This is a genomic window from Hahella sp. HN01 (genome assembly GCF_018986435.1).
GTDB lineage: Bacteria > Pseudomonadota > Gammaproteobacteria > Pseudomonadales > Oleiphilaceae > Hahella.
In genome coordinates this window covers 1-57,671 of the sequence record NZ_JAHMIN010000004.1, presented here as the reverse complement: position 1 = coordinate 57,671, position 57,671 = coordinate 1, and the positions used below count along the sequence as shown (strand labels likewise).

Genomic DNA, 57,671 nt, shown 5'->3' with positions numbered 1-57,671 from the left:
AGCTCACTGCCTTACAGCGACGGCCATGATATACTGCCCGCCAATTGACCAAATCAGGTCGCCCAAGAGCAAAAGGCGCAACAACGACTTCAGTTCGCTGCAAGCCTCCCCGTTTTTAGAGATGTAATAATGCCTGCAACTTCAGCAAACAACGCAGACATGACGAGCAATGATGGTCTTCGTCGCTTTTCCGTGGCCCCGATGATGGATTGGACGGACAGGCACTATCGTTACCTCGCCCGCCTCCTTTCCAAGCATACCTATTTATATACCGAGATGGTGACCACCGGCGCCATCATACATGGGGACCGTCATCGCTTCCTGGATTTCAACACCGAAGAGCATCCTGTCGCCGTGCAGCTTGGCGGCAGCAATCCTGACGAATTGAAGGAGTGCGCCAAGATTTGCGAAGACTGGGGCTATGCTGAAATCAACCTGAATGTGGGATGCCCCAGCGACCGCGTACAGAACAATATGATCGGCGCCTGCCTGATGGGCTATCCTGAGCGAGTGGCGGAATGCGTGGCCGCCATGCGCTCCGCTGTTTCCATCCCGGTGACGGTCAAGCATCGCATAGGCATAGATGATCAGGACTCCGAAGAGTTCTTGTTGAATTTTGTCCGCACCGTCAAAGCAGCAGGATGCTCCACCTTTATCATTCATGCGCGCAAGGCGATTCTCAAAGGACTCAGTCCAAAGGAAAACCGCGAAATTCCACCGCTGATATATCCGCGCGCCTATATGATCAAGCAGACATTTCCAGAGCTTGAGATCATTATCAATGGCGGCATCAAAACCATGGCCGAATCGGAAAGTCATCTGCAGGAGGTCGATGGGGTCATGATTGGGCGCGAAGCCTATCAGCGCCCATGGATGCTGGCGGACGTGGACCATCGTCTGTTTCACACTCCGCCGCCAAGCTTCAGCGCTACGGATATCGGCTATCAGTTTTTAGAGTACATCGAACGCAACTATCAAAACGGCGTTGCGGTCTGGCATATGGCGCGACACGCGCTGGGTTTGTTTCATGGCCAAAAAGGTGGGAAACAGTTTCGCAGATATTTAAGCGAAAACGCCATCAAACGCACCGCCTCACCGACTGTTTTTAGAGAAGCTTTAGATATAGTATCTTCTTACAAACAGTCCAACTCTCTGAACACCGCCTCCGAGGCGGTCTGAAAGAACCAACCCAGGGATAAAAATACAATGGCTTTAAGCAAGCTCGAGCAATTACGCCAAATGACTTCCGTTGTCGCTGACACGGGCGATATCGAAGCAATCAAAAAGCACAAACCCGACGACGCGACCACCAACCCTTCGCTACTGTTGAAGGCCGCATCTCTTCCCGTCTACGAAAGCCTGGTCAATGACGCGCTCAACTATGGCAAGCAACAATCCGCTACGCCTGAAGAGGCCGTCGCCCACGCTATCGACTACTTGTCCGTATCTATCGGCAAAGAAATTTCAAAAGTCATTTCGGGGTATATTTCCACGGAAGTGGACGCTCGCTTGTCCTTTGACACTGACGCCACCATCGAAAAAGCCAAGCAGCTGATCAAGCTTTACAATGACGTCGGCGTTGGCAAAGACCGCATTCTGATCAAAATCGCGTCTACCTGGGAAGGTATTCGCGCTGCGGAAGTGCTGGAAAAGCAAGGCATTCGCTGCAACCTGACGTTGCTGTTCTCCTTCACTCAGGCGGTTGCCTGCGCCGAGGCTGGCGTATTCCTGATATCGCCTTTTGTTGGGCGCATCTATGACTGGTACAAAGCCAAGTGGAACAAAGACGAGATTTCCGTTGACGAAGATCCTGGCGTAGTGTCAGTCAAATCTATTTACGAGTTCTACAAATCGCGTGGTTACAACACTATCGTAATGGGCGCCAGCTTCCGTCATGCTGGACAAATTGAAGCCCTGTCAGGCTGCGACAAGCTGACCATCAGCCCAGAACTGCTGAATGACCTGGAAGCTGATTCCGGCGAATTGACCCGCGCCCTATCCTCTGAGCAGCCTAGCGCCGAACGCGATGCGCCGATTACTGAAGCCACTTTCCGTTGGGGGATGAACGAGGACGCAATGGCGACCGAAAAACTGGCCGAAGGCATTCGCAAGTTCGCCGAAGATCAAGTTAAGCTAGAGCAAATGCTACTCAAGAAAATGGGCTAAACCTGGCAGAGCTTCTAGGGTAACCCCAATAAAAAAGGCGGGCTTCTATAAAGAACCCGCCTTTTTTAACCCCGCAACGACGTGCGCCACAAAGGTTACTCTACAAAGAGTTGCGATCCACTTTCGCCAATACGCCTTCTTTTAAGGAGTATTGTTCATCCATACGCGCCGCCAGCCCATAATCATGAGTCACCAGCACAAACGCGGTCTGATTCTGACGCACCAGATCCCATAACAGCGCCTGCACAGAATCCGCAGTATCCGGGTCCAGGTTACCGGTAGGTTCGTCCATCAAAACACAGGACGGCCTGGGAGAAAGCGCTCGCGCTATCGCTACTCGCTGGCGCTCACCACCAGACAGCTGTCCAGGACGATGCTTAAGGCGGTGCGACAAACCCACACGCTCCAGCCAGTACTCCGCTTCCTTTTTAGCTTCCTTGACCGCCACACCTCTCAACAACAAAGGCATGCAGACATTTTCCAGCGCATTGAACTCAGGCAAGAGGTGGTGAAACTGATAGACAAAACCCACGTGCGCGTTCCGCAGTTTGGCCTTGGCTTTTTCATCCATACCGTGCACGTCCTGTCCCGAGATGCGAATAGAGCCCGAACTTGGATGATCCAAAGCGCCCATAATATTCAGCAACGTGGACTTACCTGAACCGGATGCGCCGACAATAGCGACAGTCTGCTCCGGATAAAGCGAAATATTAACGCCTCGCAGAACTTCGATAGACTCCTTCCCCTGAACATATACTTTATGCACAGATTGGCATTCCAATACTGGACTACTCATACCTCAACGCCTCCGCCGGCTCGATTTTGGACGCGCGCCATGCGGGATACATAGTCGCAACAAAGCTGATAGTCAGGGTTACTGCGCTAATCAACCCAACATCCCCCCACTGCAAATCAGAAGGGAGGTAACTGATGAAATACACATCGGAGCTTAGTAACTGAATACCCGCCACTTTCTCAAACCAGGCGATCATATCACTGATATTAAGCGCCAGCAGGCAACCTAGCAGCACCCCCAAGGCAGTGCCCACAACCCCTATAAACAGACCTTGGACCATGAAAATGCGCAGAATATTACCAGGGGTCGCCCCCATCGTCCGCAATATTGCAATATCCGCTTTCTTGTCCGTCACAACCATTACCAGAGTGGAAACAATGTTAAACGCCGCCACCGCAACGATGAACATCAACAGCAATCCAACCATGGTCTTTTCCATTTGGATAGCTTGAAACAAATTACCGTGTGTCCGCGTCCAGTCGCTTGCGTAGTACCCACTCCCTAATTCCGCCACAATTGTGCGGGACACTTTTGAAGCATCGAACAAGTTCTTCAGCTTAAGTCTCACACCCTCAACAGAATCCCCCAAGCGCTTTATCTTGGCTGCATCTTCTATATTGATAATCGCCAGCGTACTATCCAGTTCCGCACCAACGCTGAATATCCCTTTCACTGTAAACCGCTTCATTCTAGGGAACACTCCAGCAGGAGTTACCGAAGCTTCGGGCAATATGACCGTGATTTTGTCTCCCACTCTGGCGCGCATGTAACTAGCCAAAATGTCACCAAGGACAATGCCGAACTCTCCAGGTTTCAAATCATCCAGACTGCCAGAGGTGATATGATCCTGAACGATGGAAACACCTTTCTCCGCCTCGGGATCAATACCGTTGATCATGATTCCATGCACATTTCCCGACGCGGTGGCCATGCCTTGCGCATATACGAATGGGGCAACGCCTTCTACCTGCGGATGTTGCAAAGCAAACTCTTTGACCTCCCCCCAGCTACTCATAGGGTTATGGCTCTTAATCACCGCGTGCGGAACCATACCCAATATCCGCTGCCGCAACTCCCGGTCAAAGCCATTCATGACAGACATGACAGTAATCAGCACCAGCACTCCAAGAATCAACCCAATCATGGACGTCAAGGAGATAAAAGAAATAAAGTGGTTATCTCGCTTCGCCGAGGTATAGCGCAAGCCTATAAATAGAGATAAGGGTTTATACATCCACAGAGCACCTGGTATTAATGGTTGGCTTGTTGGCGGGCTTAAATCGTCGCCTGAAAGTGTGATCGGATGGGAGCGTCCGACTGGCCGCTTAAGATGATAAGTTAATTAGCCCAAATTAAGCGGCGTAAAACTATAATCTATTAATAAGTGTTTCACTACTACGGTTTATTAATATGTCCGATTCAGACGCCACATCAGATAACCGGAGGGATTATTATCGAATTCATGACCAGGCTTTGGTTGAGTATCAGGAACGCACTGCAAGCAATCACTCAATGGCGGAGTTCTATCGGCACCCTGTCTATTTCGAAATGCTGAACGAGTTGCAAAGCCTGGATCTGGAAACCTCCAAGCTGATGGGACATGTTGCGGAAAAGGACCGTTCCCTCGCTGCATTGCTTAAAGCGCTCAACAAAAAAGTCGACTTGATCGCCCGCACGCTCGCGCTGGTGGAGACGGACATCAATGAGGATAGACTGCAGTTTATCGACCTGAGCGAGGGTGGTATGGCCTTTGTCAGCCCCCACCAGGAGCGTGCGGGACAGCAGCTGATTCTTAAGGCGACGCTGGTGCCCAGCTACATATCCATTCTGACCGAAGCGGAAGTCGTCAGCTCCGAGTCCGTCAAGGAGCATCCAGAGCATGTTCTAAGCCATGAACAAGAAAACGGCGACGGATTTATCACGCGAGTCAATTTCATTAATTTCAGCGAATCACAGCGACAAATCGTTGCAAGACACATTCTGAGAACCCAGCAACAGCAACGCAGGCGCCAACTGGAATAAGATGTCGCCATGACGCAAATCCAAGAGCATTACTCAATTAATGACAAAGACTTGCGTATGAAATTTTAAGTGTCTAATCAGCTAAATACAGCTAGACTAGTATGTTAAAGAAACGAATTTAGGAATAAGTCGATGCTAAATTCTTGGAATAAGTTATTCGCTGTCGCTTTAATCAGTCTCGCGCCATTGGCCAACGCCGATGAGCTAGTCACCCCCATCATGCAACAAGGCTCATCAAACGCCGGCATGGAAACGCCACGCACAGGCCTAACTATGAGCGCGGTGGAAAAACGCTACGGCAGCCCTTCTCATGTTAAAGGCCCGGTAGGCGACCCGCCTATCACAGTATGGGAGTACGGAAACTATTCCGTATATTTTGAGGGCGATCGCGTAATTCATACTGTACTTAAGCCTGTCAAACCGTAAACTACTCGCCCCTTAAACTGTTTACGATGGATTAACCAGTGAGCACTATTGTCCTGCCTCCTGAATGGGCGCCGCAGTGCGCCGTTCTGCTGACTTGGCCTCATGAGCAAACCGACTGGGCTGACCGCCTGGAAGAAGTTGACAGAACTTTTTTGGATATCGCCATTGCGGTCTGCAAATACCAGAATCTGGTTATTAACTGTCAGTCATTTCCGCGCCTGGAGGCGATCGCCGACGCATTGCACGAAAACGGCGTACCTCCTGAAAAAGTGGCGCTGTTCTGTGCCCCGTCGAACGATACTTGGAGCCGGGACCACGGTCCTATCACCATTTATGACAATGACGAGCCGGTGCTGCTGGATTTCCACTTTAACGCCTGGGGCGGTAAGTTTGACTCCGAAAAAGACGACCAGATAACCGCTACGCTTTACGAGCTGGGCGCGTTTGATGGCGCAGCCTTGCGCCATATTCCTTATATTCTGGAAGGCGGCTCCATTGAAACAGATGGTCGAGGCACATTGCTAACCACCTCCGCCTGCCTGTTGACCCCGACGCGCAACCCGGACGCCACCAAGGAAAAAGTGGAAGCCGTCATGGCGGAACACTTGGGCATCCAACGCACTTTGTGGCTGGATCACGGCTACTTGGCCGGAGATGACACCGACAGCCACATTGATACGCTCGCCCGCTTCTGCGACGAACGCACTATCTGCTATGTACAGTGTCTGGACCCGGAAGATGAGCACTACGCGGAATTGTCCGCGATGGAAAAGCAATTGCAGTCATTCGTCGATGCGGACGGCGCGCCTTACAAGCTGGTTCCGCTACCCATGGCGCGCGCCTGCTATGACGAAGACGGTCATCGCCTGCCAGCGACATACGCTAACTTCCTGATCATTAATGAGGCAGTCCTGGTTCCAGTCTACGATCTTCCTGAGGACGAGGCAGCGTTGAACGCCATTCAGTCATGCTTCCCTGACCGTACTATTGAAGCCATTGACTGTCGCAGCCTGATTGAACAGCATGGGAGCCTCCACTGCGTCACCATGCAATTACCAGAGGGAGTGATCTGATGAAAAAAACCACCTTACAGGTGGCGGCCCTCCAGCAGCAGAGCTTTCCCGAAAAAGAAAAAAGTCTTGCCCTGACGGCGGAGCTTATCGCCCAGGCTGCGGCGCAAGGCGCTGAATTGATTGTGTTACAGGAGCTGCACGCCACCCTGTATTTCTGTCAAACAGAAGACGTGGACGTATTCAATTTGGCGGAGCCGATTCCCGGCCCGACCACCGAGTTCCTGTCCGAGTGCGCGCGCAAGCACAATGTAGTAATCGTTGGCTCTTTATTTGAGAAGCGCGCCCCAGGCCTCTACCACAATACGGCGGTCGTATTGGAGAAAGACGGATCATTGGTCGGCAAATACCGCAAAATGCATATTCCCGACGATCCCGGCTTCTACGAGAAGTTTTACTTTACGCCTGGCGATGCCGATGCTGAGGCGGGCTTCAAGCCAATCCAGACCTCTGTTGGCAAACTGGGCGTGCTGGTGTGCTGGGATCAGTGGTATCCCGAAGCGGCGAGATTAATGGCTCTGGCCGGCGCAGACATGCTGATCTATCCAACCGCTATCGGCTGGGACGTGCGCGATGATCAAGCCGAACACAAACGCCAACTGGACGCCTGGATCACCATTCAGCGCGCGCACGCAGTCGCCAACGGCTTGCCGGTAATCGTCGCCAACCGGGTCGGCCAGGAGCCTGATCCTTCACAACAGTCTCCCGGCAGCCTGTTTTGGGGCAATAGTTTTATCGCTGGCCAACAGGGCGAAATCCTGCGTCAGGCCGATGACTCAAGCGTGCAGATAATCGCCGCTGAGCTTGACCTGCAGCGCACAGATGATGTCCGCCGCATCTGGCCTTATCTGCGCGATCGCAGAGTAGACGCCTACCAAGACCTGACTCGTCGTTACATCGACTAGTTAGAGCCAGAAGCGGACTATACGTCCGCTTCTCTATTTAGCGCCCAAATTATCCTGGCGCGACTATAATTCTCAAACAGTCAGCGCGGCGCACAGCCGACTGATGACCGTTAATCACTGATTGGACGAACCATGACAGAAACCGTCAGACAGGCCGTCGCACAGATTGGCAAAGTCGTTTTAGGTAAAGAGCACCAGATCAGACTCGCACTCACCTCCCTCCTCTGCCAAGGGCACCTGCTGATAGAAGACCTGCCCGGCATGGGCAAAACCACACTTTCCCACGCCATGGCGCAAACGCTGGGTCTGAGTTACAACCGGGTGCAGTTCACCAGCGATCTGCTGCCGTCCGACCTGATTGGGATTAACCTGTTCGATAAGAACAAAAGCGAGTTCACTTTTCATAAAGGCCCTCTTTTCGCGCAATTGGTGCTGGCCGACGAAATCAACCGCGCCACGCCAAAGGCTCAGAGCGCCTTGCTGGAAGCTATGGAAGAGCGCCAGATCAGCGTCGAAGGAACCACTTACACGCTTCCGAAGCCGTTCTTCGTCATTGCGACTCAAAATCCATCCGACCAGTCCGGCACCTTTTTGCTGCCGGAGTCGCAAATGGATCGCTTCTTCATGCGCATCCATCTCGGCTACCCACCGCCGGAAGCTGAACGTGAACTACTGAAAGGCAGTGACCGTCGCTCACTGCTGAGCAAGCTGCAGCCTGTCATGCCGCCGGACGTGTTGGCGGATCTGCAGGCGAAAGTATTGGAAGTGCGAGCCACTGACCCGCTCATAGACTATATCCAGCGCATCATCGCCTATACTCGCAGCCACAGCGGCTTTAAAGACGGCATATCGCCTCGTGGAGCCATCGCACTCCTGCGCGCCGCTAAAGGCTGGGCATTGCTGGAGGGACGCCAACACGTGCTTCCTGACGACGTTCAGACCGTCCTGCCAGCTGTCGTCGAGCACCGGCTCGGAGGCTCAAGCCGCGCGGAGCACTATCCGTTGTCGACGCAAATTCTGAGAGAGGTGACGGTGGTCTAAAAACCGCCTCCCCCATAATTACATGGCTCTATATGCCCCATAACCAAATATAATCAATCCAGTTAAACAAATATGATACTTTAGGCGCATTATTTTTGATGCCTTCCAGCCACAGGGATCATTGGATACAGCGGCAAGGGGTCCGTACCAGGCATTGTTTTATTTCAGCATTAAGGAACGTCAATGAGTAAAGAAACCAGGCACATCAAACTGCTTATTCTAGGCTCCGGCCCCGCCGGCTACACCGCTGCGGTTTATGCAGCCCGCGCCAACCTGAATCCGGTCATTATCACCGGCATGCAAATGGGCGGACAATTGACCACCACCACGGATGTAGATAACTGGCCCGGCGACGATGCTGGCGTACAAGGCCCTGAGCTGATGCAGCGCATGCAAAAGCACGCGGAGCGCTTTGACACCGAAATCATTTTTGACCACATCAACGAAACTGACTTGAGCCAGCGCCCGTTCCGCCTGAAAGGCGACAACGGCGAGTACACCTGTGACGCGCTGATTATCGCCACCGGCGCCTCCGCGCAGTACCTTGGCCTGGATTCAGAAGAAGCATTTAAAGGCAAAGGCGTCAGCGCTTGCGCCACCTGCGATGGGTTCTTTTACCGCAAGCAGAAAGTCGCAGTTATCGGCGGCGGCAACACTGCCGTCGAGGAAGCGCTTTACTTGTCCAATATTGCAGCGGAAGTCACCCTGGTGCACCGCCGCGACAAGTTGCGGGCGGAAAAAATCCTGCAGGACAAACTGTTCGAGAAAGAGCAGAACGGCAATATCAAAATTGTCTGGGATCACACACTGGACGAAGTCCTGGGCGACGACTCCGGCGTAACGGGCCTGCGCCTGCGCAGCACCAAAGACGACAGCACTCAGGAACTGGAAGTGACTGGCGCATTTATCGCCATTGGCCACAAGCCCAATACCGATATTTTCGCTGGCCAGCTGGATATGAAAGACGGCTACATCAAAATTCGCTCCGGTTCTGAAGGCAATGCGACCCAAACCAGCGTACCCGGCGTATTTGCCGCAGGCGACGTTGCCGACCATATCTACCGCCAGGCGGTAACTTCGGCGGGCTTTGGCTGTATGGCCGCTCTTGACGCCGAGAAGTTCCTGGACCAATAATCCCACCGGGAATGCGACTAAACGCCCATTAATCCTAATGGGCGTTTTTGTTTACGCTTTCTTCGATATTGTGTATTAAAACAAGCCCAGCAAGATTCATTTCTATGCCCGCCCTACCCTGGTTAGATGAAAACCTATGGTTTCCTCATCCTGACAGCGCCTTGAAGGACCCAAACGGCCTGCTCTGTGTCGGCGGCGATCTCCATCCCGCCCGCTTACGTCTGGCGTATGAAAACGGCATTTTCCCCTGGTTCAGCGACGACCAGCCCATACTTTGGTGGTCCCCCGATCCACGCTGCATCATTCGACACGAAGACTTGCATATATCCCGCAGCATGCGCCGCTTTTTGCGTAACTGCGGACTTACTTACAGCTTCGACCAGCATTTCAGTCAGGTTGTGCAATCCTGCGCCGCGCCTCGTTCCTACTCAAACGAAACCTGGATCACTCCGGACATGCTTCAGGCGTATAGCTATCTCCATCAGATTGGCGTCGCTCACAGCATTGAAGTATGGCGGGAGTCCGAACTGGTTGGCGGRTTGTATGGCCTCGCCATCGGACGCTGCTTTTTTGGCGAGTCCATGTTCTCCAGAGAAACCAACGCCTCCAAAGCGGCATTCATCACTTTAGTCCGACAACTACACGCCTGGGGCTATCGATTGATTGACTGTCAGGTGCCCAATCCACACCTTCTCTCTTTGGGGGCTTGCCAGATTTCAAGAAAAGAGTTTTTATCTATACTAGAAATAGAGGTGCGAGCCGATTTCTCTCACCCCTGGAAGATGACGATAGACCCCACAGGCTGCTGACGATGTCGAACTTAAGGACTCTGGTTTTTTACGCCACGCCGGAACACCCGTGCAGTTACCTTGACGATCGCCTGGCCACCACCATGTTCGTGGACCCTAAAGCGGACATCAACGTGGATCTGTACACTCGGTTGTCACAACTGGGATTCCGTCGCAGCGGCAACCACTACTACAAGCCTCGCTGCAATGGTTGCAACGCCTGTATCGCCGTGCGTATCCCCACGGAGGAGTTCAACCGTACGCGCAGCCAGGAACGTACCTGGAAGCGCAACTCAGACCTGACGGTACGTCTGCGCTCCGCTCAGTTCGAACAAGAGCACTTTGCTCTCTACCAACGCTACATCAGCGCCCGACATCAAGACGGCGATATGTACCCCCCCACACTGGACCAGTATGAGTCATTCTTGCTGGAGGCGCGGTCAGAAACCCTGTTTATCGAGTTCCGTCTGGATAACAAACTGCTCGCCATCGCTGTAACAGACAGAACCACAGACGGCCTCTCCGCAATCTATACATTCTTTGATCCGAATGAGGATAAACGCGCCCTTGGCGTCTACGCCATCCTGTGGCAACTCCAGTTCGCCCGCGAACAACGCCTCCCCTATTTATATCTGGGATACTGGATACGAGGCTGTCGAAAAATGTCCTACAAAACCAATTACCGCCCTATTCAAGTGTTAGTCAGAGATTCCTGGATTACTATTTAACGCCCAACTTTCATACATCTCCTGGCTACATAACACCCTTATCCCCGCGTCAACCCGAAAATTTTGCGAAATAGGGGCTGATTATCCAGATAATAAAGAATTGGCTTTTGCACTTTGGTTATAATTAAGGCAAAATTCGCTCTCTTAAAAAAGCGCTTACTATTTTTTAACTTTTTGCGCTTAACACGAATTTCATGAGGACAAAGCTGAATGGCGAAAGAAGGTAATATTGAAATGGAAGGGACCATCATTGACACCCTTCCCAATACAATGTTCAGGGTTCAACTCGAAAATGGTCATGTCGTTACTGCCCATATCTCCGGAAAAATGCGTAAAAACTACATTCGCATTCTGACTGGAGACAAAGTCAAAGTAGAAATGACCCCCTACGACCTGAGCAAAGGTCGCATCGTATACCGCGCCCGCTAATACCTCACATTAATTTTCCCAAATCGCCTCCTGAACTGTTTAACACGTTCTGTAGTTGGGAAAATTCGTAAATCACCAGCAACTATCTGGCGATTTAAGCAGGCGAAATAAAAAAGGGGCTTTTCGCCCCTTTTTTAGTTTCCAACACCCTTCCAATTAAGGCGTAGATTCGTCCAGCAGCTCACGCTCCGGCACATATTTAAAGTCCAACTTGTCGTCCTTCACACTGATAAACACGGTGCCGCCGCATTCCGCCAAATCTCCGAACAGGATCTGTTCGGCGAGAGGCTTCTTGATATTCTCCTGAATAAGTCGAGCCATGGGCCTCGCCCCCATCTTCTCGTCATATCCGTGCACCGCCAACCAGGCTTTGGCTTCGGTATCAAACTCAAGAAGGATGCGCTTCTCGTCCAGTTGCGCCTGCATCTCGGTCAGGAACTTGTCCACCACATGAGTAATCGTAGTGGTGTCCAATGGGCCAAACTGAATGATTCCATCCAGACGGTTTCTGAACTCAGGCGTAAAGGTCTTGGTAATGATCTCCATACCGTCAGTCGTGTGGTCCTGAGAACGGAAGCCAATGGAGCGACGACTCATTTCCTCAGCGCCAGCGTTGGTGGTCATCACCAGAATGACGTGACGGAAATCCGCCTTGCGACCGTTGTTGTCAGTTAGAGTGCCGTGGTCCATTACCTGCAGTAGCAGGTTAAAGACTTCCGGATGCGCCTTCTCTATCTCGTCCAGCAGCAATACGCAATGAGGATTCTTATTAACCGCTTCGGTCAACAAACCACCCTGATCAAACCCGACATAGCCAGGAGGCGCGCCAATCAAACGGGAAACCGTATGCCTTTCCATGTACTCAGACATGTCAAAACGCACCAGCTCCACACCCAGAATTTTGGCCAACTGACGAGTCACCTCCGTCTTACCAACCCCTGTAGGGCCAGCAAACAGGAATGAGCCTTCAGGCTTACCGTCCGACTTCAACCCCGCTCTGGAGAGCTTGATAGCGGTCACCAAGGCCTCAATCGCAGGGTCTTGGCCAAACACCACCATCTTCAAATTACGCTGCAGATTGCGCAGCTTGTCTTTGTCGGAAGAAGAAACGGTTTTTGGCGGAATCCTGGCGATTGACGCCACGACGCTCTCAACGATATGAATATCAATGATCTTGGCGCGATCAGCCTCGGGCTTCAGCCTTTGACTGGCGCCCGCCTCATCAATGACGTCAATCGCCTTATCCGGCATATGGCGATCATTGATATAGCGATCCGCCAAGTCCGCCGCGGAACGAAGCGCCGCGTCGGTATATTCAACTTCATGATGCTTCTCGAACTGTCTTTTGAGCCCCTTCAGAATCAGATAAGTATCGTTAACAGAGGGCTCCACCACGTCAATCTTCTGGAAACGACGCGCCAGGGCGCTGTCTTTCTCAAATATGCCGCGGAATTCTGTGAAGGTGGTTGAACCGATGCAGCGAATCTCACCGGAGCTCAACAACGGCTTCAACAGGTTTGATGCGTCCATAACGCCACCGGAAGCTGAGCCGGCGCCAATGATGGTATGAATCTCATCAATAAACAAAATGGACTTGGTTTGACGCTTCAATTCTTTCAATAACGCCTTGAAGCGTTTTTCGAAGTCACCACGGTACTTGGTACCCGCTAACAGGGCGCCCAGGTCCAGAGAATAGACCACCGCGTCTTTGATGATGTCCGGCACGTTGCCTTCAACGATCTGTTTCGCCAAACCTTCAGCAATGGCGGTTTTACCAACGCCAGCCTCACCCACCAATAGCGGGTTGTTTTTGCGACGACGCGAAAGAATCTGCATGACTCTTTCCAGCTCTTTGTCACGACCGATTAAAGGATCAATCCGCCCCAGTCTGGCCTGCTCATTCAGATTGGTCGCGTACGATTCCAAAGGTTTTGAACCGCCGCCCTCTTCCAAGCCTTCCTCCTGGTGTTCGTGTTCCTCATCCTGTTCACGGTCGCCGGAAACTTTGGAAATGCCATGACTGATATAGTTAACCACATCAATACGAGCGACGTTCTGTTTCTTCAGGACGTACACCGCCTGACTTTCCTGCTCGCTAAAAATAGCGACCAGAACATTAGCGCCAGTCACTTCTTTCTTGCCTGATGACTGGACATGAAATACGGCTCTTTGAAGCACCCGTTGAAACCCAAGAGTCGGCTGAGTTTCCCGCTCTGGATCATTGTTCGGAATCAACGGCGTAGTCGAATCAACAAACTCCGAAAGCTCGTTACGCAGCTGACCCAGATCCGCGCCGCATGCTGTTAACACTTTCAGCGCAGAATCATTGTCGAGCAGGGCAAGCAAAAGGTGCTCGACCGTCATGAATTCATGACGTTTCTCGCGCGCGCTTTTGAAAGCTGCATTAAGAGTTAATTCGAGGTCTTTACTTAGCATTTGGCACCTCAGGAATGACTAATCCGCTCTTTCTATCTCACATAGCAGAGGGTGTTCACACTCGGACGAGTACTGGTTTACCTGAGCCGCCTTCGACTCAGCGATATCCCTGGTGAACACTCCACATACTGCACGCCCTTGGGTATGCACCGCCAGCATAACTTGCGTAGCCTTAGGTTCCGACATGTTGAAAAACGTTATCAACACCTCAACAACGAAGTCCATCGGTGTATAGTCGTCATTCAACATAACAACCTGATACATCGAAGGCCGCTTCAGCGCCGGTTTCTCAGGCGCTAGCGCTAGACTCCCGGGGTGGTCCCCATCTTGGTTCCCTTCATCCTCCAGGCCATCGTTGTCCTGATTTAATATTAGTAGACTATTTTCAACTTTACCCATAGCCGGATTGAATAATTTAGTTAAATTTTTACAGTAGTTCGTAACTTTCCGGCAACCAGCTCTGAGCTCTTTTTTGCAACACAATAACTGCCCGCCAACTACACTATACGCCAATTATAAAAGTGGAGTCGCCCCATCCAAACTTCAATGGGCCCAGCCTTTTGGCCGGTTACTTTCAATATGCGCTGCTTTATAATACTATCTGCTTTGGTAGCAAACTAGGCCGAGATACTCGAATTGTTGTACTGCTGCTACCGGTGCTTTAGTAGTAAAGCGAAAGTAGTAAAATTAGAGTGGACTGGCCAATAGACAAAAATAACTAGGGTAAAAGCCCATCTCTATGGAGACAAGGGAGTCGATCATGCCTCAAGGTAAAGTAAAATGGTTCAATAATGCCAAGGGCTACGGCTTTATCATCGCTGATGAAGGAAACGGCGATCTCTGCAAAGAAGATCTGTTCGTCCACTTCTCGTCAATCCAAATGGAAGGATACAAGACGCTGAAAGCGGGACAAGCTGTTAATTTTGACGCACAGCCCAGCGGCAAAGGATTCCACGCGGTCAATATTGTTCCGCTAGAATCCGAACCAGAAAAATCCTCGAACGATCCTGAAACGGAGACTGCGGAAGGCCCTGAAAGCGCCGCAAAAACCGAATCAGTCGAGAATAAATCAAAAGAGAATTCAAGAACGCCAATGGCCGCAAGCGCTTAGCTTAGCAACCATCCGGATACTTGAAATTCCAAACATGCTCCGGCTTGTACGGGGCGTGTTTTGCCCTGCTTGTGACATCAATCGGCCAAATCACCGCCTTTGCGCCATCAACTATTATGTACGTCAGATCATGGCGATAGACATAAACGAGATGGCGAAAAAAAGCCCCGCTGCATGCGGGGCTTTTAGTTTCCGCTGCACGGAAAATCCTACTTCATGTGCCTGATTACCGCATCGCCAAACTCAGAAGTTTTCAGCAATGTCGCGTCCGGCATCAAACGCTCGAAGTCGTAAGTTACCGTTTTCGCCTCGATAGCGCCGGCCATGCCATTCAAAATCAGATCAGCCGCTTCTTCCCATCCCATATGACGCAACATCATCTCAGCGGAAAGAATTAACGACCCAGGATTCACCTTGTCCTGGCCAGCGTACTTGGGAGCCGTGCCATGCGTCGCTTCAAACAACGCCACACTGCCGCCAATATTCGCGCCTGGCGCAATGCCAATTCCCCCCACTTCCGCCGCCAAAGCGTCGGAAATGTAGTCGCCGTTCAGGTTCAGTGTCGCAATGACGCTGTAATCTTCCGGGCGCATCAAGATTTGCTGCAGGAATGCGTCGGCGATAACGTCTTTAATAACAATCTGACGGCCGGTTTTTGGATTCTTGAACGCATGCCATGGCCCGCCATCCAGGGGTTCCGCCCCGAAGCGCTCCACCGCCAATTCATATCCCCAGTCCTTAAACGCCCCTTCGGTGAACTTCATAATGTTGCCTTTGTGAACCAGAGTCACTGACGGCTTGTCATTATCAATCGCATATTGAATCGCTTTTCTCACCAGACGCTTGGTGCCCTCTTCCGACACAGGCTTGATGCCGATACCGCAATTGTCGGGAAAACGGATTTTGGTGACGCCCATTTCTTCACGCAGAAAACGGATGATTTTTTGCGCTTCCGGACTATTCGCCTTCCACTCAATGCCAGCGTAGATATCTTCGGAGTTCTCACGAAAAATCACCATGTCGGTCTTCTGAGGCGCCACGACAGGACTGGGCACACCCTTGAACCAGCGCACCGGGCGCATACAGACATAGAGATCAAGTTCCTGTCGCAGCGCAACGTTCAGGGAGCGAATGCCTCCGCCAACAGGCGTGGTCAGCGGTCCTTTGATACCAATAGAGAACTCCCGCAACACCTCCAAGGTTTCCTCAGGCAGCCAGTCATTGGGCCCATACACCTTGGTCGCCTTCTCGCCGGTATAGATTTCCATCCAGGCGATGGCGCGTTTGGAGCCATAGGCTTTTTCAACAGCCGCATTGACAACTTTGATCATTGGAGGGGTAATGTCGACGCCAATCCCATCGCCTTCGATGAAAGGTATAATTGGATGATTGGGGACATTCATGGACAGGTCCGCGTTTACTGTGATTTTGTCACCGTCGGCAGGAACTCTGATCTTTTGGTATCCCATTCTCTACTCCGTAGGTTTAAGGTTTGTGTTATTCCATAATATCGAACAGAAAGAAGCTTCCACCGAACGGCGTGAAGCGGGAGCGCTTTGTAGTTTTATTACCGCGCCCATAGTATAGCACTGCGAAAACCGTAATTTTATTACAGAAGTTGGTAACTCCAAGCAATGGCTACTTTAGTCGTATTCAACAAGCCCATGAACGTTCTGACTCAGTTTAACGACTCTCAGGGACGCGACACCCTGTCCAACTATATCGACAAACCCGGCGTGTACGCCGCAGGCAGACTGGATTACGACTCTGAGGGATTACTGCTGCTGACGGATGACGGCGCGATTCAAGCGCGCATCAGTCAACCGAAATTTAAACTCCCGAAAACTTACTGGGTGCAAGTCGAGGGCGTCATTGGCGAAGCCGCATTGCGTAGACTGGAGAAAGGGGTAATGCTCAATGACGGCCCCACCCGCCCTGCTCACGCCAGCCTCATCAGCCCACCCGAGGTCTGGGAGCGTGCCCCTCCCATCCGACAACGTAAAAACATCCCCACCAGTTGGATCGCCCTGACCCTCTTTGAAGGCAGAAACAGACAGGTGCGTCGTATGACCGCCGCGGTAGGGTTTCCAACCCTGCGTCTGATCCGATACAGTATTGGCCCCTGGAGCATTAATGGCTTAGAGCCTGGAGAGTGGCGGGAAGAACACGTTCACGCGCCGCAGAAAGCGCAAACCTCCAGTCGCAGAAACCCTCAGAAAGTTGTTCGTTTCAAAAAACGCTAATCAAATATTCGGAGCATTTTTATGGTGTGGCGCCCCAGAGCCGTCGTGGCCGCGATCATTCCCCAAGACGATAAATTCCTGTTCGTAGAGGAAGAGATTAATGGGCGCGCCGTTCTGAATCAGCCCGCCGGCCATATCGAAAAAGGCGAAAGCATATTTGACGCAGTTCTACGTGAGACGCTGGAAGAAACCGGCTGGGAAGTGGAACTGGAAAATTTTGTCGGCATATATGTCCTGAATACACCCGATCCGGAGACGGTTTACCATCGCTACTGCTTCAGCGCTCGCCCCTTAAGACAAACCGGACGCACGCTGGACCCGGACATCACCGCCACCCTCTGGCTGTCGCCTGCGCAACTGATCAATGGCGATATCCCTCTGCGCAGCGATCTGGTCAGGCTGTGTCTGGAAGATTATCTTGCAGGTCGCCGCCTTCCTCTGGATACGATTCGCCACCACAGAATCTAAAGCTTGCGCCAAAAATCAGGCGCCAGTTAATGAAACTTTAGAAATCTTGCCGGCGGACGCCTATAATAGGGCGTTTTTTCACACTGAAGCCTTGGCGTCCCTTAGCCAATCCAAGCCCTGAAAGTTTAAGCCATGTCCACACATCGTAATCAACGCGTCATCGTTGGCATTTCCGGAGGAGTCGACTCCTCTGTATCCGCCTACCTCCTGAAAGCACTCGGCTATGAAGTCGAAGGCTTGTTCATGAAAAACTGGGATGAGGATGACGGCACCGAATACTGCACCGCGCTTTCCGATCTGGAGGATGCGCAAAAAGTCTGCGATAAGCTGGGCATCAAATTGCACACAGCAAGCTTTTCTGCTGAGTACTGGGACCGCGTTTTCGAACATTTTCTGGATGAATATCGCGCAGGACGCACGCCCAACCCGGATATCCTGTGCAACAAAGAAATCAAATTCAAAGCTTTCCTGGACTACGCCCAGGCTCTTGGCGGCAATCTGATCGCCACCGGCCATTACGCCCAGTTCTCCCGTTTTGGCGAGCACACTTATCTGATGAAAGGCGCAGATCCCAGCAAAGAACAGAGCTACTTTCTACACGCCGTCCCCGGACAGGCGCTCGCGCGAACCTTATTCCCGGTCGGCGGTCTATTAAAGAAAGAAGTCCGCCGCATTGCCCGGGAGCAGGATTTGGTCACTCACGACAAAAAGGACAGCACCGGCATCTGCTTCATCGGCGAGCGTAAGTTTTCCGACTTTCTGAAAACCTACCTGCCTGCCCAGCCCGGGAAAATCGTGACGGATAAAGGCGAAGAAATTGGCCGTCACCAAGGCTTGATGTACCACACTATCGGTCAGCGCCAGGGTCTCGGCATTGGCGGCTTGAAAGGCTATGACGACGCGCCCTGGTATGTGGTGGAGAAAGATCTCGATAACAATGAACTGGTCGTCGCCCAAGGAGGCGATCATCCTCGACTGTTCAGCGCCGGTCTTACCGCCAGCAAGCTGGATTGGATTAACGGCCTTCCCGCCAAGTCCTCCTTCTCCTGCTACGCCAAAACCCGTTATCGTCAACCTGATCAGTTGTGTCGGGTGGATGTGCGGGATGGCGGCGTAAAGGTGACATTTGATAAGCCCCAGCGGGCGGTCACCCCCGGCCAGTCAGTTGTATTTTATGATGGCGCGCGCTGCCTGGGCGGCGGCGTTATCGAATCCGTATTCAAATAGGAGTCTGTCGACATTGTCCTATAACCTTGAGAATCAAGTGATAGCGCTGGCGGGCGTCTTTCAGTCCGCCGCGTTGGTGGATCAGTTGGCCAAGCAAGGTACTGTCGCTCCAACCAGCTATGAATGCAGTCTGAAAAGCCTGCTCAAGGTCGATGCGACCTCAACCCTGGATGTGTATGGCGATATTTATGGCGTGCAACTGGGCTTAAAAGAGTTGATCGCCGTACTGGAGAGAAAGCAGGACCGCAAAAAAGTGGATGTCGTGCGTTACGCCCTGACGCTCCTGTACCTGGAAGGCAAGGTCAACAAGCGCGGCGATATGCTGGACGTAATGAGCCAACGCATCGCGCAGATAACGACCCAGACTTTGCACTTCGACCCCACACATACCAATATCATCAGCGCTTTCGCCTCGCTATACAGCGACACCATCAGCACCTTCCCTCAGCGTATACAGGTGACTGGCGACCCCAGATTCCTGAGAGTGGATGAAAACGCGGATAAAATTCGCGCCCTGCTGCTGGCTGGCATTCGCGCCGCCGTGTTATGGAGACAGGTTGGCGGACGCCGCTGGAAACTGTTCTTCATGCGCAAAAAGATTCTGCAGATCGCCAATGGCATGTTGCGCTGATCGCACGCCCCTTTAATGTTAGAATTCAACGTTTGTTCAACCGCTGCAAGAGATAGAAACATGATACTTAACGAGCTGACAGCACTCTCCCCCGTCGACGGCCGTTACGCCGGTAAGGTCGCCGATTTGCGGCCGATCTTCAGTGAGTTTGGTCTGATCAAAGCGCGGATTGAAGTGGAAATCAAATGGCTGCTGCAATTGGCCGCCAATCCCGGTATCCCAGAAGTTCCCGTTTTTGACGCAGCCACTGCGGCCTTCCTGACCGCCATTTACGAAAACCTGTCACTGGAAGACGCTTCCCGAGTCAAGGAAATCGAGCGCACCACCAATCACGATGTGAAGGCGGTGGAGTATTTCATCAAAGAACAGTTCAAACGCGAAGGCGCGCCTGAAATCCTTACGGATATCAATGAGTTCGTCCACTTCGCCTGCACCTCGGAAGACATTAACAACCTGTCTTACTCCCTGATGCTGAAGCGCGGCGTACAAGAGGTCGTGCTGCCGGTCATGCAGCAGGTCGTCGCCAGACTGGAAGAGCTGGCCCTGAACTTCGCCGCACAGCCTATGCTGTCCCGCACGCACGGCCAAACTGCATCTCCCACGACGGTCGGCAAAGAGCTTGCCAATGTGGTCGCTCGTCTGAAAAGACAAATGGCGCAGATTCGTCAGGTCAAAATGCTGGGCAAGATCAACGGCGCCGTCGGCAACTACAACGCACACTTGAGCGCCTATCCCGATGTCGACTGGGAAGCCCACGCTCAGGGCCTGATCAAAGAGCTGGGCCTGGAGTGGAACCCGTACACCACTCAGATCGAACCCCACGATTTTATCGCTGAAGCCTTCGACGCAGTATGCCGGTTCAATACTATCCTGATCGACCTGAACCGCGACGTATGGGGCTACATTTCCCTGGGTTACTTCAAGCAAAAAGCGGTGGCTGGCGAAGTCGGCTCTTCCACCATGCCTCACAAAGTTAACCCGATTGACTTTGAAAACTCCGAAGGCAACCTGGGCATCGCCAATGCGGTAATGGAGCACCTGAGCCGCAAACTGCCGGTTTCCCGCTGGCAGCGCGACCTGACCGACTCCACCGTATTGCGTAATCTGGGCGTTGGTCTGGCGCAGTCCTTGATCGCCTATCACTCTACTCTGAAAGGCCTTGGTAAGCTGGAGCTGAACCCAATGCGCCTGGACGGAGACCTGAATCAAAGCTGGGAAGTATTGGCGGAACCCATTCAGACCGTCATGCGTCGCTATCGCATCGAAGGCGCCTACGAGAAGCTGAAAGAGCTGACTCGCGGCAAAGCGATTACCCAGGAAGCGATGAAGCCGTTTATTGAGTCGCTGGAAATCCCTGAAGAAGCCAAGCAGCGTCTGCTTGAAATGACGCCGGCGACATACATCGGCAATGCTGCGGAGCAAGCTGCGCGCATCAAAGACTATAGCGGCGAGTAACAGCGATATGTTGACTCACCTGGGCGACATCAGCGTCGCCGACTTCCTGGCGAATTACTGGCAAAAAAAACCGCTGATTATTCGCGGTTTACTTCCCGGTTACGAATGCCCGCTGGACGAGAATGATCTAGCGGGGCTCGCCACGGAAGAAGAAGTGGAATCCCGTTTGGTCTATGAAGAACTGAACGGTCAGCCCTGGCAACTTGAGCATGGCCCGTTTTCCATTGAAAAGCTGGAGAACATGCCTCTTCAGGGTTGGACCCTTTTGGTGCAAGGATTGGACACCTGGGTTCCAGAAGTCGCCGACTTGCTCGACCGCTTCCGTTTCCTACCCAACTGGCGCGTGGACGACATCATGGCCAGCTTCGCTCCCCCCGGCGGCAGTGTGGGACCGCACTTTGACCATTACGATGTGTTCCTGATCCAGGCGACGGGCGCTCGCCGCTGGCGCATCGGCCCGCCCTGCGATCACCAGTCGCCAAGGGTGGACGGCACGCCATTACGCATTCTACAGAATTTCGAGCAGACGGAAGAATGGTTGCTGGAGCCAGGCGATGCGCTGTATTTGCCGCCACGGTACGCCCACTACGGCATCGCGGAAACGTCTTGCATCACTCTTTCTGTGGGCTTTCGCTCCCCTACTTATGCGGAACTGATGTCCGCGCTGGCGGACGATTGGTTTGAGAATCCCGCGTTATCCACTCATCTGCATGACGCCACCGAAGCGCCATTAAATAATCCAGGCCTGATAAGCGACGACGTTTTTGCAGACATCAAATCCCGTTTACAAGCTCTGCTGGATGACGAAGCAGGTCTGCGTCGCAGCTTCGGTCGCTTTATCAGCGCACCCAAGTTTGACGCCGCCGTCCCGCCCCTGGAGGCGGATATGCGCCTTTCGCCGGAAGACGCAGGCGAATCGTTGCAGGACTCGGAAATCCAGTGGCGCTGGAATGAAGGTTCCCGCTACACCTACAGTCTGTATGAAGAAGCTGGCGTGCGCCGTGTCATGTTCGCCGTCGACGGCGAGGCATACGACGCCGATGAGCGCTTTGCGCCGCTGGTGGAAATATTGTGCCGCAGCAACAACATAGACCGTGAACGGCTGCTGCCGTGGGGCGCCGATAAGGACGCATTGAAGTTGTTGAGTTCCTTGTTAAATAGAGGCAGTCTGGTGCTAGAAGGCTTCGATGATGACGAGGAAGACTGGGACGATGACGACGCTTAAGTACACCCGCATTACGACTTGGTTGGAAAATGAGAGCGAACTACGCGCAATCCGCCAACAAGTGTTTGTGGAGGAGCAAGGCGTTCCCCCGGAACTGGAGTGGGACGACAAGGACGAGAACGCCGTACATTTCCTGGTAAAAGACGTGGAGGACCGCAATCTGGCGGTCGCCCGTCTGGTGCGTCTGTCGCCGGAAAAAGCGAAGGTCGGTCGTCTGGCGGTGCTGCCGGAGTTTCGCCGCCAGGGCATCGCCAAAAGTTTGCTTAAATTCGTTATCGGTTACGCCCGTTCAGAAGGATTCAACCTTCTGACGCTCAGCGCCAACATCGACGCTACCTCCCTCTACGCGAACGAAGGTTTCCAGGCTTTAGGTTCGCCTCATGAAGAAGCCGGTTCGCTACATCAGCGCATGGAGCTGACGTTAGGAACCGCCAAAGTCGAAGCCGCCAACGCATTGGGGCAAGACGAGCGGGTTTACCGCACTCACTCCGAAACCGATTATCTGGAGCACCTGAAGTCGCTTACCTCCCAGGCGAAACAAAGCGCCTTAATCCTGACCTGGGATCTGGAAAAAAATGTTTTGGACGACCCCGATGTGCTGGATGCACTGAGTCGTCTCGCCCGGGGCGGTCGCGCCACACAGATTAAAATCCTGTTGGGCGCGCCGAAAACGCCAGTGGCGCAGAGCAACCAACTGCTCGCCCTCGCCCGTCGGCTCACCTCCAATATTGAAATCAAGATGCTCAACCCTGAGCTGAGTTTTCCCGAGCAGGTTTATGTGCTGATTGACGATGACGGCGTCTTGCTGCGCCATCATTACGAAAAATGGGAGGGCTTTTGCTGCTATCAGGACCCCGGCACGGTGAAGCGCCTGAAAGATGAGTTCATGCGCTTACTGCAGCACAGTCAGGTTTCGCAGGAATTGCGTCAATTTTCCCTGTAGATCGGCGTTCAGCTCCCTAACTGAGTTTTCTACGCACAGCTCACCGCTATTTGGAGGTGTGGCGATAGACGCCATCCCAATCCTCCGGCAGCGTTTGCTGTCTGAGCCCGCTGATCCGCTCCCTGTAGAGACCGTACAAACGACAGCCTGGCTCTTCGAGCTGCAGCTGCTGGAATATGGCGTCCGCCTGCTCCCATTGCCGCGCTCGATAACACTCGATCGCCCTTTGGTAGCGCGTCAGACGATTCAAAGTCACCGCATCCAGTCGCCCCTTTTCTCCCAAAGGTTCGTAGGCGTCCACCGGAATGTCCTTGCCCTTCACCTGAATGCGATCACAGAAACGAAAGGCGTAGCCATCAGCCTCCTTGACCGTCGTCTCTCCCACCAGTACATCGACGCCATAAAACTTGGTCAGCCCCTCCAGCCGGGAGCCCAGATTCACCGCATCCCCCAACACCGTGTACGCCTTGCGATATTGCGACCCCATGTCGCCGACATTCATCAGGCCGGTATTAACGCCAACACCGATTTGAATAGGGGGAAAGCCTTTGGCGGTAAGCTCGGCGGACAAGCGCCGAGTGATCGCCTGCATCTCCATGGCGGTTTTGACCGCTTTTTCCGCATGCTCCGGGTCGTCTACCGGCGCGCCCCAGAACGCCATCACCATATCGCCGACATACTTATCGATGGTGCCGTCATTACGAAAAATGGACTCGGTGATAGGCGTAAAGTAAAGATTCAGAAGCTCTTTCAGTTGCGCGGCGGATAGCTGCTCGGAGATAGTAGTGAAGCTGCGGATATCGGAGAACAACACAGTCAGCTCCTTGCTTTCCCCCGCCATGGAGTATTGCTCTGGGTTATCCAGCATGCGATCGATATGCGCGGGCGGCACATATTGCGCAAACATACCGCGAACACGCCGTTCAACAGCATATTCGTGAATGAATTCTGTCACCAGATACCAGCCAAAAACGCCCTGCGCCAGCAACAGCGTACTGATCATGGGAAAGTCCATGCGCCAGCGCGTCCATATCAGTGTGTTCAATGCGACCAATAACAGGCTGATCATGATCGCCGCCAGCACCATCGTCAGGGGACGACGCCCCGGCAACACCCAAACCAGCAACAGCAGCAAAGCCAGCTGAAACACCAGCACCGCGCCCGGCTCCCACACCGGCCGATATGGAAACCCTCCCCGCAAAAGCCCTTGCGCCACAAGCGCCTGCACCTCTACACCAGGGAAAACCGTGGCGAACGGCGTACTGACCAGATCCGCGAGACCAATGGCGGAGGTCCCCACAAACACGAGCTTGCCTTCCAGTTCCTGCGGCGCCAAACCGCCAGCCAGCGCAATCCAGGCGGGAATATAGCGAAACTGTCCGCGCCCCTGCCGATATGGCGCCAATACCCGTCCAACGGCGTCAGTCTGCACCAGCGCATCAGTCAAACGAATGCCGCTCGCAGCTTGCACCGCGCCCAACGGCGCGAACTCCAATTCCACCTCATCCGCCAGCAAATAGGTCATCGCCGACGCCAGCGCCAAGGAAGGATAGACAGAGCCATCATGGGACATGAACAACGGGGTGCGTCGAATCACCCCGTCCGCGTCCGGAAAGGTGGTGACAAACCCGCTTCCCGCCGCCACATCCTGCAATTCCAATAGCGGCGCGGCGTAGCCAGAAGCATTGATCAGCACATTGCCTGCCGGCGCTGAGGCGAGTGGGTCCGGCAACCTGCCGATCTGCATCGACGTATCCAGATGCATGAAGAACCCCAACACCGTATCAATCTCCGACAGACGTTCCGCCAGCTGTTCATCCGGCCGCCAGGACATAGCGATGCGATTAAGCACCGCGCGCTCTTCATCACTCAGATCCGGACCAGCGGACGCCGCTACGGATTCAATGAAGTTATTGCTTTCGGACTCGGAGAACACCACATCAAACGCTACCACCGCCGCACCGGACTCCTGCAGCGACTCCACCAGAGCCGCCACCCGGGCGCGACTCCAGGGCCAGCGTCCTTCACGCTGAATGGACTCCTCATCGATGTCCACAATCACCACGTCCGCATACAGCTCCGCCCTGGTGAAAAACGCCCCGGTCTGCGCCCGCCAGTCATAAAACACATAGTCGAGACGGTTCAATAAAGAACGGTCGCCTGACTGCGTGATCAGCTGCCAGCCGATCATGACGACAGCAATCAGCAGCGCGGGAAGATGCTTGAGGAACCCAGAAATCGTTCGCATGTGAACTTGTTGCAATTCATCAATTTATTGCCGACTCCGAAAAAACTGCGGCTGGCAAAATCACCCTCTCTTTCTAGACTTAAAGCACTGGATGTTTCCGTAACCATCGGCAAAAGGAATTATCGCTTTGTTGATAACCAAAATAACTCGCCGCCTGTTAATGGTTTTGCTGATGATCTGGGGCCTGCCCGCCTACGCCCAGGATTCTGTTAAGAGTAGCTCAATCACTGCGACCTTGAAGTCGTTGAACGCCGCAGCGGATTATGAGCAGGCTTATCGACTGGGGTCCGCGCAAGTGGAGAACATGGAAGGCGATCCGGAGTTCGATTTCTATTTCGGCATGTCCGCCCTGCAGAGCGGCCACTACCCGGAAGCGCAATTTATGTTCGAAAGGCTCACGGCCACGTACCCGGACAATGATCGCTTCCGCCTGGAGTACGCGAGAACACTGTTTAATCTGCAGCAGTATGAGGCTGCGCGGGAGCAGTTTCTCATCGTTCTGGCCAGAGAGCCGCCGCCCGCCGTCAAAGACAATATCGCCCGATTTCTCGCCGCGTTGGACGAACGCGAATATGAAAGCCAGCGGCGCTGGCGCGGCTATATCGGACTGGGCGGCGGTTACGACAGCAACATCAACAACGCCACCGACGAACGCTTCGTGGGTCTGTTTGAGCTGCCTGATTCCGCTCAGGAAACGGAAAGCGCCTACGCCGCGCTGCGCACCAATTTCGCTTACGAGCACCCGGTTTCACAATTAAACGCCGCCAAACTGGAGTTCGACAGCCAGCACAAGCACAACTTTGAAAACAGCGATTTTGACCTCGACTCCGCCCGCCTCAGCGCCTCTTGGAAATACCATCGCGCCCGTCGGGAGTTGGAGGCCGGGGCCTCTTATCAACATGTGCTGCTGGACGCCGAAGATTACCAGCGCAATACCAGCGCGTTCATGCAGTGGCGAGAGCAATGGAATGCGCATTTGCTGACGTTTTTTTACGCGGGCGTATTCGTCAAAGACTCTTTCGCCAACCCGCTGCTGAATAACTATCAGCCGCTGACAGGTCTGTCTTTCCTCATTCCTCGCGCCAGACTCCTGCACACCCTCAGTGTCTTCGCCGGGACGGAAAACCCACGGGAACAGGACGCAGCCTCTCTCGCCAAAGACTTCTACAGTCTGGGCTATCGGCTTAGCTACAAGCTTTCCCCCACTCTAACGCCGTACGTAGGATACTCAGGCTTTTTCGCTGATTACAAAGCGGAAAACCTGGTCTTCGGAGAAGTGCGCGACGATAAATCTTCCCAGTTCAACGCCGGCGGCGAATGGAAACTCAATCATGAGTTAAGCGCGCTCGCCGAGCTGTCCTACACGGACAACCAAAGCAATCTGGACTTATATGACTACACCCGATGGCGCGGAGAATTTCGCGTTCGTTGGCGGTTTTAAGGAGGTCCCCTTATGCGAGAACTCATGCTCAACGCGTTGGCCGCCATACTGATGACCTACGGCATGCTGGCGCCTACGGCCGCCGCTGCGCCATTGGAGGCGGGCAAAGTGATTATGTCCCGCGGCGTCGCCACAGCGACGGGAGATAATGGCGAAGAACGTTCCCTGAACCGGCGCGCCGCTATCTATGTAGGAGATACGCTCACTACCGGGGCCGACTCCATGCTGCAACTAAGATTTACCGACAAGGCTCTGATGACGCTGCGGGAAAACACCCGCTTCACCATTGAAGAGTATTCTCCAGGAGACGAGGGTAAAGGCGGAGCCGCCATCATGCAGCTGCTGGAAGGCGGATTTCGCACCATCACAGGCTCCATCGGCAAAGGCGACAGTGACGCCTACAAAGTCTCCACCCACGCAGCCAGCATCGGTATCCGCGGCACGCACTACGAAGCACTGGAGAGCAGTGGCCAAAAGCTGCTGCTGGCAGTCTGGCAAGGAGGCGTGCGGGTAGAGAACACCGCCGGAGCCCTGGACCTGGGAGAGGATGTCGCCTTCCGCTTCTCCGCTATCACACCCGGACAGGCCCCTGAAGGGCTCCTGCAAGCGCCGCCGGAAATGCAGCAAGGCCTGCCCATCCCGAAAGCGGAAGCCCGGCGCTCGCGCTCACAAGGAGCGACCGCCGACGCCGCCAACTCCGCAGAGGAGCCGGATAAAGAGAGCGAGAGCACATCCGCTTCCTCAGGCCAGACAGCGGCGACTGGCGCAGTCAAAACGTCACCGGATGGTTTCACCGACGACACAACCGCCAGCGCCAATAACAGCGACGCGGAGCTGGTCTCCGCGACGACGATTGCCGAGTCCAATCCCGTTAACCTTGTCAGTGATCCGGAAACCACCAACTTCACCGACACCAATCCTGACTTGAGCGGCGGACTGACGCCAGCCCCCTCTGGCGACAACTCCGGCCCCGCCATTCAGGACCCGCGCCTGACCGTCGCCGAGTATGAGCAGTTCATCAATGACCGCATATTCGGCGCCGCCGTGGTGACCGGGGCTGGCGCAGAGATACTCGCCACCATCATCGCCCCCCAGACGATCACGCCTTTCGATTACACCAGCGCGGGGCCGGTGACGTTCAACATCGAATATTCCTTCAGTAGCTCCGGCGGCACGCCGCCGATTAATACCATCACAATCATGCTGCAAGACAACATTACCGATCTGGCCGGCCTCATCGCGGATATTGACGACGACCTGTCCCTCTCCGGCGCGCCCATCGGCGTGCGCGAATCCATGCAGAATCCTGGCAAACTGGAGTTCTACACCACCACTGGAGACGTCACCTTACTGTTTGGTCTGGTGACCTATGATCCCATCTCCTCCTCCGCCTCCAGCACGGATATCGCCGGCACCCTGGGCGGCATCATGGAGGGCACTTACGGCTACGGCAGCATCGACGGTTCCCAGTCCGCCAACCTGAAAATGGTGTTCGACGCTAACGGCGAGCCGGTTTTCCTTCTGCCGGATGTGGATGAGCCCGGCTCCGGCAGCCCGCCCTCCACCGTGATGTTTTTCGACCCGGATAACTTCCCGGAGCCATACACAGTGGTGCGACGGGGCGACGCCGTTCTGGAAAAATTCGATCCCAGCGTGGGTGGCCGCAGCAACATCAGCTGGGGACTCTGGAAGTCATCCGCCAGCGCCGGCGTGAACATATATGACGACGTAGCCAACCCTGACGTTTTCAGATCCGAGGAGCGCTCCATCTACTGGCTGACAGCGGAAGCCGCCAACACCGCCGACCTGACGGGAACCGCTAATTTCGCCACCACCGGCGACTTTATCGGCAGCGGCTCAGACGGAGCGGTCACCGCAGTCAATGGCTCCTTTCAAGTGGATTTCGATAGCGGCGTCATCAGCAATGGCCTGCTGGACATCAGCACCGCCAGCCAGAACTGGAGCAGCCAGTTGTCAGGCTCTTATCAGGACGCCCAGGCCTATTTGAACGTGTTGAACGGGGATATCAGCGGTTCGGTCAATTGCAGCGGCTGCGTCACCGGTAATCTCAACGGCATTTTCGCAACGCCGGGAGACGCCTTCGCCGGCTCCTTCGACTTGCAGCAATTTGACGATCCAGACGTTCATGTGGAAGGCCTTTTGCTTATGGAACAACAATAGTCCGTCTCTGTGGGGGAACTAACACCATGCGTTTCATCAATAGCACAACGGACAGGCTGCAGGCCCTGGGCGCAAACGTCACCCAGAGCAGCGCCAAGCTGTACGACGCCATCAAGATGCTGTGCGATAGCGTCAAATTCGACTACATCGACGACCTGTATCGGGAGTTCGATGGCGACTATTTATACTTCGTCGAGTCAGGCGAGCTGGAGGCGGTGACGGATGACCGCCCGATTTATCATTTCGAGACCGGAGACCTGATCGGCATTCAGGTGCTGTCGGGCTTCCCTGAGCCAGTCATTCGCTCGGACGGCCCCGCCACCCTGGCCCAGATCAGCAAGAAGCGTTTTCGCGACGCCGCCGCAGGCTCGGCGCACTTCAAAGAATATCTCATGCAGATCTCGGCTTTTTTCGCCGAAGCCTGCTGCCACGGTCTCGACACGCAGAATGAAACCCACACTTCCTTCAAGTCGTTCAAACAGGGAGAAGTGATCATACGTGAGGGCGATACCGCCGATGAAGTGTTTGACCTGATCAGCGGCGAGGCGTCGGTGTACGTAAAGGATCAATTGGTCGGCAAAGTCGGCCCCAATGAGATTTTCGGCGCCATGGCGGCATTGACCAAAACGCCCCGCACCGCCACGGTCATCGCCGACCGCCCTTGCACCGTCATGTCCGCCCCCATGGACGAGTTTATTTTTCTGATTCGCAATCAGCCGCGCACCTGTCTGGCGCTAATGGAAAATATGGCCAAGCAGATATTGGAGCTGAACAATAAGCTGGTGGATGTCATGCAAAAATCCTGAGTCGCCGATGGCAAGAGCGCATGGCATGATTATCAGTCCTTGGCTCGGGTCTCCCTCTCTTCGGGTTCGTTGGCGGCTTCAGTGATCAGTTGACGCAGCCAGCGGTGGTCTGAGTTGTTCTGCAACAGCGGGCTCCACGCCATTTTCAGCTCGATCGGCGGAATGGGAAAAGGCGGCTCTTTAACCACGACGCCCGGGCTGTCCAGAGTCAACAACGCGGCGCGACTCGGCAAGGTGGCGATCAGATCATGCTGCTGAGCGAGCAACATCGCCACCTGATAGTGGCGGGTAAACACGCTGATCTTCCGTTTTCGCCCTAACCGGGTCAGCGCCTCATCCACCCATCCCAAACGCTGCACATCCTTGGGGTTAACGCCCACCCCCACGCCAAAACCGGTTTTACTGACCCAGATATGATTGGCGTTGAGATAATTCTCCAGAGTGAAATCGAACACCAACGGGTTATGCACGCTCAACAGGCAGGAAAAGCTGTCCTCCCAAATGGTTTTCTGGTGAAAAGACTGGGGCATTTTGTCAAAGCGGTTGATCGCCATATCCACTCTGCCCTGCTCCACATCGAGAAAGGTGACGTCGCTGGGGGTCAGCACGTCCAGGATGATATTCGGCGCCACTCTGCGCAAACGGCGTAACAAAGCGGGGATCAGGGTGCTTTCCGCATAGTCGCTGGCCATAATGCGAAAGACGCGGCGGCTGGTCGACGGCGAAAATACTTCCTTCGGCTGCACCACCATATCTATATCGGACAATATCGACCGCACCATCGGCTGCAACTCCAGCGCGCGGGCCGTCGCCGTCATGCCCTCACTGGTGCGCACCAGCAATGGATCGCCGAACATATCCCGCAGACGACGCAGACCATTACTCATGGCCGGCTGGGTGATTCCCAAGTGATTCGCCGCCTTGGTGACGCTTTTTTCCCGTAGCAAAACATCAAGAAAAACCAATAAATTCAGATCGATACGGCTTACATTCATTTCACGAATACCGAAAATAAAAACTATAAATTTAAGAAATTATGACTAAAGTCGTACACTTTGTCTCGTACAAAAATTCGACTAAACCAAAAGAGGGTCGTTGAGCGATGACAACTGGAAATTACAATCGCGCTGAAGAAATAGCAGCCATCGAGAAGGACTGGGCGGAAAACCCACGTTGGAAAGGCGTAAGACGCACCTACTCTGCTGAAGACGTAGTGCGCCTGCGTGGTTCCCTGAAAATCGAAAACACTATCGCCAAGCGCGGCGCTGAGAAGCTGTGGAAGCTGATCAATGAAGGCGCCAAACCCGCTTTTCGTCCTGAGAAGGACTTCGTCAACGCCATGGGCGCTCTGACCGGCGGTCAGGCTGTACAGCAGGTTAAAGCCGGCATCCAGGCTATCTACCTGTCAGGCTGGCAGGTTGCTGCGGACAACAACTCTTACATGTCCATGTTCCCGGATCAGTCTCTGTACCCGGTGGACTCTGTTCCAGCAGTCGTTAAGCGCATCAACAACTCTTTCCGTCGCGCTGACCAGATTCAGTGGAAAAAAGGCTTGAACCCAGGCGACGAAGGCTACATCGATTACTTCGCTCCGATCGTTGCTGACGCGGAAGCCGGTTTCGGCGGCGTATTGAACGCTTACGAACTGATGCGCGCCATGATCGAAGCAGGCGCTTCCGGCGTTCACTTCGAAGACCAGTTGGCTTCCGTTAAGAAGTGTGGCCACATGGGCGGAAAAGTTCTGGTTCCGACTCAAGAAGCTGTACAGAAACTGATCGCAGCCCGTCTGGCCGCTGACGTTTCCGGCACATCCACCATCGTTCTGGCGCGTACTGACGCCAACGCGGCGGATCTGCTGACTTCCGACTGCGACGACTACGACAAGCCGTTCGTCACTGGCGACCGTACTTCTGAAGGTTTCTACCGCGTTAAAGCCGGTATTGACCAAGCCATCGCTCGCGGCCTGGCTTACGCGCCATACGCCGACCTGCTGTGGTGTGAAACGGCGACGCCGGATCTGGCTGAAGCCAGGAAATTCGCGGAAGCGATCAAGAAGGAATACCCAGACCAACTGTTGTCCTACAACTGCTCTCCTTCCTTCAACTGGAAGAAGAACCTGGACGACGCCACTATCGCCAAGTTCCAGCGCGAACTGTCAGCCATGGGCTACAAGTTCCAGTTCATCACTTTGGCGGGCATCCACAACATGTGGTACAACATGTTCGACTTGGCGTACAAGTACGCTCGCAACGACATGTCCGCATACGTGGAACTGCAGGAAACCGAATTTGCTGCTGCGGAACGAGGTTACACCTTCGTTGCTCACCAGCAAGAAGTCGGCACCGGCTACTTCGACGACATGACCACCGTTATCCAAGGCGGTCAGTCTTCAGTAACCGCTCTGACCGGCTCAACTGAAGAAGATCAGTTCCACTAAGAACCGATTTTCACGCTAAGTCCCCGAAAAAAGGCGGCCGCAAGGTCGCCTTTTTTTTGTTAGATTGAGCGTCAGCTACGCCAATCGAGCCGTCTTATTGATGAAAAGCAAACTTCGCAAAATTTCGGTGAGTGAACTCACTTTCATCTACGTCATTTCGCATGAGAGATGCTTGAAAGAAGAGACCGGATATCTGCGACTCACAATCTGGCTTTCTGATAACAAAAGTCAGAAGCTGATTGTCACCACACGTTTTGATGACCCCTGGCTCAACTTCGGCCCCGTGATCGCATGCCCTCCAGAAAAAGCAGAGGAGCTATTTGAGTTGAGACCGATCACTCCCGCCGAAGTCAGAAAAGTGATCGAGTCAGCGCTGGAAAAAGGATGGCCAGCATCCGCTAAGTCACACGAAACGCTGTTCGAATGGAACAGAGACTCGCAAACGCTATTCCCCTACAACGCCGGTTAATCATCCGTTTTCCGAAGCGACTTAAGCCCGGAACGCCTGACGCAACCCTGGCTGTTACCGGCGTAACGAGAAGCACCCGCCTTGACGTCACGTACTGATCAATAAACGGTCTATACTAACTTTCAATAGAAGACAAAAAAGTGGCTTCCGATTGCTGTGCGGAAGCAAGTGGTTAGTGGATCAAAGCCCAGGGAGCCCTCTATGGACGGGTTAGACAATTTGTCTCGATCAAACTCCAGCCCCCTTTACTCCCCCATCACTGAATGCATTCTTATCGGACTCACTGACTGCATTCCCTGCGAAAAATCCAGATCACGTGGGCACTCATTTCCGCAACCAAAAGTTGAAGTTTCACTCCGCCAGTACAGTTTATCCGCCCAAAGCGAATAGGGAGGTTTTATGGAAGAGCGCGTCTTTGATCATGTCCTGATCATCATGTTTGAGAACGAGTACCGGGGTTACGTGCAGGAAAACGAATACATGCGTAATCTGGCCGCTCAGGGAATTGAGCTGACCAACAGCTTCGGCGTCATGCATCCCTCTCAGACCAACTACATTACTTCCATTGCGGGAGAACTCTGCAATGTCAGCGATGACGACCAGCCCCAGCCTCTCCCGCAAAAGACGATTGTGGATCTTATCGAGGCCTCTCCGCTGAATTTGCGCTGGAAAGCCTATATGGACAGCTACGTCCCTGACGATACGCCCTGGGTTCCTGAAAACTTCAAGCCTCGCGACCACTATCCCTATGTGATCAAACACAATCCGTTTTCGTCCTTCCAGAACATCCTGGACAATCAGGAGCGCTGGAAAAAAATAGACAACGAAGCCGGGTTCTGGCGCGACCTGCTCAATAACGACTTTCCTGAATATGCGTGGTTCACGCCCAATATGTGGAACGACGGCCATTACCTGGTGGGCACCCTCAATGACAGCTTAAATGGCGAGCGCGCACCGGTATTAGTCGACCAGCAGGCGAGATGGTTGCAATCCTTCTTCTCCGGTCTGAACTTTCCCGGCCCTAACAGTAAACTGCCGCCGAAAACCCTGGTGGTGGTCACCTACGACGAAGCCGACTTCGAAGCCTTTTACGACAAAGGCAAAAAGTACACCTACGATGGTCCCAATCAAATCTATACCGTTCTTCTCGGGGACATGATCAAGCCCGGCAAACAGGCGGAAGGCTATAACCATTACAGCCTGCTTAAAACCATCGAAAAGAACTTCAACCTGGGCAATCTGCAGAAAAACGACAGGGACGCCAATTGGTTTCAGTTCCTGTGGGGTAAATCCTTCCAATGGCTGCCTCCACGGGAAACGCCCCTTGGCGGCAAGCAGAACCTGAGCGCCGCCGCCTACCAGGATGAACTCTATGTGGTCAGCGCGGACATAGATGGAACGCTGAAGCACTCTGTGTTTGACGGTCATAGATGGTCGCCTGAAGTCACTGTCGCCGAGGATGGCGATGGCTATCTGCATTTGGCCTCCAATGCAGACGGGCTCGCGCTGGCCTATCGGGACTCAAATAAGCGATTGATCATCAAGCACTATGATCTTGAAAACGGCTGGCGGCTGGCGGAAACGCCCGATACCGGAGAAGTCGAAGAAATTGCTCTGACCAGCATCCCGCACCAGTCAGGATTTATGCTGGTCTACCGCGATAATGCGACTCAGCAATTGCACAGCCTGACCTTCAACAATGGAGCCTGGCAGGGTCCTTCCCCCGCTATTTGCACCCACAGCGAAGGACCTTTCACACTCACAGCCCTCGGGCCCACCATTTTGTTGATCTATAAAATTGTGAAAACCGGACAGTTAGCCTGCATGAGCTACAACACCGGGGAATTCAATAAAGTGACAGTGGAGAACAGCAAATACGCCGGCCCCTATGACGACACCACCGTGAATCAATGGTCCGCCAGCGCCTTCTCTCTGAATCACTTCAGCGAAGCGCCCAATCCAGTGACGCCGAACGAAGATGAACCGGTGGCCGAAGGCGTCGGCGCTTCAGGAGAATTAGCGGCCGCAACCCTGAATGGTGTCGTTTATCTGACGCACAACCGACGCTCCGATGGACCGGCTAACGGACAACTGTTATTCGAAACTTTCTCCATCAGCGGCACGCTGACGCCCGCCAACCTGGTTTCCTATAACCCGGCCGAAAACGACACCACCAGCAATGGGTACGGCACCCTGGCTGAGGCGGGCTGGAGCGGCTCCAGCGCGGTCTCCGGCGTATTCCGCAACTCAGATACGCCTCTCGCCATAGCGACGCTTAAAGACACTCTCTGGGTCTTCTATCAGCCACTGACTGATGCGCATATCTGGGCATGTCCGGGCGCTTATTTGAAGAAGGAATAATTACAGCGCGTCTTTGACGAACCAAAAGGAGACAGAGACCGGGCCTGCCATGCGCAGGTCCTGTCGTTTTCAGGACTAACAAATGGATTTAGTCCGTCGAAAGGTCCAACCTACACTTCAACCACCCTCTGACGACCCCACAAAAAAACTAAATTAAATATTTTATTTTCAAATACTTAGACGACAAAAAGAGCTAACAAAAAACCCTGAAAACACGCAAAAAATGGTAAAATTAGCGCCGTTATAAAACGCTCTCTTCCTCTAATAATCCAACCTACAAAATCCATATGAACATCGATCATAGCGCTCCCTATATTTCCACCGTGGAAGAGGCTATTCCGGCGCCGGAATGCCTTGACTGGATTCAATACATTGACGATCAAAACCCCAAAGCCGCCCCTCTTCACACACATAAAGGCGAAATCTATAGACCGGATTATCGAAATAACGAAAGGGTGATGAAAAACGATCCCGACTACGCCTACTACCTGTACCAGAAACTAAAAAGCGAGCTGCCTCAGACGGTGTTTGGATGGTCTATTGCAGGGTTGAATGAGTTGTTCCGATGCTACCGATACAAACCAGGGATGAAGTTCGCTCCTCACTCTGATGGCTTTTACGGACGTTCGGAAAATGAGCGTAGCTTTTACACCTTGCTGCTATATCTGAATGAAGTTGAAGCTGGCGGCGAGACGGGATTTTTTGTGACGCCGGAAGTCACAATTTCGCCCAAGGCGGGTCTGGCGCTGGCGTTTCAGCACGAGATATTTCATGAAGGCTGCGAGGTCAAAGCTGGAATCAAATATGTGCTGCGAACTGATGTAATGTATCGCCGGACGGATTAGTTTTTTCTGGACGGGAAATACAGAAGAAGAGGAAATCAGACCTCCCCTTCCTCCTGTTATGCTTTACGCTGGAAGAAAGGGGAAGCTGAAGCGCTTTCACTTCAGGAAAGCTTACTTACGGATAACTTCCGCTTTTTCGTGATCCGCCGCTTTAACCGGGGAGTGTTTCTTCAGATAGCTCATCAACACTTCCGCGTCGACAAACCCACTGTTCACGTAGCCCGGATGAGTGTCGATTTTCGGATAGCCGTCACCGCCGGAAGCGATATAGCTATTGATAGCCATACGATAAGTCTGCTTCGGATTGATAGGCTTGCCGTTTACCTTGGCGGACTTCAGTTTGCCGCCAACTACTTGCAGCTGCACACCGGCGAACTGAGCGAACGCGCCGCTATCTACTGGCTTCTCCGCCACAATGCGCAGGTAGTCCAGCAGCTCTTTGCCGCTCAGGTCTACGGAACTCACCATGTTGGCGAAAGGCTGCACCATCAGCACTTCTTTGTAAGTGATCGGGCCTGCGTCGATGCTGTCGCGTACGCCGCCAGAGTTCATCACCGCCAGATCCGCTTTCACCTTTTCCATTTGCGCCGCCGCAATCAGGTGACCCAGGTTGGTCGGTTTGAAACGCACCACTTTGCGGTCGCCTTCCAAACGCTTGTCAACATCGCCCACGACCTGATTCAGCTGCTCCTGACCTTTGTCCTGGTAGGGTTGCAGGAAGGCCAACACTTTCTGATCCGGTTTGATCTCTTCGGTCACGAACACGCGCTCGTCTTCACCCTGCGCGTTTTTAACCTTCTTCTTCAGGTTAACCGGAATCAACTGATATTTAACCAGTTTCAATTCGCCATTGCGGTATTCCAGATCCGCACGCCCCACGTATTTGCCCCACTCATGGGCCTGCATGATCAGCGTGCCGTTCTGCACATCCGGCATACAGGGATCACCCGGCTTGTAGGACTCATTCCGCTGGTTCTCACCAGTCATACACACGGGGTCCTGGGAGTGGCCGCCAACGATCACGTCGATGCCGGAAACGGTTCTGGCCAAAGTAACGTCGCCTGGAGCGTTGATGCCGTAATTAGCGTCAACGTAGTGGCCCATATGGGTCGCCGCGATAACGACGTCCGCCTTTTTCTTTAACTCTGGCAGTACTTTCGCCGCTTCGTCAGAAGGCTTGGTGAACTGAACTGCGTCAATAAATTCAGGGTTGCCCAGCTTCTTGGTGTCTTCCGTCGTCAGACCCATTACGCCAATGCGCAGACCATCGACGTTGAAGATTTTATAGGGTTCGAACAGGCGCTTGCCGTTGGAGTCGTAGATATTCGCCGCCAGGAATGGAAAGTTCGCCCACTGTTCCTGCATACGCAAAATGTCGATCGGGTTGTCAAACTCATGGTTGCCGATCGCCATGGCGTCGTAACCGACCATGTTCATCCCTTTGAAATCCGGCTCAGCGTCCTGCAAATCAGACTCAGGAACGCCAGTGTTAATATCGCCGCCGGACAGCAGCAGCACATGACCGCCTTCCGCCGTCACCTCCTGACGAATCTCATCCACCAGAGACTTACGCGCCGCCAGGCCGTACTCGCCGTACTTGTTGGGCCAGAAGCGGCCGTGATGATCATTGGTGTGCAGGAGGGTGATATGGTACGTCTTGTCTTTCTGCGGACCCGTTTGCATCGGGGCGCAGGCGACGACCGTCAATGAACAGGCCGCCAGAATGGCCAGGCCCAGTTTGCGTTGCTTTGCTACCATGTGTTTTTCCTTTCTGTTTTTATATCCGGGCCCGTTGTCCTTTGGGAACAGCGCCGATTTTGAAACATATTTCATTACTCACAGTGAAGACCCCGGCGAGCTGGCTACGCCGCCGAATCGCGTCTCCGGCAATGAGAAAGGGAAAATAGCCAAAAAGGGGTGGCGAAAGCAATCGCCAACAGACCCAAGCCCTAAGCTGAGTTATTCTTAAACGCCCGTGGCCGCTCAGTAACGCTCACTTCGCAAAAGGCCCTTGGAGTACAAGGGCCTTTTATCATGAGAAGTTCGTTACCGTCATTATTCTATTTATCAGTTCAGCGCACTTTGTGCTGGATGATCGTATCCAGGAACAAAGAACGTACTTTCTCCACCTCCAGGTCCATACAGACCTTGGCGGCGGGACGGTCTTCCCAATGCTTGAGCAGATAGGTGTAGCCCTTGCGATTAATCGTCAATTGCCCTGCTCCAACCCCTTCACTAATAACCCGCACAGGTCCGCTGATGCAGGTGAACAGTTCCGGAGCCACCACATAAGCCACCGCAGCGGCGTCGTGCATACAGCAGCCTGCTTCGTCATGGTCGGACGCTGCGCCGGTATTGGAATAATAATTCACGTAAAAACGGCTGGTTTCCCACAGCAATTTACCAGTTTCACCGGCGTTGTCGCGCAGTTGCGCCAGATTGCCGTCCGTAAGAATGATTTTATGCGTTACATCCAGGCCAACGATAACCGCCGGCCAGTCCGCACCCAACACCACGTCCGCGGCGTGAGGGTCAGACAGGAAGTTCGCTTCGGCGATAGGCGATACGTTTCCTGGTTCGTCTACAGCTCCGCCCATGATCACCAGAGAACGCAACTTGCTGGGCAGGTCCGGGTCCAGTTTGAGCGCCAGCGCCAAGTTAGTCAGCGGTCCAATCGCCACGACAGTCAGCTCGCCATTCAGGCGATTGGCCTGTTCAACGATAAACTCCGCTGCGCTTTGCGCCACGGCTTGTCCTTGAGGAGCGTCATAATCCATGTTGCCCAGACCGTCCGCGCCGTGAACAAAGTCAGGGTGCGGCAGCGGCGACTGCACCAGAGGGTATTTGGCGCCTTGCGCCACTGGCAGATTGGGGACACCAAAATGCTCCGCCAAAGCCAGCGCGTTGCGGGTGGCGCGAGCAACCGGCACATTGCCGAAAACAGTGGTCAGGCCCACCAGTTCAATCTCAGGATGCGCCAGGGCGAAGGCGATCGCCATCGCGTCATCTACACCGGGATCCGTATCGATAATAATTGGGTACATAAATCAATCCACCTCCTGGGCGGTTGGAATACTAGGAGAAGCGCCGGGGCGGGTGACCGCAATGCCGGCCGCTTTAACCGCCCTGGCCAGAGCGGCGGAATGTTCATAACCGGAAATAAGCGAAGCCAGGAAATAACCGACAAAGGTGTCGCCGGCGCCCGTGGTGTCCACAGGCGTCACTTTATCCGCCGGACGGGTGACAATCTCGCCGCCGTGCATGACCAAAGCGCCTTCGCCACCCAGTGTCACCACAACCGTAGTGTTTGGGTATTTGCTCGCCAAGGCTTGTAATGCGGCGTCCGCATCTGCGGTTTCCGCCAGGTCGCAGGCTTCCATCGCGTTGAGAATCAACAGATCAACCTGCTGCAAAGGCAGCGTCTTGACGTCTTTCGTCATCGGCGCAGGGTTGAACGCAATTTTCACCTTACGCTCTGCTGCGGCGGCAATCGCCCATTCCACACCATTACATTCGTTTTGCATGAGCAGCCAGTCGCCTTCGTCCAGAGCGGACACAGCGGAGACCACCTCTTCTTGAGAAAAGCTGCGGTTGGCGCCGCCAAACAACACGATGGCGTTTTCACCCGCGTCATCCACCTGAATGATGGCGTGACCGCTGGGCTCAGCGATTTGTGAGACGGTGGCGACATCCACGCCGCTTTCGCGCATCAGGTCTACCGCCCAGGCATCCGCCGCGGACACTCGCCCCAAATGGGCGGTTTGAACGCCCGCGCGCGCCAAGGCGATGGCTTGATTAGCGCCTTTGCCGCCCAACACTGTCGACAGCGAGTCGCTGGCCAGCGTTTCCCCCGGGCGCACAAAGTGAGGCACCCGGTAGACATAATCAATATTAATAGAACCGAAATTCAGAACTTTCATAGTCTTCCTTAGGTCGTCGCCAAGGCCAAATGGTCAGAGCCCTGGCGACGCAGATATGTCTTTATCAGTGTTTGACCTAACGTTCTTTCACATAAGGCAAGCCGATCGCCTTGGGCGCCACCGCTTTGCCAAAGAAGCCCGCCAGCAGAACTACCGTCAGGATGTATGGCAACGCCTCAATCAACTGAATCGGCGCCTTACCCAACCCGGGAATTTCCACGCCCTGCAAGCGCACGGCGACAGCGTCGAGGAATCCGAACAGCAGACAGGCGCCCAGAACAGGCAGAGGACGCCACTTACCAAAAATCAGCGCCGCCAGCGCGATAAAGCCCTGCCCGGCCGTCATATCGCGTACGAACTGCGCATTCTGAGCGGAGGAGATATAGGCTCCGGCGAAACCGCACAAAATGCCTGCGCATAGTAATGCGGCGTAGCGCATGCGATGCACGGAAATACCTGCGGTATCCACTGCTTTCGGGTTTTCGCCAACAGCTCTCAGACGCAAGCCGAAACGCGTGCGGAACAACAGCCACCAGGAGAACGGCACGACCAAAAAGGCCAAGTAAACAAAGATATTGTGGCCGCTGAGCATTTCAGAATAGATGCCGCCGATTACCGGCACATCTCTCATCATCTCCGCGCCCGGGAACTCAATAATGGAAAAGCGGGCAGCGTCAGTCAGCTGTGGAGTCTGTCCGCCCTGCTTGAACCAGCTTAGGCCCAGCGTCATCGTCAGACCCGCAGCCAGAATATTGATAGCCACGCCGCTGACGACCTGATTACCACGGAACGTGACACAGGCGACGCCGTGCAACATCGCCAGAGACACGGAAACCATAATGGCCGCGCCCAGACCCAGCCATGCGGAATTGGTCAGGTAAGCGACCGCCGCCGCAGTGAACGCAGCCGCCAGCATTTTACCTTCCAGGCTGATGTCCACCACGCCGGAACGCTCGGAAAACATGCCTGCGAAGGCGGCGAAAATCAGAGGCGTGGACACGCGCATGGTGGCGTCCAAAGTGAGAATCAAGGTATCAATCATGCCGTTTTCTCCTTGAACATATTGGCGATCAAGGGCTTATACAAAAACTCCAAGGCGCCACAGAACAAAATAACCAGACCCTGCATGACCACGACGATGTCCCGGTTCACGTTGGACATTTCAAAAGCCAGCTCAGCTCCGCCCTGATACAACGCGCCGAACAACAGCGCCGCCAGCACGATGCCGATGGGATGATTGCGCCCCATCAGAGCGACCGCAATGCCTGCAAACCCATATCCATAATGGAAATCCAGTAACAGACGATGCTGCACGCCATTGATTTCATTAACGCCGACGAAGCCCGCCAAGGCGCCGGAAATCGCCATGGCCAGCAACATCACCCGCGCAGGTTTGATACCCGCGTAGACCGCCGCCTGCTGGTTGCTGCCGACGGTGCGAATCTCATAACCCCACTTGGTTTTCCAGATAAATACCCAGGCCCCAAATGCGCACAGCAAAGCCAGGAACAGAGAAATGTTCAATGGAGAGCGTTCAAACTCAATGCCAATCGCCGCGAACAAGTCATGCATAAAAGGCAGCCAGGCGGTTTCCGCCAGGGCGCGACTTTGCGGCGCCATCTGTCCCGGTTCACGCAGCACGTTCACCATGAGATAAACCATCAGCGATGACGCCAGGAAGTTGAACATGATCGTGGTGATAACGATGTGGCTGCCGCGATAGGCTTGCAGCCAGCCCGGGATAAACGCCCAGGCGGCCCCGAACAGCGCAGCGGCCAGAGTGCTCAGCAACAGCAACACCGGCCCGGGCACGGAGGCGTCCAACGCCAGACACAGCAGGCCGACGCCAAGGCCGCCAATGTAGGCCTGACCTTCGCCGCCGATATTGAAAAGACCGACGTGGAAAGCGATCGCTACAGCCAGACCAGTAAAGATGAAGTTAGTGGTGTAATACAGCGTAAACCCTATGCCTTCCTGATAGCCAAAGGCGCCGTACAACAGAATTTCAGCCGCTTCCAGCGGGTTAACGTCGATCAGCCAGAACACCACGGCGGATATCAGCAATGCGGTAACGACGTTCAACAGCGGCAACAAGCCGACATTGACCCAAGTGGGCAAATTACGATCCAGACCTTTCATTATTCTTTCTCTTCGCTGGCGTTGATATCCCGGGACGACGACATCATCAGCCCCAGCGTACATTCATCCGCCTCCGAGGCGGCTAACTCTCCAGTGACGCGGCCGTCGCACATGACGATGATGCGGTCGCTCAGAGAAAGAATCTCATCCAGCTCAACGGATACCAACAGAATGGCGCCGCCGCGGTTGCGCATATCCAACAGACGCTGATGGATAAACTCAATCGCGCCGATGTCCACGCCGCGCGTTGGCTGGCCTACCAGCAACACTTTAGGCGTCTGATCGAGTTCACGGGCGAGGATAAGTTTCTGCTGGTTGCCGCCGGAGAAGTTGGCGCATTTAAGGGTTGGGTCCTGCGGACGTACGTCGAAATCGGCCATCAATTCCGCGCAGTGCTTACCAACAGTGGAGCTACTTAGTACGCCCTTACTATTCCAGGCGGAGCTGCGATGATAGCCCAGAATGGCGTTTTCGCTGGCGCTGAAGGAAGTCACCAGGCCGACCCGATGGCGGTCTTCCGGCACGTGGGCCACGCCGGCTTTGCGCATCTCAGAGGGGCAGACTTTATGATCAGCGGAAATTAACAGGTCGCCGTAGCGAATTTCCCCGGATTCCGGCGAGACCATACCCGCCAGCGCTTCCATCAGCTCGGTCTGCCCGTTGCCGGACACCCCTGCGATGCCGACTATTTCGCCAGCTGCGACTTCAAAGGAAACTCCTTTCACCCGCTCAATGCCTTGGGCGTCGCGCACTTTCAGGTTGGAGACGGTGAGCGCTTTGGAGCCGGCATCCGTCGCAGGCTTCTCTAATTGCAGTACCACCTTGCGCCCGACCATCAGCTCAGCGAGCTCTTCGGGGTTGGTTTCCGCTGTATGGCGATGGGCCACCATCTTGCCTTGACGCATAACGGACACATTGTCCGTCACGTGCATGATTTCTTTCAGTTTGTGTGTGATCAAAAGGACGGTCACGCCCTGCTCTTTCAGAGATAACAGTATCTTGAACAGGTCGTCTGTTTCCTGCGGCGTCAGTACGCCGGTGGGCTCGTCCAGGATCAGAATTTTTGCGCCTTTGTACAGCGCCTTCAGGATTTCCACCCGCTGCTGTACGCCGACCGGCAGCTCGCCAACCAGGGCGTCAGGGTCAACTTTAAGGTTGTACTCCCGGGACAGTTTACTCAAAGCCTCGCGCGCCTGCGCCTGGCCCTTGCTCAGCAACATGCTGCCTTCGCAACCCAGAGTAATGTTCTCCAGCACAGTGAAGGTATCCACCAGCATGAAGTGCTGATGCACCATGCCGATGCCGACGTCGATGGCGTCCTGAGAATCGTGGATTTTTGCTTCCTTGCCGAAAACTTTGATGGAACCGCTGTCCGCCTGATAAAAGCCGTAGAGTATGCTCATCAGGGTCGACTTACCTGCGCCGTTTTCACCAATGACGCCGTGTATAGTTCCCTGTTCGACGGAAAGGCTAACGTCCGAATTAGCCAATACAGCGCCGAACCGCTTGCTGATACTCTCAAGCTGCAATGCGTTACTAGTCATGGAAATGGGAAATCCCGAATTGGTTTATCGGTTGTTAGTTTACTCGGAAATCCGCCGGGCTTAAGCACCCGCGCAGGGTTTTTTCTCATTTTTCTGACCAAGTAGTCAAGATAAATGACAGACCCGGGCAAGAAAAAACTTGTCCCGGGGCGTCTAAAAACCCGGCTTCGGGCCCTTCACGCCCGGCGATATTTCTTTCGTGGCGGCGCTTACAACGCCGTCGTTAAATTCACAACCCGCTTAGTATTTGCAGCTGTTGTCAGACATGTAGTCGTGCACTTTGATCTTGCCGGAAATGATATCCGCCTTGATCTGATTGACCTTCTCTTCCATTTCCTTGGTCACCAGCGAGCGGTTGTGTTCGTCCAGCGCCCAATCAACGCCGTTTTCCGCCAACCCTAAGGCTTCAACGCCTGGCTCCCACTTGCCGTCTTTGGCCGCCATCCAGTTGCTGTACGCCGCTACGTCAACACGCTTGACCATAGAAGTCAGCATGGTGCCTGGATGCAGGTGGTTCTGGTTGCTGTCTACGCCGATAGCGTATTTGCCCACGTCTTTGGCCGCCTGGTATACGCCGCTGCCGCTGCTGCCGGCCGCTGCGAAGATAACGTCCGCGCCGCTGTCAAACTGACTCTTGGCGAGTTCCGCCGCTTTGCCCGGGTTATTGAACGCCGCGCCGGTGGAGCCGATCATGTTAGTGAAAACTTCCGCTTTCGGATTTTCGTACTTGGCGCCCTGCTCGAAGCCGCAGCCAAACTTACGAATCAGAGGGATGTCCATACCGCCGATAAAACCGACTTTACCGGTTGCGGACTTCATCGCCGCCAATGCGCCGACCAAAAATGAACCTTCATGTTCTTTGAACACGATGGAGTGAACGTTAGGATTATCCACAACCATGTCGATCAAAGTGAACTGAACGTCTGGATATTTTGCGGAGACTGAAGACACCGCATTCGCCTGGCTGAAACCAACCGCTACAATTGGGCTGGAGCCGCGACGAGCTAACTTCTCGAGACCTTGCTCAACCTGAGCCTCATTAGTAGGCTCCACCTCTTTCACTTCAACGCCGGTGTCCTTTTTAAACTTCTCCGCTCCTCGAAAAACCGCCTCATTGAATGACTTGTCGAACTTGCCGGCTTTATCGTAAACAACGGCCGGTTTGAAGTCCGCGGCGATCGCCGGCTGAACCAAAGTTAACCCCATACAAGCAGCAATTATAGTTTTTTTCATATAATTATCCTTGGTAGATCTAGGACTGAACGATCTTTTTATCATTACAGTGCGGATGCTATTACAATTCTCCATCGACGCACAATGTTGACGCACGCCTGAATTAATTGATGGCAGAATAATTTTCACGTTATAAATACGAGTTCGCGCAAATTCCGGCAGCCCCTCATGCACACCCTAACCCTGATCCGTCACGCAAAATCCTCCTGGGAAAATTCACAACTGCCTGATTTGGAAAGGCCGCTGGGAAAACGGGGATTAAGGGACGCGCCCAGGATTGGCGGTTTGCTGAAGAATATGAAATTCTCCACCGATGTATGCCTGCTGAGTCCTTCACGCAGAACCCGGCAAACTCTGCAATTACTGGGCCAGGACAATCCCGCGCTATTAAAAGTAGCGCAGGAGGACGCCAAAATTTACGAGGCGGATTACACCACACTCCTGGCTCTGATCAAACAGCAAACGCAAGCCAATCTCACAATTATTGGACACAATCCCGGTTTTACAGACCTGCTAAACGCTATTTCCGACAGCCGCATCGCTAACCTCCCCACCTGCGGCGTCGCTCAAGTCCGCTTTGACATGGAACGCTGGTCCGACATATCGCAAACGCGGGGAATTTTGCAGCTTTTTGTAACGCCAAAGTCTCTATCGGCGTAGTTTCGTCAGGCAGCCGCCTTCTCCACCCAGACAGACATTTTTTTGCAGAAATCCGTAGACTTTCCCAGTTTCATCTATACTTTCCGTAAGTTCTAAATTTATATAGAAAATATACGACCCAGATGTCTGCAACGAATATTACCGCCTTAATAGGCGGCGTCATTATTTTGGTGTTGCTTCTGATTTACTTGGGACAGTGGCGCGAAAAGGCGAAGGACGCCCGGCAACGTCAGCTCAACGCTTTGCTCGACCGTTTGCGTCTGTTGAAAGCGCTGGCCACCGGATTGCCGCCCCAATACGCCGCCAAAGACATTCGTCTGCTGGTGGTGGCGCGCGCCCAGGAAACCATCAAGGAGCTCGCCAATCTCGGTCATCGGGGCGATCACGAAAGCCAGGCCGAAGAGTGGGAAGTCATAAAGGAGAATATAAATAGTCAGGCCGACTTCCCTCAGCTTGATCTGCAAAATCAGGCAGTGATGCAGGAAGTCCGCAAACTGCTCAAGGGGCTGTACAAGTTCATTGAGGTGCAGGTCAAAAAAGGCCGCATAGAAAAGAAAGCGGGCGTCAAACACCTCCTCAACACCCAATTCCTGATTGTCCGCTCCCTGGCGGACTCCCACGTCAACAAGGCCAAACACGCCCTGGCCACCAACCGGCCACGCGTCGCTATTCATCATTATCATGACGCTATCGAGGCTTTGGGCAAAATAGAGAAGAATCCCCTTGCGCAGAAAAGCATGCTTATTTATCGTCAACGCATCAAAGAGCTGGAAAAACTTGCCACTGAAGCGGCGCAGACCAAATCTGAAGCAGTTGCGGAAGGAAGCGACAGGCTTAGCGCGCAATTGGACAAGATGATGACAGAAGAAGAAAAGTGGAAGAAAAAGCAGTCTTATGATTAGAGCGGACGGCCCGGACAGCGCTTGTGCTTTCCTGACCGGCGGAGCGCCGGACAGTTTCCTCTGTCTCCGCCGCTCGCTTGGCGTTCATGGGAATAACCCTTGAAAATTAGCATCAACAACCGACTATCCTTCCGACTGGCGCGCAACACCGTCGCCGTAGCCTTGCTGCTGGGCATGGTGCTGAGTCTGATCCAGGTCATCATCGACTTTCTCAACGAAAAAAATTCTCTAGACGCGGAAATTCGCGCGGTCGTCGCGATTAGCCATGCGCCGGCCTCACAGATCGCCTATAACATTGACGCCAGACTCGCCGCAGAGTTATTGGACGGGCTGCTTGAGCACCCTTCGATCATCCATGCGGAGATTATCGACACGGACAATCGGCTGCTGGCCAGTAAAGAACGCGAGCCACAGACCTCCGCCTACCGCTGGCTCAGCGACCTGCTGTTCCAACCCAGTCGCACCTACACTGAAACGCTATTCGTACCGCAGCTGAATGACTTTGTTCTGGGCGACCTGAATGTGGTCGTGGACACTTATCCCAGCGGCGCGGAGTTCCTCAAGCGGGCGGCATTTACCCTGGTGTCCGGCTTTTTACGCAGCTTGATCCTTTCCGCGGTGCTGCTGATTCTGTTCTATATCATGCTGACCCAGCCGCTGGTGAAAGTCATCTCCGCGGTCAGCGAAGTCGATCCGGAGACTCCTGAGAAAATCCGTCTGCCTGTGCCCAAAGGCCATGAAATGGATGAAATCGGCGTTCTGGTCAACTCCACCAACAACCAGCTGCAGGCCATCGATGAGAACCTGAACAAGCTGAAAAAAGCCGAATCGCGCCTGAAGACCTATTCAGAGCAGTTAGAACAGATTGTCGACAGCCGCACCAAAGAGCTGTCCGAGAAGAACAAACAGCTCATCAAGAGCAACCACGACCTGCGCGTCGCCAAAGAGGAAGCGGTCAGCCGCGCCAAAGCCAGGGCGGACTTCCTCGCCAATATGAGCCACGAGATTCGCACCCCGTTCAATGGCGTACTGGGCATGATCAGCCTGACGCTGGAAGAGCCGCTGTCCGAGAAGCAGAAAGAACAGCTTAATGTCGCCTACAGCTCCGGCGTCGCCTTGCTGGAATTGCTCAACGACATCCTGGACATCTCCAAAGTGGAAGCCGGCAAGCTGACGCTTGAGAACATCGCCTTCGATCTTCGCAAGACCGTCGAGGACGTGTCCCGTCTGTTGGCGCAAAACGCACACGCCAAGAACGTGGCCCTGTACACCAATATTGACCCCACGTTCCCAGAGAGAGTTTACGGCGACCCTACCCGTATTCGCCAGATCGTCAGCAACCTGACTGGTAACGCCATCAAGTTTACCGAGACCGGCAGCGTGACCGTCAGTCTGAGCATTCTGAAAAACCAGAGCGTGGAAATCCGCGTATCCGACACCGGCATCGGCATCGAAGCGGATCGACTGGAGTCTATTTTCTCCCCCTTCTCTCAAGGCGACGCCGATATCACCCGTAAATACGGCGGCACCGGTCTCGGTCTGACCCTGTGCCGGCAGCTGGTGACCCATATGGGCGGTAAGATTGAGGTAAATTCAGAACGAGGACGCGGCAGCAGCTTCATGGTCACCCTGCCCCTGCTGGCGGACCACAACACGCCCAGCCCGAAGGTGGACGAAAGCCTGTTCAAACATCATTTTGTGCTGTTGCATCAGACAGAAAATCGCACCTTTGAGTGCATCAGCGCCGAACTCCAGAACTGGAAACTGCCCTGCGCTTCCTATCCTTATGAACACCCGCAGGATGTTCAGTTTAAAGAACAGCGTTTTGAGCCCAATACTATTATTTTGTTCGACTCCCGATCTCTCTCCCCGCTATTGGTGGAGCATCAGGATATTGAAAACGTACATATGATTCTGGTGGCGCGGCAAAACATTCCGTCTGACACTAACGCCTTCAAAGCCATGCGTATCGAGCAGATGATCAGCGCGCCGGTCAGCCGCGACAGACTGTACGACACCCTGTACAAGGCCGCTAACCCCGGTGGCGCTGCGGTGATTACGGAAGGGACGGATATGCCGGAGGCTCCGGTAGGCCAGAAACATGTGCTGCTGGTGGAAGATAATCAGGTTAACCAGCTGGTGGCGAAGACCATCCTGCGTAAACTGGGCTACGAAGTCAGCATCGCCAACAACGGACAGGACGCCCTGGATCTGGTGGGCAACGACCATTACGACATCATTCTGATGGACTGTCATATGCCGGTGATGGATGGCTATGAGGCCACACGGCTGATTCGTCAGAACGCCAAGTATGACGCCCTGCCTATCATCGCGGTCACCGCCAACGTCATGCAGGGCGACAAGGAGCGCTGTCTCAGCTGCGGCATGAATGACTACCTCACCAAGCCTTACGAGAAAAAAGCGCTCACTCAAATGCTGGCAAAATGGCTGGAAGACCCTGTTGCAGCCGCCGCCAGCAGCAAGTTCGCCTAAACGCCTCAGCTCAGTTGCTGAATGCGATCCAGAAAGCCGCGTAAATCGCCTTTCAAACGTTCAAGCTCCTCAATCGCCACATTTGCCTTACACAGTAATTGCATCGGCACTTTCGCCGCTCGCGCCTTAAGCTCCCTTCCCGCGTCAGTCAGCCCCAGCAAAACGCTACGCTCGTCTTCCGCTGAGCGCTGACGGGTGATCAGCCCCTGCTGCTGCAGCCGCTTCAGCAACGGCGTCACCGTCCCGGTATCCAGCAACAGACGCTCGCAGATGTGCTTGATGCTCATCGCCCCACCGGACTTGTCCCCCTCCCACAGCACCAGCATCGCCAGATACTGCGGATAGGTCAGCCCCAGCTCATTCAACAGAGGTCGGTAGAGAGACGTCATGCTGCGGGAGCAGGAATACAGCAGAAAACAAATCTGGTTATCCAACGCCAGCAATTGATCTTCCCGTCCCTCCTGACAAGCGGGTAGCGTCACGCCAACAGTTCCTTGATCGGCTTTTCCAGCTTCTCTGGGGTAGCGGTAGGCGGAAAACGCTCAAGGACTTTACCGTTCTTGTCCACCAGGAATTTGGTGAAATTCCATTTGATCCCCTCCGTCCCCAATAGCCCTTTGGATTGGCTCTTCAGAAACTTATAAAGAGGATGCGCGCTATCGCCATTGACATCGATCTTGGCGAACATCGGGAAGCTGACGCCATAGTTAAGCTGGCAAAACTCAGCAATCTCAGCGTTCTCTCCAGGGTCCTGCTGCATGAACTGGTTACAGGGAAACCCCAAAACTTCCAGACCCTGATCTTTGTATTTCTCATACAAGGACTCCAGACCGGAAAACTGTGGCGTGAAGCCGCATTTGCTGGCGGTGTTAACGATCAACAGCACCTTGCCCTTGAATTCAGACATGTCCCGCTTCGCGCCTTTGATGTCCTCTACCTGATAGTCGTAAACGCTCATAGGTTCCTCCTTTGTATTTCGAAAAATAATATTGTGCACAACATATATTTTCAATCTCTCCTGAGATCTTTTGCGTTCAGGGTCACAAAACTTCGCCGCCAGGCAGGCTCCAGGCGGCGATCGTTGTGTACTTGGCCCTTACCCATTTTCTCAGCGATTAGCCAACGCTGTAGGCCAGGATCTGGCTTAGCTGACAGAGCTGCAATGAGTAACTGTGCGCCAACTCATTGAAAAACGCCTGGGCATGCTGCAGTTGCTTCTGCGAAGTCGGGATTTTCTCCACCACGCCCATCACTTTGAGCGCGGCGACCACATCGTCCGTCAGCAAAAAGGTGTCTTTGCCGACCATCCGCAGGAAACGCGCCCCTGATTGCCCGCCCATTTGCTTGCCCTGTCTGGCCAGATAGCGCCACAACCCGACAATATCCGTCTCCGGCCATTCCGCAAGAAAACGACCGAAACCGCCATGAGCGCGGGAGACTTCTCTCACCATCGCGGCGTTATAAGGAATCGAGCACATCTTGCCCCAATGCCGGATGAGCCGGGCGTCTTTCATACGCTCATCCAGATCGGACTCTGACAACAGCTCTGCTTTTTCCGGCTCAAAGCCGAAAAACGCTTCTTCAAAAGCCGGCCAGCGAGAGTCGACAAAACTGTGCTTCAGCCCGGCGCGAAATATCCGCCGACTGATATTGGAAAGATAGTAAGCGTCGGACTGTTGCGTCAGTTGCTCTGCATCCGCCGCCACTGATAACGCAGCGCGCATAGCCTCGTCGGAGCCGAAGCGCTCCCGCACCGCCGCCAGCCGATCTGCAAATTTCACGATTATTCTCCTGAGACGCGGAGCGCCGGTTATTCGTCTTCCTGTTTGGCGTCGCCGTCAGCGGAATGAAAACGCAGCGAGGCGGAGTTCACACAGTAACGCTGCCCGGTGGGCTGCGGGCCATCGTCAAAAACATGTCCCAGGTGCGCGTCGCACTTGCTGCACAGGATTTCCGTGCGCACCATCATATGGCTCATATCCATTTCTTCCGTGATTTTTTCTTTTTCCATCGGAGCCCAAAAACTGGGCCATCCACAGCCGGAATCATATTTATTCTCCGAGGTGAACAGCGGCTCGCCGCAGCAGACGCAAACATACACGCCTGCGTCTTTCGTATCGTAATACTCACCCGTGAAAGGACGCTCCGTCCCCTTCCCTCGGGTCACCCGATACTGCTCATCCGTTAGTTGTTGGCGCCACTCCTGGTCGCTTTTCTTTACTTTATCCATAAGACCTCCGACTCAATTACTCTCTGCTCGCTTGAACGATATTCCATTTACTTTGACGCAGGCGGCGCTGAATTGTTCCGCACCTTGCGCCGACACAAGGCTGCGATATGCGACTTTCCGCATCCCGCTTGTAATTATGGGGACATCAATTGAATAATACGCAGCCCCCTTTTATGTTCTATATATATGTTTCTTATAGGCCAGTTCCCGGCAGCGGTTTAAGTATGCATGAAATCAAGAAATCAAATAAGTTGCTCCACGTCTGTTATGAAATTCGTGGGCAAGTGCTCCAGGAAGCAAAACGCCTGGAAGAAGAAGGCCATCGAATCCTGAAACTCAATATCGGCAACCCCGCCCCATTCGGGTTTGACGTTCCGGAAGAGATCCAGCAAGACGTTATTTACAACCTCAGCCATGCGCAAGGTTATGCGGATTCTAAAGGTCTGTTCGCCGCGCGCAAGGCGGTGCAGCATTACACCCAGCAATGCGGCATCGCCAACGTGGATATCGAGGATATTTACCTGGGCAATGGCGTCAGCGAGCTGATCGTCATGGCGATGCAGGCGCTGCTGAACACCAACGACGAAGTGTTGATTCCAGCGCCGGATTATCCGCTGTGGACCGCCGCCGTTACTTTGTCCAGCGGCCGCGCCGTCCACTACCGCTGTGATGAGCAGTCGGACTGGTTCCCGGATATTGCGGACATCGAAAGCAAGATCACCGAGCGCACCAAGGCGATCGTCATTATTAACCCCAACAACCCCACCGGCGCCGTCTATTCCCGGGAATTGTTGCAGCAAATCGTAGAGCTGGCGCGCCGCCACCGTCTGATCGTCCTCGCCGACGAGATTTACGACAAGATTCTCTATGACGAAGCGGAGCACACCTGTATCGCCTCATTGGCGGACGATCTGTTGTTCCTGACCTTCAACGGCCTGTCCAAAAACTATCGGGCGGCAGGCTATCGCGCCGGCTGGCTGATCGTCAGCGGCGCCAAATTGCGCGCCTATGACTACATTGAAGGCCTGACCATGCTCAGCTCCATGCGTCTGTGCTCCAACGTGCCGGCGCAACTTGGCATTCAAACCGCATTAGGCGGCTACCAGAGCATCAACGATCTGGTGGCCCCAGGCGGACGCCTGTTGGAGCAGCGCGACACCGCCTACAATCTGATTTCGCAGATCCCCGGCGTCAGTTGCGTCAAGCCTCGCGGCGCCATGTACCTCTTCCCTAAAATTGATCCCAAGGTACTGACCATCCACAATGATGAGAAAATGGTGCTGGATCTGCTGCGGCAGGAACGCATCCTGATCGTTCAGGGCTCCGCCTTCAATCAGCCGGACACTCAGCATTTCCGCCTGGTGTTCCTGCCGAGGGTGGATGAACTGGAGGGCGCGGTTGGCCGCATCAGCCACTTCCTGCAAGGCTACGAACAATAATTCGTCGCCTTTGCGGCGGACGCGCTCCGGCAGGCGTCCGCCTTTATAGCGAACTAACCGAGAATTGAATCGTGCCAGAAATACACATAGAAGAGTTCTACAAGGACGCAGCCAAAGTCCTGATTCAGCTCTATAACTCTTTTCCCCGCAAAAGCGCCGTCTTTGTGGAGGATATTTCCGGTGCGGACACGCCGGATGAGTTCGGGCTGCACAGCGTACGACATCAAGCCTGCTTCGCCGCCATGATCTGGCTGTCGGAAGAGGGTCTGATTCGCTTCGTGGACACTATCAGACAGGAAGCCATCGATCAGGCTGTGCTGACTCAGCCGGCCTTTTTGAAACTCAACAGCCTGGCCGTCAATCAAGCCGTCTCGCCGCCCCTGCAACGTTTTATCAGCGCTTTGGAAGAAAGCGGCGACGCCATGCCCAATACCGCCATGAGCAATATCCAGCTCATCAAGAAGGCGCTGCATAAAGCGACTTCCACGCAATTGGCGGAGCTCATGCAATGCATCCTGTTTGCGCCTGCGCAACACTGATAAAACATACGCCCCACTCCGTTGAGCCAGACAGACGTATCAAGGGTAAGTCCGATTTACCCTTGTTTTGAATCTTCGCTTTAGCGATTCCTGCCTCAGGGCTGAAACGCCGCTCCCACTGCGCGACCGACATCGGCAATCGCCTTGTTGCGATCGTCAAAAGTCGCTTCCGTCTCTGTGATATACACGGTCACGATCAGAGGCTCGCGCCCTTGCGGCCAGATCACCGCTACGTCATTGGTGGAGCCATAAGCGCCGCCGCCAGTACGGTCGCCAATGCGCCAGTCTTGCGGCAAGCCTGCGCGCAACTTGGCGTCGCCCGTTTCGTTCGCGAGAAACCAGGCAGTCAGTTGCTGACGGGATGTGGGCGACAGCGGAGAGTTCAAGAACAGCTTCCGCAATGTAGACGCCATCGCCGCAGGCGAGGTCGTATCCCGTGGGTCCCCCGGCGTCGCCTCGTTCAGTTCAGTTTCCCAGCGATCCAGACGGGTGATTTCATCCCCCAGACCACGCAGGTACTCGGTCAGCTTGGGTGGACCGCCGACCGCTTTCAGCACCAGATTGGCCGCCGTATTATCGCTTTTGGTCATGGCCGCCTGGCACAGTTCTCCCAGCGTCATTCCCTCTCCGCCGATACGGTCCTTGGTGACAGGAGAATAGGTAACAATATCCCGAGCTTGAATCTGGACGCGGCGCGTCAGATTTTCCTCACCGGCGTCCACTTTCGCCAGCAACGCCGCGCAGGCCAGCACTTTAAAGGTACTACACAGGGGAAAACGTTCCTGTCCACGCTGCTCCCAGGTTCGGCCGGTCTGCGTATCCAGCACCATCACTCCCATGCGCGCGCCCAGCCGATCTTCCAGTTTTGCAAAAACCTTTTCCAACTGAACAGGCTTATCCGCCGCTGCGCTGACGCCGGAAAACATTAATAGCCCGCCTACGCACGCCGATCCCAGTAACGCCGCCAAACGACGACGCGTCACCAAAAAACTCATAAGTATCTCCAAGATTACTCGCCATATTGAATGAAGTGACTAAGCGTTGACCTATCAACCGCCGAAAAAAGGTTTGGCCTGAAAAGCACAAATTATATTTATACCAAACCAGCGACAAAGCCCTTAACGCTTAGGGTTGAATAGCTTATGATCCAGGAGAGTTGATAACAAACGACCAATTTTTGCATTAGCCATAAATTTAATTTGGGCATCCATGGCCAGACCACATCTTCCTCTTAACGCCATCAGAGCTTTTGAAGCCGCCGCGCGACACCTGAGTTTCACCCAGGCCGCCATCGAACTTTGCGTCACTCAGGCCGCCGTCAGTCACCAGGTCAAGGTGCTGGAAGAGCGCCTCAACGTGAAGCTGTTCAAACGCCTGCCCCGCGGGCTCATGATCACGCCAGAGGGCGAGGCGCTGTTACCCACCGTCAATCAGGCGTTCGACCGCATGTCTGAGGCGTTGTCCCGGCTTGAGGGAGGGCAAGTTCGCGAAGTGCTGTCGTTGGGAGTGGTGGGCACTTTTGCGGTGGGATGGCTACTGCCGCGTCTGGCTGACTTTCAGCAGCAGCACCCCTTTGTGGAAGTACGTCTGTCGACCAATAACAATCGCGTGGATATCGCCGCGGAAGGCCTGGATTACGCCATCCGGTTCGGGGACGGAGCCTGGCATGGCGTCGACGCCGCACCGCTTTTCGAAGCGCCGTTAACGCCTTTATGCATCCCCGCCCTGGCGGAAACGTTGCGCACGCCGGAAGATTTGAGCGGACACACGCTGTTGCGATCCTATCGCGCCAACGAATGGAGCAACTGGTTCGCCGCCGCCGGCATGGCGCATCCGGCCAACTTGATAAAAGGCATTGTTTTCGACTCGTCCATCGCCATGATGGAAGCAGCATTGCAAGGCGTGGGCGTGGCTTTGGCGCCGCCACTGATGTTCGCCCGCCATCTCGCCTCCGGGACCATTCAACAGCCGTTTTCCTGCTTCATTTCCGAAGGCGGATACTGGCTGACGCGACTGAAGTCCCGGTCGCCCACCCCAGCGATGGAGGCGTTTCGAGACTGGATGACGCAGTGGGTGGAAGTGGAGAAGGAGCCCCGTATAGAACGAGGCTCAACTTGAGCCAATCGGACTGGCCATAAATATCGCCACTCGCGCCAGCCCCGCATCGCGATGCTTCTGGCTCTCGCCGAAGGCATCGCCTTCTATCGTAGCCAGTAGATTCCTTCTCTGGGGATAGCGCACAAAAATAAATTTATCCCAGTTATCCTGCAGCATGCAGTCCGGTTCTCCCGCCAGCAAACAAACCGGCGTTCCGCCATATACGGGAAACGCGCCTCGTCGCATCAGTTCAAATCCGGCCAATTTAGCGTAGCGATCATAGGCTTCCTTACCGCTAACGGAAGGCTCAGACTCCACCTCTCCCTGATACTCCGCTACCGCTTTGTATTTATTCAGATTGTAGACGAACAAGGGATCATCCAGGCTTTGACTTCGAGCGACAGCCATTTGAGCTTGGTCAGGCCAAATCGCCGTATTTTCAGCCGCCCACCCGGCAGCAGGCGTCCCCGTATCACGAACGCCTTTAAACACCTGAATCAGCCTGGACATCCATCTCACCATCCGAAACAGCCAAGGAGATTCAGGAACCACCGCCAGCACGGCCCACGACTCACAATGCCTCCGCAAAGCTTCGCCATGAGTCGCCATAAAGCTCAAAGCAGCCTTGGGCGAGGGAAACTCATCAATCAAAATTTCATCCAGCCACATCCCCTCCCTGGCGACCGGGTCCGCCTGCACGCGAAACAACCGCTCACCACCGCACTGATTCGCACTCTCTCGCAGCCAACTCAGATAATCCTCGCTGCGCTTTATTTTCAAATGAAACACCAAAGCGACCCTTTTCCCCGCCGCCCGCTTCTCCAACTCCTTGCCTGCATCATCCAGAAAAATCGAAACCGTCACGCTCCTTCCACTCCCTATTCAAACCTCAATTCGCTTATTAGCGCCACGGGCGGGGGCATTCAAAGCAAACATCTCAATGCAGTCACTCACCCCAACCCGAATATTCAGTGATACGACATAATGCTTTAAACAAACAATGAGAACACCTGATTCACTAAAGTGAAATATGATGAAATAACGACTAAAAACAAAGAGAAAAACTTGTTTTCAAATAAAGACAAACACTACGAGCGTCCGAAGCGGCTTTATACGAGAATATCCGAAAAACAACCACCTCTAACATAACTCTACGAACCAAACTAACACACACAAACGATTTCTGAAAACCATGTCTTTTCAAGCTTTATAATTCAAATAAATGGCTGGCAAAAAATCAAGTGACAGGATAGACCCCCAACAATAAACTGCACACTTAGCTTACACATTGGAGATATCAAATGAACACTGAAGATATCTGGCTTATTCATCACAAGGCGTCATTAAGCCCAAACACCCCCATGAACATGGATGGTTCAAACTATGCAGTAGGTATCGCAGTCGCCCCTGGGAAAGACCTGCAAGAGGCCTTGGCGAGGCTTCACGAATATCTGAGAGACAATCATATGCAACTATTGGATATTTGGAAGTGTGTTAAGCACAACGCAAATGACTATGGCCTAGATAGCGAAGCCCCCAATGGAGTAGAGCGCTCTATTAAGAAAGCGCAAGAACAAAGCAAAGTATTTTACGCAAGCGGGCTATCTTCAGAAGTTTTAATAGCACTAGGGAGCGAATAAGATACTTAGTCGCAAGGGAGCGATGACTATAGCCGAAGGAAACACCGATCACAAAGTTGATGCATCCGTTGTGCTTGGTGTTAATAAAGTATCACGTGAGTACGTATTAAGAACCACATTAGATCACTTCAACGTTTGGAGAGCGAAACACTCCGTCAACCCAATGTTGGTAATTTACCTCTATGACAACCCTTTCCCATCAAAGCAAGCATTCGAAATAGATGACGAAATATGGGTATTTGAAGTTGACTCGACAAAGCCTCAGGACTTAAGCATAGCAGTGAGGATCAGCATGTACTATTACAACGCCCAAGCAAGTGACCTGTTTGGCGATATATACGTAAAAAACCTCAATGCTGAGGGTGAAAACAAAATGGAAATGCAAGCTCTGGTTAGAGCTAACAAGCACCTTTATAAAGGCGTATCACAGGCGATCCAACAAGCTGCGACCTTGTTAGGTATTCATGGAGCAATAAATCTATGGATATTCAGCAATAAGGTTAATGAGAAAATTCCTCACAAGGAATTAGTAAAGTCTTTAAAATCAGCCAACGCAGAAACCGTCACTTCGGATTTCGAAACCAAGCGAATATACCATGTACATGTAGGTAGCAATGACGGCGATAGCCAAATGAGAAACATCACCCACTTACACTAGGGAACCTCTGAATAACCCATAGTTATCCCAATATCCCTCTCCATTGTGCATTTGGCCCAACCATATACTGCTTTTTCCAACAACTTTCGCCCCTTTCAGGGCGGAAGTGGGCCTATCGCCCTATATCCGCAGCTCTTTCCACACC

The 57,671-nt window shown here is 53.8% G+C and carries 54 protein-coding genes; 34 read left to right on the top strand and 20 right to left on the bottom strand.

From position 1 onward, the window contains the following. Nucleotides 1–129 precede the first annotated feature (129 nt). Both dusA and tal read left to right on the top strand, forming a co-directional pair. On the top strand, nt 130–1,179 hold the full coding sequence (gene dusA / locus KP814_RS05215; protein WP_253938184.1) for a tRNA dihydrouridine(20/20a) synthase DusA: 1,050 nt from the start codon (nt 130–132) through the stop codon (nt 1,177–1,179). Nucleotides 1,180–1,206: 27 nt separating this feature from the next. Next, nucleotides 1,207–2,166, top strand: a complete 960-nt coding sequence (gene tal / locus KP814_RS05210; RefSeq protein ID WP_216735760.1) for a transaldolase — start codon at nt 1,207–1,209, stop codon at nt 2,164–2,166. Nucleotides 2,167–2,266: 100 nt separating this feature from the next. Here the strand turns inward: tal and KP814_RS05205 are convergent, their stop codons facing one another. Beyond that, nucleotides 2,267–2,962 carry an ABC transporter ATP-binding protein gene (locus tag KP814_RS05205; RefSeq protein WP_216735759.1) on the bottom strand — a complete coding sequence of 232 codons (696 nt, stop codon included), beginning with the start codon at nt 2,960–2,962 and terminating at the stop codon, nt 2,267–2,269. Further along, entirely contained in the window at nt 2,955–4,196 is a 1,242-nt protein-coding gene (locus KP814_RS05200; protein ID WP_216735758.1) for a lipoprotein-releasing ABC transporter permease subunit, read from the bottom strand. The genes KP814_RS05205 and KP814_RS05200 overlap by 8 nt, the downstream gene beginning before the upstream one ends. A gap of 176 nt (nt 4,197–4,372) precedes the next feature. On the opposite strand from KP814_RS05200, the gene KP814_RS05195 reads away from it, so the two are divergent. From KP814_RS05195 to infA, 9 genes are all read left to right on the top strand, one after another. Next, nucleotides 4,373–4,984 carry a PilZ domain-containing protein gene (locus KP814_RS05195; protein WP_216735757.1) on the top strand — a complete coding sequence of 204 codons (612 nt, stop codon included), beginning with the start codon at nt 4,373–4,375 and terminating at the stop codon, nt 4,982–4,984. 132 nt (nt 4,985–5,116) lie between these two features. Beyond that, nucleotides 5,117–5,410 (top strand): hypothetical protein, encoded by a 294-nt coding sequence (locus KP814_RS05190; RefSeq protein ID WP_216735756.1) that lies wholly within the window; start codon nt 5,117–5,119, stop codon nt 5,408–5,410. A 38-nt stretch (nt 5,411–5,448) separates the two neighbouring features. Continuing rightward, entirely contained in the window at nt 5,449–6,483 is a 1,035-nt protein-coding gene (locus KP814_RS05185) for an agmatine deiminase family protein (RefSeq protein WP_216735755.1), read from the top strand. Further along, nucleotides 6,483–7,385, top strand: a complete 903-nt coding sequence (locus KP814_RS05180; protein ID WP_216735754.1) for a carbon-nitrogen hydrolase — start codon at nt 6,483–6,485, stop codon at nt 7,383–7,385. Before KP814_RS05185 ends, KP814_RS05180 begins: the two co-directional genes overlap by 1 nt. Before the next feature lie 132 nt (nt 7,386–7,517). Then, nucleotides 7,518–8,426, top strand: coding sequence for a MoxR family ATPase (locus KP814_RS05175; RefSeq protein WP_127969729.1), 909 nt, complete (start codon nt 7,518–7,520; stop codon nt 8,424–8,426). Between the two features lie 183 nt (nt 8,427–8,609). Further along, nucleotides 8,610–9,560 carry a thioredoxin-disulfide reductase gene (gene trxB, locus KP814_RS05170; protein WP_127969728.1) on the top strand — a complete coding sequence of 317 codons (951 nt, stop codon included), beginning with the start codon at nt 8,610–8,612 and terminating at the stop codon, nt 9,558–9,560. A gap of 104 nt (nt 9,561–9,664) precedes the next feature. Beyond that, on the top strand, nt 9,665–10,369 hold the full coding sequence (gene aat, locus KP814_RS05165) for a leucyl/phenylalanyl-tRNA--protein transferase (protein ID WP_216735753.1): 705 nt from the start codon (nt 9,665–9,667) through the stop codon (nt 10,367–10,369). Nucleotides 10,370–10,371: 2 nt separating this feature from the next. Then, entirely contained in the window at nt 10,372–11,076 is a 705-nt protein-coding gene (locus KP814_RS05160) for an arginyltransferase (protein ID WP_216735752.1), read from the top strand. A 210-nt stretch (nt 11,077–11,286) separates the two neighbouring features. Next, complete coding sequence (gene infA, locus KP814_RS05155; RefSeq protein WP_011396232.1) at nt 11,287–11,505, top strand: translation initiation factor IF-1; 219 nt, start codon at nt 11,287–11,289, stop codon at nt 11,503–11,505. Nucleotides 11,506–11,661: 156 nt separating this feature from the next. Here the strand turns inward: infA and clpA are convergent, their stop codons facing one another. Both clpA and clpS read right to left on the bottom strand, forming a co-directional pair. Continuing rightward, entirely contained in the window at nt 11,662–13,941 is a 2,280-nt protein-coding gene (clpA, locus tag KP814_RS05150; protein ID WP_216735751.1) for an ATP-dependent Clp protease ATP-binding subunit ClpA, read from the bottom strand. A gap of 18 nt (nt 13,942–13,959) precedes the next feature. Continuing rightward, nucleotides 13,960–14,340: an ATP-dependent Clp protease adapter ClpS gene (clpS, locus tag KP814_RS05145; RefSeq protein ID WP_216735750.1), complete on the bottom strand. Its 381-nt coding sequence runs from the start codon at nt 14,338–14,340 to the stop codon at nt 13,960–13,962. 361 nt (nt 14,341–14,701) lie between these two features. Between clpS and KP814_RS33230 the strand changes: the two genes are divergently transcribed. Continuing rightward, nucleotides 14,702–15,052, top strand: a complete 351-nt coding sequence (locus KP814_RS33230; protein WP_127969723.1) for a cold-shock protein — start codon at nt 14,702–14,704, stop codon at nt 15,050–15,052. A 209-nt stretch (nt 15,053–15,261) separates the two neighbouring features. Here the strand turns inward: KP814_RS33230 and icd are convergent, their stop codons facing one another. Then, on the bottom strand, nt 15,262–16,521 hold the full coding sequence (icd, locus tag KP814_RS05135; protein ID WP_216735749.1) for an NADP-dependent isocitrate dehydrogenase: 1,260 nt from the start codon (nt 16,519–16,521) through the stop codon (nt 15,262–15,264). Between the two features lie 165 nt (nt 16,522–16,686). Between icd and KP814_RS05130 the strand changes: the two genes are divergently transcribed. From KP814_RS05130 to KP814_RS05100, 7 genes are all read left to right on the top strand, one after another. Beyond that, complete coding sequence (locus tag KP814_RS05130) at nt 16,687–17,295, top strand: pseudouridine synthase (protein WP_216735748.1); 609 nt, start codon at nt 16,687–16,689, stop codon at nt 17,293–17,295. Nucleotides 17,296–17,316: 21 nt separating this feature from the next. Then, nucleotides 17,317–17,763: an NUDIX hydrolase gene (locus tag KP814_RS05125; protein ID WP_216735747.1), complete on the top strand. Its 447-nt coding sequence runs from the start codon at nt 17,317–17,319 to the stop codon at nt 17,761–17,763. A gap of 132 nt (nt 17,764–17,895) precedes the next feature. Then, nucleotides 17,896–18,990, top strand: coding sequence for a tRNA 2-thiouridine(34) synthase MnmA (gene mnmA / locus KP814_RS05120; RefSeq protein WP_216735746.1), 1,095 nt, complete (start codon nt 17,896–17,898; stop codon nt 18,988–18,990). Nucleotides 18,991–19,003: 13 nt separating this feature from the next. Next, entirely contained in the window at nt 19,004–19,621 is a 618-nt protein-coding gene (hflD, locus tag KP814_RS05115) for a high frequency lysogenization protein HflD (RefSeq protein ID WP_216735745.1), read from the top strand. Between the two features lie 60 nt (nt 19,622–19,681). Next, nucleotides 19,682–21,076 (top strand): adenylosuccinate lyase, encoded by a 1,395-nt coding sequence (gene purB / locus KP814_RS05110; RefSeq protein WP_216735744.1) that lies wholly within the window; start codon nt 19,682–19,684, stop codon nt 21,074–21,076. 7 nt (nt 21,077–21,083) lie between these two features. Then, a complete protein-coding gene (locus tag KP814_RS05105; RefSeq protein ID WP_216735743.1) occupies nt 21,084–22,301 on the top strand; it encodes a cupin domain-containing protein in 1,218 nt (405 codons plus the stop codon). Next, entirely contained in the window at nt 22,288–23,244 is a 957-nt protein-coding gene (locus KP814_RS05100; RefSeq protein WP_216735742.1) for a GNAT family N-acetyltransferase, read from the top strand. Before KP814_RS05105 ends, KP814_RS05100 begins: the two co-directional genes overlap by 14 nt. Nucleotides 23,245–23,290: 46 nt before the next feature. Here KP814_RS05100 and KP814_RS05095 read toward each other — a convergent pair whose 3' ends face one another. Further along, a complete protein-coding gene (locus KP814_RS05095) occupies nt 23,291–25,492 on the bottom strand; it encodes a CHASE2 domain-containing protein (RefSeq protein WP_216735741.1) in 2,202 nt (733 codons plus the stop codon). A 127-nt stretch (nt 25,493–25,619) separates the two neighbouring features. On the opposite strand from KP814_RS05095, the gene KP814_RS05090 reads away from it, so the two are divergent. Genes KP814_RS05090 through KP814_RS05080 form a run of 3 tightly spaced genes read left to right on the top strand, consistent with a single transcriptional unit; the run spans nt 25,620 to nt 29,920 of the window. Next, nucleotides 25,620–26,933 (top strand): tetratricopeptide repeat protein, encoded by a 1,314-nt coding sequence (locus KP814_RS05090; protein WP_253938183.1) that lies wholly within the window; start codon nt 25,620–25,622, stop codon nt 26,931–26,933. Between the two features lie 12 nt (nt 26,934–26,945). Further along, entirely contained in the window at nt 26,946–29,114 is a 2,169-nt protein-coding gene (locus tag KP814_RS05085; RefSeq protein ID WP_216735740.1) for a FecR domain-containing protein, read from the top strand. A 26-nt stretch (nt 29,115–29,140) separates the two neighbouring features. After that, a complete protein-coding gene (locus tag KP814_RS05080) occupies nt 29,141–29,920 on the top strand; it encodes a cyclic nucleotide-binding domain-containing protein (protein ID WP_216735739.1) in 780 nt (259 codons plus the stop codon). A 32-nt stretch (nt 29,921–29,952) separates the two neighbouring features. Here the strand turns inward: KP814_RS05080 and KP814_RS05075 are convergent, their stop codons facing one another. Next, nucleotides 29,953–30,915 carry a LysR family transcriptional regulator gene (locus KP814_RS05075; protein ID WP_127969711.1) on the bottom strand — a complete coding sequence of 321 codons (963 nt, stop codon included), beginning with the start codon at nt 30,913–30,915 and terminating at the stop codon, nt 29,953–29,955. A gap of 107 nt (nt 30,916–31,022) precedes the next feature. Between KP814_RS05075 and aceA the strand changes: the two genes are divergently transcribed. The 4 genes from aceA (at nt 31,023) to KP814_RS05055 (ending at nt 36,032) form a co-directional block, all read left to right on the top strand. After that, nucleotides 31,023–32,357 (top strand): isocitrate lyase, encoded by a 1,335-nt coding sequence (gene aceA / locus KP814_RS05070; protein ID WP_011396215.1) that lies wholly within the window; start codon nt 31,023–31,025, stop codon nt 32,355–32,357. A 172-nt stretch (nt 32,358–32,529) separates the two neighbouring features. Beyond that, nucleotides 32,530–32,826, top strand: coding sequence for a hypothetical protein (locus KP814_RS05065; RefSeq protein ID WP_216735738.1), 297 nt, complete (start codon nt 32,530–32,532; stop codon nt 32,824–32,826). Between the two features lie 399 nt (nt 32,827–33,225). Beyond that, nucleotides 33,226–35,187, top strand: coding sequence for an alkaline phosphatase family protein (locus KP814_RS05060; protein WP_216735737.1), 1,962 nt, complete (start codon nt 33,226–33,228; stop codon nt 35,185–35,187). A 287-nt stretch (nt 35,188–35,474) separates the two neighbouring features. Next, a complete protein-coding gene (locus KP814_RS05055; RefSeq protein WP_216735736.1) occupies nt 35,475–36,032 on the top strand; it encodes a 2OG-Fe(II) oxygenase in 558 nt (185 codons plus the stop codon). Between the two features lie 111 nt (nt 36,033–36,143). Here the strand turns inward: KP814_RS05055 and ushA are convergent, their stop codons facing one another. The 7 genes from ushA to KP814_RS05020 form a co-directional block, all read right to left on the bottom strand. After that, nucleotides 36,144–37,790, bottom strand: coding sequence for a bifunctional UDP-sugar hydrolase/5'-nucleotidase UshA (gene ushA / locus KP814_RS05050; RefSeq protein ID WP_216735735.1), 1,647 nt, complete (start codon nt 37,788–37,790; stop codon nt 36,144–36,146). A 314-nt stretch (nt 37,791–38,104) separates the two neighbouring features. Further along, complete coding sequence (locus KP814_RS05045; RefSeq protein ID WP_216735734.1) at nt 38,105–39,076, bottom strand: nucleoside hydrolase; 972 nt, start codon at nt 39,074–39,076, stop codon at nt 38,105–38,107. A 3-nt stretch (nt 39,077–39,079) separates the two neighbouring features. Continuing rightward, on the bottom strand, nt 39,080–39,952 hold the full coding sequence (locus tag KP814_RS05040) for a ribokinase (protein WP_216735733.1): 873 nt from the start codon (nt 39,950–39,952) through the stop codon (nt 39,080–39,082). Between the two features lie 76 nt (nt 39,953–40,028). Next, complete coding sequence (locus KP814_RS05035; protein ID WP_127969704.1) at nt 40,029–40,994, bottom strand: ABC transporter permease; 966 nt, start codon at nt 40,992–40,994, stop codon at nt 40,029–40,031. Continuing rightward, the gene (locus KP814_RS05030) at nt 40,991–42,091 is read right to left on the bottom strand and encodes an ABC transporter permease (protein ID WP_216735732.1); all 1,101 of its coding nucleotides are present in this window, start codon (nt 42,089–42,091) and stop codon (nt 40,991–40,993) included. The genes KP814_RS05035 and KP814_RS05030 overlap by 4 nt, the downstream gene beginning before the upstream one ends. After that, the gene (locus KP814_RS05025; RefSeq protein ID WP_216735731.1) at nt 42,091–43,635 is read right to left on the bottom strand and encodes an ABC transporter ATP-binding protein; all 1,545 of its coding nucleotides are present in this window, start codon (nt 43,633–43,635) and stop codon (nt 42,091–42,093) included. The genes KP814_RS05030 and KP814_RS05025 overlap by 1 nt, the downstream gene beginning before the upstream one ends. Nucleotides 43,636–43,875: 240 nt before the next feature. Further along, nucleotides 43,876–44,868: a BMP family protein gene (locus KP814_RS05020; RefSeq protein WP_216735730.1), complete on the bottom strand. Its 993-nt coding sequence runs from the start codon at nt 44,866–44,868 to the stop codon at nt 43,876–43,878. Between the two features lie 168 nt (nt 44,869–45,036). Between KP814_RS05020 and KP814_RS05015 the strand changes: the two genes are divergently transcribed. The 3 genes from KP814_RS05015 (at nt 45,037) to KP814_RS05005 (ending at nt 48,923) form a co-directional block, all read left to right on the top strand. Then, complete coding sequence (locus tag KP814_RS05015) at nt 45,037–45,528, top strand: histidine phosphatase family protein (RefSeq protein ID WP_216735729.1); 492 nt, start codon at nt 45,037–45,039, stop codon at nt 45,526–45,528. A 122-nt stretch (nt 45,529–45,650) separates the two neighbouring features. After that, nucleotides 45,651–46,430, top strand: coding sequence for a hypothetical protein (locus KP814_RS05010; RefSeq protein WP_216735728.1), 780 nt, complete (start codon nt 45,651–45,653; stop codon nt 46,428–46,430). A gap of 99 nt (nt 46,431–46,529) precedes the next feature. Next, nucleotides 46,530–48,923, top strand: coding sequence for an ATP-binding protein (locus KP814_RS05005; RefSeq protein WP_216735727.1), 2,394 nt, complete (start codon nt 46,530–46,532; stop codon nt 48,921–48,923). A 5-nt stretch (nt 48,924–48,928) separates the two neighbouring features. Here the strand turns inward: KP814_RS05005 and KP814_RS05000 are convergent, their stop codons facing one another. The 4 genes from KP814_RS05000 to msrB form a co-directional block, all read right to left on the bottom strand. Further along, nucleotides 48,929–49,405, bottom strand: a complete 477-nt coding sequence (locus tag KP814_RS05000; protein WP_216735726.1) for a MarR family transcriptional regulator — start codon at nt 49,403–49,405, stop codon at nt 48,929–48,931. Next, nucleotides 49,402–49,881 carry a glutathione peroxidase gene (locus KP814_RS04995; protein ID WP_216735725.1) on the bottom strand — a complete coding sequence of 160 codons (480 nt, stop codon included), beginning with the start codon at nt 49,879–49,881 and terminating at the stop codon, nt 49,402–49,404. Before KP814_RS04995 ends, KP814_RS05000 begins: the two co-directional genes overlap by 4 nt. Before the next feature lie 157 nt (nt 49,882–50,038). Next, the gene (locus KP814_RS04990; RefSeq protein WP_216735724.1) at nt 50,039–50,704 is read right to left on the bottom strand and encodes a DNA-3-methyladenine glycosylase I; all 666 of its coding nucleotides are present in this window, start codon (nt 50,702–50,704) and stop codon (nt 50,039–50,041) included. 29 nt (nt 50,705–50,733) lie between these two features. Further along, complete coding sequence (gene msrB / locus KP814_RS04985; protein ID WP_216735723.1) at nt 50,734–51,153, bottom strand: peptide-methionine (R)-S-oxide reductase MsrB; 420 nt, start codon at nt 51,151–51,153, stop codon at nt 50,734–50,736. A gap of 224 nt (nt 51,154–51,377) precedes the next feature. Here msrB and KP814_RS04980 point away from each other — a divergent pair, with 224 nt between their 5' ends. Together KP814_RS04980 and KP814_RS04975 are read left to right on the top strand one after the other, a co-directional pair. Beyond that, entirely contained in the window at nt 51,378–52,592 is a 1,215-nt protein-coding gene (locus tag KP814_RS04980; RefSeq protein WP_216735722.1) for a pyridoxal phosphate-dependent aminotransferase, read from the top strand. Between the two features lie 71 nt (nt 52,593–52,663). Continuing rightward, nucleotides 52,664–53,131, top strand: a complete 468-nt coding sequence (locus KP814_RS04975; protein WP_216735721.1) for a hypothetical protein — start codon at nt 52,664–52,666, stop codon at nt 53,129–53,131. Nucleotides 53,132–53,226: 95 nt separating this feature from the next. On the opposite strand, the gene bla is transcribed toward KP814_RS04975, so the two are convergent. Further along, nucleotides 53,227–54,114 carry a class A beta-lactamase gene (bla, locus tag KP814_RS04970; protein ID WP_371824038.1) on the bottom strand — a complete coding sequence of 296 codons (888 nt, stop codon included), beginning with the start codon at nt 54,112–54,114 and terminating at the stop codon, nt 53,227–53,229. A gap of 226 nt (nt 54,115–54,340) precedes the next feature. Between bla and gcvA the strand changes: the two genes are divergently transcribed. Next, complete coding sequence (gcvA, locus tag KP814_RS04965) at nt 54,341–55,249, top strand: LysR family transcriptional regulator (RefSeq protein ID WP_216735719.1); 909 nt, start codon at nt 54,341–54,343, stop codon at nt 55,247–55,249. Here gcvA and KP814_RS04960 read toward each other — a convergent pair. Next, nucleotides 55,241–56,092: a Dimeric alpha-beta barrel gene (locus tag KP814_RS04960; RefSeq protein WP_216735718.1), complete on the bottom strand. Its 852-nt coding sequence runs from the start codon at nt 56,090–56,092 to the stop codon at nt 55,241–55,243. The two genes, gcvA and KP814_RS04960, sit on opposite strands and share 9 nt — an antisense overlap. A 437-nt stretch (nt 56,093–56,529) precedes the next feature. Here KP814_RS04960 and KP814_RS04955 point away from each other — a divergent pair, with 437 nt between their 5' ends. Continuing rightward, entirely contained in the window at nt 56,530–56,868 is a 339-nt protein-coding gene (locus KP814_RS04955; protein WP_216735717.1) for a hypothetical protein, read from the top strand. A 22-nt stretch (nt 56,869–56,890) separates the two neighbouring features. Further along, nucleotides 56,891–57,526, top strand: coding sequence for a hypothetical protein (locus KP814_RS04950; RefSeq protein ID WP_216735716.1), 636 nt, complete (start codon nt 56,891–56,893; stop codon nt 57,524–57,526). Nucleotides 57,527–57,671: the final 145 nt, after the last annotated feature.

Bases quoted from the DNA above. Each gene is read 5' to 3' on its own strand.
- dusA (WP_253938184.1), top strand. From the start codon at position 130: ATGCCTGCAACTTCAGCAAACAACGCAGACATGACGAGCAATGATGGT.
- tal (WP_216735760.1), top strand. From the start codon at position 1,207: ATGGCTTTAAGCAAGCTCGAGCAATTACGCCAAATGACTTCCGTTGTC.
- KP814_RS05205 (WP_216735759.1), bottom strand. From the start codon at position 2,962: ATGAGTAGTCCAGTATTGGAATGCCAATCTGTGCATAAAGTATATGTT.
- KP814_RS05200 (WP_216735758.1), bottom strand. From the start codon at position 4,196: ATGTATAAACCCTTATCTCTATTTATAGGCTTGCGCTATACCTCGGCG.
- KP814_RS05195 (WP_216735757.1), top strand. From the start codon at position 4,373: ATGTCCGATTCAGACGCCACATCAGATAACCGGAGGGATTATTATCGA.
- KP814_RS05190 (WP_216735756.1), top strand. From the start codon at position 5,117: ATGCTAAATTCTTGGAATAAGTTATTCGCTGTCGCTTTAATCAGTCTC.
- KP814_RS05180 (WP_216735754.1), top strand. From the start codon at position 6,483: ATGAAAAAAACCACCTTACAGGTGGCGGCCCTCCAGCAGCAGAGCTTT.
- KP814_RS05175 (WP_127969729.1), top strand. From the start codon at position 7,518: ATGACAGAAACCGTCAGACAGGCCGTCGCACAGATTGGCAAAGTCGTT.
- trxB (WP_127969728.1), top strand. From the start codon at position 8,610: ATGAGTAAAGAAACCAGGCACATCAAACTGCTTATTCTAGGCTCCGGC.
- KP814_RS05160 (WP_216735752.1), top strand. From the start codon at position 10,372: ATGTCGAACTTAAGGACTCTGGTTTTTTACGCCACGCCGGAACACCCG.
- infA (WP_011396232.1), top strand. From the start codon at position 11,287: ATGGCGAAAGAAGGTAATATTGAAATGGAAGGGACCATCATTGACACC.
- clpA (WP_216735751.1), bottom strand. From the start codon at position 13,941: ATGCTAAGTAAAGACCTCGAATTAACTCTTAATGCAGCTTTCAAAAGC.
- clpS (WP_216735750.1), bottom strand. From the start codon at position 14,340: ATGGGTAAAGTTGAAAATAGTCTACTAATATTAAATCAGGACAACGAT.
- KP814_RS33230 (WP_127969723.1), top strand. From the start codon at position 14,702: ATGCCTCAAGGTAAAGTAAAATGGTTCAATAATGCCAAGGGCTACGGC.
- icd (WP_216735749.1), bottom strand. From the start codon at position 16,521: ATGGGATACCAAAAGATCAGAGTTCCTGCCGACGGTGACAAAATCACA.
- KP814_RS05130 (WP_216735748.1), top strand. From the start codon at position 16,687: ATGGCTACTTTAGTCGTATTCAACAAGCCCATGAACGTTCTGACTCAG.
- KP814_RS05125 (WP_216735747.1), top strand. From the start codon at position 17,317: ATGGTGTGGCGCCCCAGAGCCGTCGTGGCCGCGATCATTCCCCAAGAC.
- mnmA (WP_216735746.1), top strand. From the start codon at position 17,896: ATGTCCACACATCGTAATCAACGCGTCATCGTTGGCATTTCCGGAGGA.
- purB (WP_216735744.1), top strand. From the start codon at position 19,682: ATGATACTTAACGAGCTGACAGCACTCTCCCCCGTCGACGGCCGTTAC.
- KP814_RS05105 (WP_216735743.1), top strand. From the start codon at position 21,084: ATGTTGACTCACCTGGGCGACATCAGCGTCGCCGACTTCCTGGCGAAT.
- KP814_RS05100 (WP_216735742.1), top strand. From the start codon at position 22,288: ATGACGACGCTTAAGTACACCCGCATTACGACTTGGTTGGAAAATGAG.
- KP814_RS05095 (WP_216735741.1), bottom strand. From the start codon at position 25,492: ATGCGAACGATTTCTGGGTTCCTCAAGCATCTTCCCGCGCTGCTGATT.
- KP814_RS05085 (WP_216735740.1), top strand. From the start codon at position 26,946: ATGCGAGAACTCATGCTCAACGCGTTGGCCGCCATACTGATGACCTAC.
- KP814_RS05080 (WP_216735739.1), top strand. From the start codon at position 29,141: ATGCGTTTCATCAATAGCACAACGGACAGGCTGCAGGCCCTGGGCGCA.
- KP814_RS05075 (WP_127969711.1), bottom strand. From the start codon at position 30,915: ATGAATGTAAGCCGTATCGATCTGAATTTATTGGTTTTTCTTGATGTT.
- aceA (WP_011396215.1), top strand. From the start codon at position 31,023: ATGACAACTGGAAATTACAATCGCGCTGAAGAAATAGCAGCCATCGAG.
- KP814_RS05060 (WP_216735737.1), top strand. From the start codon at position 33,226: ATGGAAGAGCGCGTCTTTGATCATGTCCTGATCATCATGTTTGAGAAC.
- KP814_RS05055 (WP_216735736.1), top strand. From the start codon at position 35,475: ATGAACATCGATCATAGCGCTCCCTATATTTCCACCGTGGAAGAGGCT.
- ushA (WP_216735735.1), bottom strand. From the start codon at position 37,790: ATGGTAGCAAAGCAACGCAAACTGGGCCTGGCCATTCTGGCGGCCTGT.
- KP814_RS05045 (WP_216735734.1), bottom strand. From the start codon at position 39,076: ATGTACCCAATTATTATCGATACGGATCCCGGTGTAGATGACGCGATG.
- KP814_RS05040 (WP_216735733.1), bottom strand. From the start codon at position 39,952: ATGAAAGTTCTGAATTTCGGTTCTATTAATATTGATTATGTCTACCGG.
- KP814_RS05035 (WP_127969704.1), bottom strand. From the start codon at position 40,994: ATGATTGATACCTTGATTCTCACTTTGGACGCCACCATGCGCGTGTCC.
- KP814_RS05030 (WP_216735732.1), bottom strand. From the start codon at position 42,091: ATGAAAGGTCTGGATCGTAATTTGCCCACTTGGGTCAATGTCGGCTTG.
- KP814_RS05025 (WP_216735731.1), bottom strand. From the start codon at position 43,635: ATGACTAGTAACGCATTGCAGCTTGAGAGTATCAGCAAGCGGTTCGGC.
- KP814_RS05020 (WP_216735730.1), bottom strand. From the start codon at position 44,868: ATGAAAAAAACTATAATTGCTGCTTGTATGGGGTTAACTTTGGTTCAG.
- KP814_RS05015 (WP_216735729.1), top strand. From the start codon at position 45,037: ATGCACACCCTAACCCTGATCCGTCACGCAAAATCCTCCTGGGAAAAT.
- KP814_RS05010 (WP_216735728.1), top strand. From the start codon at position 45,651: ATGTCTGCAACGAATATTACCGCCTTAATAGGCGGCGTCATTATTTTG.
- KP814_RS04995 (WP_216735725.1), bottom strand. From the start codon at position 49,881: ATGAGCGTTTACGACTATCAGGTAGAGGACATCAAAGGCGCGAAGCGG.
- msrB (WP_216735723.1), bottom strand. From the start codon at position 51,153: ATGGATAAAGTAAAGAAAAGCGACCAGGAGTGGCGCCAACAACTAACG.
- KP814_RS04980 (WP_216735722.1), top strand. From the start codon at position 51,378: ATGCATGAAATCAAGAAATCAAATAAGTTGCTCCACGTCTGTTATGAA.
- gcvA (WP_216735719.1), top strand. From the start codon at position 54,341: ATGGCCAGACCACATCTTCCTCTTAACGCCATCAGAGCTTTTGAAGCC.
- KP814_RS04955 (WP_216735717.1), top strand. From the start codon at position 56,530: ATGAACACTGAAGATATCTGGCTTATTCATCACAAGGCGTCATTAAGC.
- KP814_RS04950 (WP_216735716.1), top strand. From the start codon at position 56,891: ATGACTATAGCCGAAGGAAACACCGATCACAAAGTTGATGCATCCGTT.